Source organism: Alistipes megaguti (genome assembly GCF_944320325.1).
Lineage (GTDB): Bacteria > Bacteroidota > Bacteroidia > Bacteroidales > Rikenellaceae > Alistipes > Alistipes megaguti.
The window spans coordinates 1-57671 of sequence record NZ_CALUHA010000016.1; the positions used below are offsets into that span (position 1 = coordinate 1).

The window sequence follows — 57671 nt, forward strand, 5'->3', positions numbered from 1 at the left end:
CGGATGGTAGCCTTCCTGAAGACGCTGACCGGCGAATACCAGGGCAAGCTGCTGACCAACGACAACTTCCCCGAGACGAAATAAGGCCCATAGCCTCATTTTCAGCCCGACACGTTCCGACGTGCCGGGCTTTTTTTTCATACCGCCGGATCACACCCTCCCCGGCGAAAAAATCCTTCGCCAGGGCTTGGAGTTCCCACAAAAATTACTACCTTTGCTCATGGAGTCACAACCCTCCGGCGACCCGCTCCAGCGAGGGAAAAGAACCGCCCAAAATCGGACTCCAAACCCGAGTTTTACATTTTTCCGAGAATATCGGGCACAAGAAATGAAGCGTCAAACAAGGTTTTGCCGCCTCTTTACAGTGCGTCTTTTTGTGGCATCGGTTAACGTCGTAACTAACAGAAAATTAACGAGTTACAACGCTTTTCTGCATCGGAAAGTTTCTTTTATGCCGATACGGCCTATCAGGACGGAAACTTTCCACCGCCGAGGAATCCAATTTTCACGCAAAAAACGTATCTTTGCACGCAGATAAACCTGCAAACACCATGAACGCAATCACTCGTACCGATTTCACCTTCGAAGGCCAGAAAAGCAAGTATACGGGAAAAGTCCGCGACGTATACGACATCAACGATGAATATCTGGTCATGGTGGTGACCGACCGGATCTCCGCCTTTGACGTGGTCCTGCCCGAAGGAATCCCCTACAAGGGTCAGGTCCTGAACCAGATCGCCGCCAAATTCCTCGACGCCACGGCCGACATCCTCCCCAACTGGAAACTCGCCGTACCGGATCCGATGGTCACCGTCGGCCGCAAGTGTGAACCCTTCAAGGTCGAGATGGTCATCCGCGGATACCTCTCGGGCCACGCCTGGCGTGAATACAAGGCCGGCAAACGCACCATCTGCGGCGTGGAGATGCCCGACGGCATGGTCGAGAACCAGAAGTTCCCCGAACCGATCATCACCCCCACGTCGAAGGCCGCCGAAGGTCACGACGAGGATATCTCGAAAGAGCAGATCATCGCCTCGGGACTCGTCAGCCGCGAGGAGTACGAACAGCTCGAAAAGTACACGCGCGCCATCTACCGCCGCGGTTGCGAAATCGCCGCAAAAATGGGGCTGATCCTCGTCGATACGAAATATGAGTTCGGAAAGAAGAACGGTGTCATCTACCTCATGGACGAGATCCACACGCCCGACTCGTCGCGCTACTTCTACGCCGAGGGGTACGAGGAGCGGCTGGCACGGGGGGAACGGCAGCGCCAGCTCTCGAAGGAGTTCGTCCGCGAATGGCTCATGGCAAACGGATTCCAGGGACAGCCGGGGCAGAAGGTGCCCGAGATGACCCCCGAGATCGTCGCCGGCATCACCAACCGCTATGTCGAACTCTACGAGCAAATCACCGGCGAAAAGTTCATCAAGGCCGAGGCGGCCGATACGCAGACCATCCTGCAGCGGATCGAGAAGAACGTTTCGGAGTGTCTGAAGAGCCTGAACAAATAGCGTACACGCAATAGCGGTCCGATCTACGGACCATTGAGAAGCGGCCACCCTCGGTTGGCCGCTTTTTTATTTTCCGGATCTGCCACCGGGGCCTGCAAGAGGTGAAAGCAGCCAATCCATACACGGGAAGCCGAGATGGTCGCCCGAAACAGTCTCCGATGACGGGAGCGAGGAAGAAGTTTCGTTGCAAAAGCTTGGAATCTTTCGATTTTTTACTATTTTTGCCTCCGATCCTTTTTTTCCAAAACCAACCGAAATGAAAAAACTGTTGTTCATCCTGCTTTTTGCCGCATCGAGCGTCTCGGCAAAGGCTCCCGCAGAGCGATGGCTCGACCCGACCTGCTTCGGAGTCAACCGGGCCCCCATGCGCACGAGCTTCATTGTCTACCCGACCGCCGGGGAGGCCTCGCCCGAAAACACACCCGAACGTTCACCCTTCTACCGTTCGCTCAACGGTGTATGGACCTTCCTGCGTGTTGACCGCCCCGGCGCCGAACCCGAAGGATTCTTCCGTCCCGGAATCGACGACTCGTCGTGGGGCGAGATGCCCGTTCCGGGGCTTTGGGAGATGAACGGATACGGCGATCCGGTCTACACGAACAAACCCTATCCCTGGCACAAGTTCTTCCCGGTGAAGGCTCCGCTGGTCCCCTACGAACAGAACTATACGGGTATCTACCGCCGTACGGTCACCCTTCCCGAGGAGTGGAAGGGCAAGGAGCTCTTCATCCACATCGGGTCGGCCACCTCAAACCTCACCCTCTGGGTCAACGGACACGAGGTCGGATACAGCGAGGACAGCAAACTCGAAGCCGAATGGGAGATCACCCGCTACACGAAACCCGGGCAGGAGAATCTCATCGTGATGCGCATCAACCGCTGGTGCGACGGCTCCTACCTCGAGGATCAGGATTTCTGGCGCATGACCGGCATCGGCCGCGACTGCTACCTCTATGCACGGGACAAGCGACGTCTGGCCGACGTGCGGATCACGCCCGACCTCACGTCGGACTACCGCGACGGAGAGCTGCAGATCCGGATCGCCACCACGCCGGGGATCGGAGCCGTACGGCTCGTCCTGCGCGACGAAGCGGGGGAAGAACTCCTCCGGCGAACCGTCACTCCGCGGCAGAACCGGATCGAAACGTCGTTCGAAGTCAGCAACCCCAGGAAATGGAGCGCCGAAAGTCCCGCCCTCTACACGCTTACGGCCGAGGCCCTCACCCGCGACGGATCAGTGATCGAGGCGGCCGCCTTCCCGGTCGGATTCCGCAAGGTCGAGATCCGCGGCGGGCAGCTGCTCGTCAACGGGCAGCCGATCCTCATCAAGGGGGTCAACCGCCACGAAATGGAGCCCAACACGGGTTATTACGTGACCCGCGAGGAGATGATCCGCGACATCCGCGAGATGAAACGCCTCAACATCAATGCCGTCCGCACGTGTCACTACCCCGACGCCCCCATCTGGTACGATCTCTGCGACCGCTACGGACTCTACGTCGTCGACGAGGCCAACATCGAGTCGCACGGCTACTTCTACCACGACAAGTCGAAGAATCTGGCCGGGAATCCCGACTTTGCCCAGGCTCACCTCGACCGGAACCAGCGCATGGTACACCGGGATTTCAACCACCCGTCGATCATCATCTGGAGCACGGGCAACGAAGCCGGCAACGGCCCCAACTTCGAACGGTGCTACGACTGGATCAAGGCGTTCGACCCCTCGCGTCCGGTCCAGTACGAGCAGGCCTCCTACCACGGCGACTACAACACCGACATCACCTGCCCGATGTATTGGGACTATAACACCTGCCAGCGCTATCTGGACCGGAATCCCGACAAACCGCTCATCCAGTGCGAATACGCCCACGCCATGGGCAACTCGCTGGGCGGATTGAAGGAGTACTGGGAGATGATCCGCCGCGAGCCGCGCTATCAGGGCGGTTTCATCTGGGACTTCGCCGATCAGGCGCTGGCCTGGCGCAGCCCCGAGGGGCGGCTGACGTTCCGCTACGGCGGCGACTACAACGACCGCGACGCCTCGGACAGCACCTTCTGCTGCAACGGCATTCTGGCCAGCGACCGCTCGTGGCATCCCCACGCCTACGAGGTCAAGCACCTCCACCAGCCCGTTCATACCACCCTACGCGATGCGAAAAAGGGCATCGTGGCCCTCTACAACGAGAACTTCTTCACCGATCTCTCGCCCTATCGGCTTCTGTGGGAGGTGTCGGCCGACGGAAAGCCGGTCACAAGCGGCGTGATCGAACGGATCGAGGTTGCTCCCCAGCAGACGAAAGAGATCACGCTGGGATACGATCCGGCACGCATCGAGGCCCTCGACGGCGAACTGCTGCTCACGGTCCGCTACCAGCTCCGCGAGACGACCGATCTGCTCGAGGCCGGTTACGAGGTGGCCGCCGATCAGCTGGTGCTTCGGGCCGACGATCCCGCACGGCGCTTTGCCTCGCTCGAAGCAGGCGCATCCCGCGAGGAGCTCCGCCTCGACGGGGACTCCGTCACGGGCGAAGATTTCACGCTGCGTTTCGATCCCGAAACGGGTTGTCTGATCTCGTACCGGCTTCGCGGCGTAGAGCTGCTCTCCGGAGCGCTGCGTCCGAACTTCTATCGGGCCGCCACGGACAATGATCTCGGCGTTCGTCAGGCCGGGAAGGTCCCCGACAGCCGGATCTGGGCCGAGATCACACCCCGACTCGAAAAGTTCGACCTGACGAAGGAGAATCAACAGGTACGGGCCACGGCACACTATCTGCTGCCGCAGGTCGGTGGACGGCTGACACTCAGCTACCGGATTGCCGAAGACGGTACGATCCGCGTCCGGGAGACGCTGAAGGCCGATTCGACCCGTACGGGAGTAGCCGATCTGATGCGCTTCGGCATGATGTTCGAGGCGCCGGGGATGTTCAACACCCTCTCCTACTACGGACGCGGTCCGATGGAGAACTACGCGGACCGGGCTTCGGCCGCCTTCGTCGGACGCTACGACCAGCGGGTTACCGACCAGTTCCACGCCAAATACGCCAGCCCCCAGGAGTCCGGCACGCGCAGTGGCCTGAGGTGGTGGCGGCTGACCGACGAGACGGGCCTCGGCCTGGAAATCTGCTCCGATCGCCACTTCTCGGCCTCGGCCATCCCCTACTCCATTCCACAGCTCGACAACGGAACGCCGGAGTACCGGCGCCACCCTTCCGAACTGGTCTCCGACGGCCGCACGCATGTCTGCTTCGACCTGATTCAGTCCGGACTGGGATGCGTCAACAGCTGGGGCAAGCAGGCCCGGCCCGAATACCGCATCCCCTACGCAGACCTGCAGTTCGACTTCCTGCTCCGTCCGGTCGGCGTTTCACACTGAGCCGGAGCGCAGCGGCACCGACCGGGGGGGGCGGAGCATACCGGTTCAAAGTCGAACCGGGGGGGGGCTCACGAACGGAGCCACATCTCACTCCCATGAACAAGAGAGGGCGGAGCCTGCAGGCTCCGCCCTCTTTGCATTGAAACAGCGTTGCGGGATCAATCGGCGTCGTGACAGAACCACCCGTCCGAGAAGGGCTGACGCCGGCCCTGCTCATCGACCAGCGCCAGTGTCACACGCCCGCCGTTGTAGTCGAAATAGCGCAGCTCGAAGGGGTGAAGCCCGGCCGAAAGGGCCGCCTGTCCCGTCTTCTCGATCAGCGTATGTTCGCCGTCGTTGTCGATCACCACGCGGCCGTCGATACGCAACAGGCTGCCGTCGTTCGAGGCCAGCGCAAAGGTGTAGATCCGATTCTCCGGCACGCGGATATACCCCCGGAAGAGGATTCCCGTGGCACGGCGCCCCTGCGCCACCTTCGGGAACTGCACCGTATCGACCACACATCCCCCGTCGGCCTTCGCTCCGCCGATGGCATCGCACTTCGGGAAGCGTTTGAAATACCATTCGGCCTGCAGGCCGGGAGCCGTCGCGGCCACCTCGGTCGGAGCCGCAAAGCCGCACTTCTCATAGCGGATCTTCACCCAGTCGCCCGTCCGGCCATCAGGATGGAAGGCCCTCACCTGCAGCAGGGCATCATCATGGAAGGTAATCGGGCCGGTGTAGATCGGCGAAGAGACGGTCGGCACCGATCCGTCGAGCGTATAGCGCAGCGTGGCGCCCGGCAGCGGGCAGGTCACCGTCGAACGCGTCGAGTCGGTGAAGACGCAGAATTCGTGGAAATTCTCCAGCGAGGGGATGCGGTAGTTGATCCCTTCGGCATCGAGCCGCGCGCAGTAGCGCATCACACGCGGCAGCAGCTCCTCCTCGCTGACCCGCTCCTCGGGGCTCCACCCCTTCTCGGCCACGATCAGCAGCCGCGGATAGAAGAGATACTCCGCCCGCGACAACGAAGGCACCTTCTCGGCCCAGACATTGCCCTGAACACCCAGAATGCGGGCCTTCTGCTCCTGCGGAAGCGAATCGGGAACCAGCCGGAAATTGCACGTGCGCTTCAACGAGCCGGCATCCTCCTCGAGCGAGAAGTAGAACCACGTCTGCGGACAAATAATCAGATCGCATCCCTGACGCGTGGCCCTGTCGACCGACTCCGGCACCCACGGGCGCCACCACATGATCGTGGTCGCCGGATCGACCTCGCCCTGCAGGAGTTCGTCCCAGCCGATCATCCGGCGGTCGTGGGCCTCGAAGAAGCGCTGCATGCGGCGGGTGAACCACGCCTGCAGGGCGTGTCCGTCGGCCAACCCCTCCTGGCGCATGCGCGCCTGGCAGCGCGGGCAACGGTTCCAGTTCTTCATGTTGACCTCGTCGCCTCCGATATGGACATACTCATAGGGGAAGAGCTCGAACACCTCCCGCCAGATCTCCTCGCAGAACGCCAGCGCCTCGTCCTTGCCCAGGCACAACGGGGAGGAGAAGGCCTCGCCGCTCCACGTCTCGGGCTCGAAGCAGGTCATCTCCGGATAGTACTCGATGGCCTGCAGGAAGTGGCCCGGCATGTCGATCTCCGGAATGACGTCGATACCCCGTTCGGCGGCATAGGCCACCACCTCGCGGATATCCTCCTGCGTGTAGTAACCGCCGTAGAGCGTATCGGCACCCTCCACGCGCAGGTACTTCTCCGGAATCAGGAAATCGGCATTCTCCTCCCGTGCGGCACGTCCCATGCAGATCGTGTCGTGCTTGTTGAAACGGCGCCAGCCGCCCTTGCCGGCCAGATCGGGATAGGCCTTGATCTCGACGCGCCAGCCCTGATCGTCGGTCAGATGCCAGTGGAACTTGTTGAGTTTCAGCCGGGCCATCTGGTCCAGCATGCTGCAGATATCCTCCTTGTCGAAGAAGTGGCGGCTCACGTCGAGCATCACGCCGCGCCAGGCAAACGCCGGGGCATCCTCCACCTCCACATGCGGAATCACCGCTTCAGTCCTCTCGTCCGCGGGCAGCAGCTGCCGCAGCGTAGCAATGCCGTTGACCACGCCGCGCGGCGATCCGCCCGTGATCCGCACGCCCGACCGCGTGACGGCCAGCCGGTAGGCCTCTTCGGCCAGCGACGCGGTATCGAGCTGCAGGCAGATATCACCCTGCGGGGTCTCCGACAGCGAGGCCGAAGTACAGGGGGCCAGCGCCTGCCTCAGGTAGTCGGCCTGCGGGGTCAGCCGCGGATCGGAGATGCCGATGCGCACCCCGTCCGGAAGGCGGTAGCCGCCCCGTCCCCACTTCACCTGCTGCGGCTGGGGAATCAGCGTGGGGCGCTCCCCGGCCGGTGTCGTCGCACAACCGCCCAGGAACAGAACGGCGGCAAACAAAAACGGTAGGAATCTAAATCGTCTCGTCATGGAATCAGTCTTTGGATTGGAAATCTCCGTTCATGCGCAGGGCCAGCGTATCGTCGTACTGCCGCTGCAGGCGGAGGAGTTCGTCGATCATCCGGGCCCGCTCGCCGGCACACGCCGGATCGTCGTAGCGGTTATGCAACTCGTGAGGATCCGTCTTCAGATCGTAGAGCTCCCAGTGGTCGATGTCGTTGTAGAAATGGATGAGCTTCCAGCGGTTGTCGCGCACCCCGTAGTGGCGTTTGACCATGTGTTCGGCCGGATACTCGTAGAAGTGGTAATAGAGGGCCGGACGCCAGTCGGCGGACTTTTCGCCCCGCAGCAGCGGCAGCAGCGAGCGGCCCTGGATGTCGTCGGGAATCTCCGCGCCGGCCAGTTCGAGGAACGTCGGAGCATAGTCGATGTTCTGCACCAGCAGATCGATGTCGCCCTGCACGCCGCCCGGGAGCCGCATGACCAGCGGCGTATGCATCGACTCCTCGTACATGAAGCGCTTGTCGAACCAGCCGTGCTCGCCGATGTAGAAGCCCTGGTCCGAGGTATAGACCACCAGCGTATTCCCGGCCAGTCCCGTGCGGTCGAGGTAGTCGAGCAGCCGGCCCACGTTGTCGTCCAGCGATTTGAGCGTCTTCAGGTAATCGCGCACATAGCGCTGGAATTTCCACTCGGCACGCTCGCGGCCCTGCGGATTCGTGCGATGGAACTCCGCGATGAGCGGATCGTAGAAACGGTCCCAGGCCGCCCGCTGATCGGGATTCATGCGGCCGATCATCCCCTCGTAGAGCTCCTTCAGCCGGCTCGAATCCGACGTGCGGTACATCTTCAGATCGTAGATCACATCCATGTCGTGGTCCGACGAGATGGACATCTCCTGGGCGGCAGCCGCCGGACGCCCCGCATAATCGTCGTAGAAGGTCTCCGGCAGCGGGAAGGTCCGATCCTCGTAGAGGGTCAGATTGCACGTGTCGGCCATCCAGTTGCGGTGCTGCGCCTTGTGGTGCACGAGCAGGCAGAAGGGCTTCTCGGGATCGCGCTCCGCATCGAGCCACGCCAGCGCCTTGTCCGTGATGAGGTTCGTGATGTAGCCCTCGTTGCGGACCGTGTCGCCCGTCTGCCGGATGAAGTCCGGATTGTAGTAGTCCCCCTGATCGGGGATGATCTCCCAATGGTCGAAGCCCGTCGGGAGGCTCTCCAGATGCCATTTGCCGACGATCGCCGTCTCGTAGCCGGCCTGCTGCAGCAGCTTGGGGAAGGTCTGCTGCGAGCCGTCGAAGACGCACGTCGTATTGTCGTAGAAACCGTTCTTGTGCGAGTGTTTGCCCGTGAGCATGCAGGCCCGGCTCGGACCGCTCAGCGAGTTGGCCACGAAGCTGTTCGTGAAGCGGACTCCCTCCCGGGCTATGCGGTCGAGATTGGGCGTCGAGGCGTAGCGGCGGTCATAGCAGCTCATCATCTGCGCCGTATGGTCGTCGGTCATGATGTAGAGGATGTTCATCGGGCGTGCCGCGGGTTTGCGGTCCGTGCAGCCCGCCAGCGACAGCGTCGCCAATCCGCCCAGGCCCAACAGATAGAGGTCAGTGGTTTTCATGTGATGTTGCGGTATGATTTTCGGGAAAAGGGCGCCGCAGCGCTTCGAGCCGCACGGCGGCGCCCTTCGTCATTCGGGATTCGCAGGGACTCCTATTCGTCCATCTGTTCGGAGTTCTCCACCCACTTCAGCCCCGTGGCCGGGCCGGTGAAGGTTTCGGGCCAGGAGGCGTCGCCGATTCCCGAAGCCGTCGAGTATTGGCACGTTCCGAGATGGCCGTTGCCCGTGGCGTCGTTGAACGTGTAGCCCGAGCCCTCGTCCATCTTCCAGTAGCCGAGCAACCCCTCGCTCTTCGGATCGACATTCGTGGCGTTGTTGGCCAACTGGGCCGCCGTACGGGCCACGTTCCACAGGCGCACCTCGCGGAACGAAATCGTCTGCGTAAAGTAGGACGGCTGCGGCAGCAGCGAGAAGTAGCGGAAGTTGATCGAGGAATTGGGGGCATCCTTCGTGGCCACCTCCGTCCCGTCGAGATACAGATGCATCTTGCTGCCGTCGAAGACAATGGCCACGTGCTGCCAGACCTTGGCCTGATTGGGTGTCGAGGCATCGATGGCCGGCTTGACCATCGAGTTGATCTGCATCCACTTCTTCGGGTTGTTGTTCTCGAAGCGCACCCACATGCGGTTGGCCAGCGAGTGCGACGAGCCCTCCAGACCCACGAGCATCTGGTTGCTCGTCGTCGAGAAGTCCTCCATGTACATCATGAACTCGAAGGTGTAGGCCGTGAAGTTGATATCCGCATCGCCCATGTCGAACATGATCCGGTTCTTCTTCAAACGGTCGCCGGTTTCGACAAACTCCGTATTGAAGAGCGGAACCGGCACGATCCGCTGCCAGTTGCAGATGAGCAGAAACTCCGAAAGGTCATTGAGCAGCCGCATGTTGCCGTCGGTACTGAGCAGCCGCACCGGCAGGGCATAGGTCACACCCGAATCCTTCATCTCCTGGGTATAGGGCAGGATCTCGACCTGCAGCGGAGCCGCCGAGGCCGCACCGGCTGTCACCGATACGGGATCGGCCGGAAGGTTGTAGGCTCCGTCGGGAAGCTGCACGTAGGAGGTGCCGTTCATCTGGTTGTAGCGGGTCAGCACCTCGGGAGCCACCTCGAAGCGGAACGAGCAATCGGCGGCGGCACGATCACCCAGCCGGGCCGTCAGCGTGGTCTGCGCCCCCTCGTCGTTCGAGAACGACAGAAGCTTGCTCGCCGCCCCATAAGCCTCGGCAATGTAGGCGGCATTGTCGATGGGCTGGAATTCGGCGTCGTTGCAACCCGCAACGGCTGCCATCAGAAAGCCTGCCATCAGCCCCTTGCAGGCACGATTCATCCATGTCATTTTCATAGGTCGTTGCTTTTTATCGGTTGGTTTGCGCCGGATTCATCGTCGAGATGATCTGACGGTAGTAGCGGTAGCAGTCGTTCTTGAAGTCGTTCTGCATCTTGTAGGCGCCGACTCCCCCCTTGCGCACACCGGTATAGGGCTCCCAGAGGGCCATGCCCTGCAGCGAGTTGACCTTCGTACCGTCGCTGAGCGTCCAGGTGATGCCGCCGGCCGCCGCAATGGAGGCCGATTCGAAATTCTCGGTCACGATCAGCCGCCGGGTGATCTGCTCGGCGGAGAGCGTCCCGTCGAAGGCCGAGACCACACGGCTCAGACCGTTGTCGAGATTCGTCTGGCTGGAGAGCTTATAGGTCTGCAGGATGAAGTAGTCGAAGCAGTCGATCGTCTCGACGGGCATCGAGTGTACCTCACCGTCGACGATCAGCAGTTTGTCGCTGCCCGACTTGGGTCCCAGACGCCGGCTGCACTCCTCGACAAACCAGTTTACGCGCTGGGCGGGAGTCGTTCCGGCATAGATCTCACCCTGCTCCGGGATCCGGTTGTAATCGTTGACGATGTTGCCGGAGTGTCCGGCATAGCTGGGCTCGAAGTCGATGTCCAGGCCGTCGTATCCGCTGGCCAGCACGGCGTCGACCATGGCATTGGCATACTTGCGGATGGCGGTCTCGATCTCGGCGGCCGAGGCGTCGTCCGTCCACCCCCAGTAGAGGCGCCGCAGACGGATAATCTCGTTGTTGGTGGTCGCTCCGGCGGTCACCTCCTCGGGGGTGACGTTCAGACCGATGTCCGTGAGCAGGGTCGTCACGACAACCCGCGTACCCTTCTTCTCGCGAACGGCCCGCATGTCGGCCTTCTGCTCCTCGCTTGGCGTGAAGGGCGACCAGATGGCCACCAGATCCACACTGTCGGGAATTCCCATCAGGCTCATGGCCGTCGAGGCCGAAACCGGATTCCAGCCATCGAACCAGCCGAAGGCGAGCGAATGGTCCGAAGCCTTGTAAGCCTTCAGATCGGCGTAATAGGAGTCCGGGAGGGACTGCTTCAGATCCCGGGCCTCGGGTTCCGTCCACTCGCTGCATGCGCAGAACAGGACGACAGCCATGGCCGTCATGGCCGAAAATATGTTTTTACGATTCATTTTCATGGTTTTTCAGGTTTTTCAGGTCAGTTTTTCTTTGCCCACCAGACATCGGTCGAGTGTTCGTCCGTGCCGCCCAGCAGCTGAATGCCGCCCTGGAGATTCTCACGGTTGTTGTCGTACTCCGACTGCGGGTAGTGCAGACGCCGCATGCCGCGATCGCTGTCCACCGTTCCCCACATGCTGCCGGCGCTGAGGTTGTCGACCGCCATGAGCATCTTCGGGAAGCCCGTCCGACGGAAATCGGCCCAGGCCTCGTGGCCGATCATGTGGTTGGCGATCCACTTCTGGATGATGATGCGCTCGAGTGCCTGCCCGTCGTCGGCCCAGGCCACCGAGGGGGCCGTACCGAAATCGGACGCATTGTTCCGCCCCAGCGGATCGGTATAGGAGAGCGTGACGGCACCCGTCTGCATGTAGGTGTTGAGCGACGACGAGCAGCCGGCCTCTTCGAACGAGGTCCCGATTCCCTTGTTGTAGAGATTCTCGGCCGTATCGCCCATCGACCAGCCCAGCAGTGCACCCTCGGCGCGCAGGAACCAGCTCTCGGCGGCGTACATCACCGGGACGGGATCCGTCTCGCCGTAGAGCGGATAGGAGAACGCCGTGTAGTCGGTCACGCTCACGTTGTCGATGCCCGAACGGGCTCCGACATAGGGCTGGCCGGCATACCCCGAGGTCGAGAAGTAGGAACTGCGCCGCGGATCGGAGTAGGCGTTCATGTACATCGTGATGTTGGCATTCGAACGCAGGTCCTGCCACGAGGAGCTGGTTGCCTGGGTATAGAAGGGGTTGCGGCGCGACGTGGAGACGAAGTAGAGCGACTGGGCCGTCGTCTCGATCAGACCGTAGGTCTCGCGGGCGGCCACGGCCTCTTCGGCAATCGTGCGTGCCGAGCTCTCCACACCGCTCATGCGGATGGCCATGCGCAGTTTGAGCGTATTGGCAAAACGGATCCACAAACGGACATCACCGGCGTAGTTGCTGATGTCGAAATCCGCGAGCAGCGTCGTATTGCCGGCCGAGACGAAGGTGTAGAGCTCCTCCATGGCGGCATCCAGATCGTCGATCATCGCCAGATAGACGTCGCGCTGGCTGTCATAGGGCACCGAGAAGGTTCCGTTCTGCATCTTCGAGTAGGGAATCGGACCGTAGGCGTCGGTCACGCGGAGCATCGAAGCCACGCGGATGATCTGGGCCAGCTGATAGACGGCCCCTTCGCCCCCGGTGCTCGACAGCACCTGGAAGTAGTTGCCGTAGAAGTTCGAGAAGGTGTTGTTGAAGAGCGGATCGTTGAACGAATCCGAAGGGTTGTAGGTCGAGATGTTCTGACCCTGGTAGGGTTTCACGGCCGAGCAGTAGCCGCCCAGTTCGTCGCCGATCAGGACATCCTGATACTGCGAGGCATTGACCTGGTAGTGGGTCATCCACTCCATCATCGAGGGGAAGAGGATGCCGATACCCACGTTGTCGCCGACGAGATCCTCGTCCGTCGGGCGGTAGGGTTTGGTATTGTACTCTTCGAAGTTACCGGTGCAGGCTGCGGCGGCCAGCAGAGCCACGCCGAGCACCCCGCGTCCGAACAAACGTTTGATTGTATGCTGTTTCATGATTGGTCGGCAGTTTTAGAATTGGAATTTCACGGAGAATCCGATGTTGCGCAGGCTGGGCAGCATGAAGTAATCCACGCCCTGCAGGAAGTTGTCGGAGGTCGAGGTGGTCAGTTCGGGATCGAACGGCGCCTTGTTGTAGATCATCCACAGGTTGCGGCCCACGAGCGAGACGGTCATCCCCATCTTGTTGCGAAACCACTTGCGCGGCAGCGAGTAGCTCAGCGAGAGCTCCTGCAGACGGACGTTCGTGGCCGAATAGATGTAGTAGGCTCCGGCGCCCGTACCGGCACCGATCGTCTGGTAGTAGTTTCTGGCATCGACCAGCCCGTTGTTGATCCGCACGCCGCCGGCGTCACGCGCCGCGGCCGAACGCTCCGAAACGCCGTAGTAGTCGAGGAAGGCCTCCGTATTCGAGACGACCGATCCGCCCAGCCGGGCCGCAATCATGGCCGACAGCGTTACGCCCTTGTAAGAGAAGCTGTTGCTCCAGCCCAGGTTGCCCTTCGGGAGCAGCGAGGCGACCTTGCGGCGTTCGGTGGTCGTCAGTTCGACCTGATTGGTCGACGGATCGACATAGATGTTGCCGTTGCCGTCGGTGCGCAGTTCGCGGTTGATGTAGAGGTCACCCATCGTTCCGCCCTCGTAGAGGATCACCTGCGGCGAACCCGTGTTGCCGAGGGTTGCCTTCTCCAGATAGGGCATCTCGATCGGCTTGCCGTCGACGGGGCTGATCACGCCGTCGGCCAGACGGATGATCCGGTTGCGGTTGGTCGTGTAGGTGAGGCTCGTATCCCACGAGAAATCCTTCCAGGTGTTGTGATAGCCGAGCAGGAGTTCCAGACCCGTATTGCGGACCTGACCGGCCTGCACCAGCACCGACGAATAGCCCGACGTCGACGAAGGGGTCGACTCGAAGGTCTGGTTGTAGGTGTCCGAACGGTACCACGTGGCATCGAGGTTCAGCTTGCCGCCGAAGAAGCGGGCATTCAGACCCACCTCCCACGATTTGGTCTTCTCGGGTTTGAGGTTGTCGTTCGGGAAGCGGTGGTTCGAGTCCCACTCGTGGTTCTGGGCGCGGTACTCGTAGTAAGGGCTCGTCAGGTAGGCGGCGTACGAGGAGCCGACGGCCGAATAGGAGGCGCGCACCTTCAGGAACGAGAACCAGTCGGGAAGATCGACCATCTCGGAGATCACGCCCGACAGACCCACCGACGGATAGAAGAACGAACTGTATTTCGAGAAGGCCAGCGCCGACTCCCAGTCGTTGCGGCCCGTGACGGTCAGGTAGAGCATGTTCTTCCACCCCACCTCGACGTTGGCGAAGATGCTCTGCGACTGAACCCGCGATCCGTCCTCACGCTCGCGGTAGGAGGTGGTCGAGATGTTGGTGATCGAGAAGAAGTTGGGGATCTTGCGCAGGTCGCCGCCCCAGCCCATCAGATCCATCTGCACGTCCTTGATCGAGGCGCCGACGTTGGCCGTCAGGTGCCAGTCGTCGGAGAAGTAGTGGTCGATGTTGGCGATGACGTCGGCATAGATCTGACGGTCGTTGCGCTTGGTGATGTTGTAGAGACCCTTCTCACCGGCGAAGTTCGTATCCGTACCGGCGTAGCGCTTGTTGGTGATGTCCATGTCCGAGTTGTCGACCTTCACGCGGCCCGTCACGTTGAGCCACTTCGTGATGTCGTACTTCAGACTGGCCGAGAGCATGTAGCGGCGCTTCTTCGACTCGTTGATCATCTTGTGCATGATCCAGTAGGGGTTCTGGAACGACATGTCGCCCGAACCGTAGGTCCAGTTCGGGACGTAGAGGTTGCGCGACTCGTCCCAGATCTGGTACATGCGCACGTTGTCGAAATCCTCGCCGCGCGGGAAGAGGTAGAGCGCCGGCAGCGGGTTGAAGTACTGTCCCGAGGCGATCATGTTCTTGTTATTCTGCAAGATATAGCTGGCACTCAGGTCAAGCGTCATCCGGTCGTTGAGGAACGAGCTCACGTCCCGCATCGTGAAGTTGTAACGGTTGTAACCGCTGTTGGGCAGGATGTTCCGGGCATTGGTCGTCGCGGCCGAGAAATAGGCCTGGTGACGCTTCGTGCCGGTGGAGAACGAAACCGAATTGCTGACGTTCGAACCCGTATTGAAGAAGCTCGAGGGGTCGAACCGCCGCGACGTCGCAGCGCCCCAGCTCTGATAGGATCCCACCTCGTTGCCGTAGCGGTTCTGGAAGCGCGGCATGACGAACGGCATCGAGAAGGTGGTGCTGTTCGAGACGCTCACCTGCGTCTTGCCCGCCTCCCCCTTCTTGGTGTTGATCAGCACCACGCCGTTGGCGGCATCCGAACCGTAGAGGGCTGCGGCCGAGGGGCCCGTCAGCACCGAAATCGACTCGATGTCGGCGGGGTTGATGTCGGCCACGCCGTCCGAACCGAGGTAGTTGCCCTGCAGGCCGTCGTCCGAGGAGCCGAACGAGACGTTGGTCATCGGCACACCGTCGATCACATAGAGGGCGTTGTTGTCCTTGTAGATGGATTTCGCACCGCGCATCACCACGCGCACCGCACCGCCCACGCCGGCTGCCGAGGAGTTGATCTGCACACCGGCTACCTTGCCGTTGAGCGAGTTCATGAAGTTCGCATCCTGCACGGTCATGATCTCTTCGGCCTTGACCTGCTGCACGTTGTAGGAGAGGGCTTTCTCCTGGCGCTTGATACCGAGGGCCGTCACGACGACGTTCTCCACGGCCACGGCCGACTCCTGCAACGTGATGTCGAACTGCGTCCGCCCGTCGACGGGCACCTCCTGCGACTCGTAGCCCAGATAGTCGAAGAGCAGCACCGGATGGGCCGTTCCTTCGGGAATGCGCAGCGTGAAGCGGCCGTCCACATCGGTGCTCACACCCAGGGTCGTACCCTTGAGGATCACCGAGGCTCCGATGACCGGCAGGCCGTGGGCATCGACGACCCGTCCGGAGATTTCACCCGGCGCAGCAGCCGATGCAAGGGGGGGGGTCCGCAGCTCTCCGGCCGAAAGAATGATGTTCGAGCCCTTGATTTCGTAGGAGATTCCCGTACCGCGGACCATCTGACCGAGGGCCTCCGTCACGGGGAGATTGTCAGCCACAACGCTGACCGTATGGTCGATGTTGAGACTCTTGTCGTAGATGAACAGATAGCGGGTCTGCTTCTCGATTTCGTTCATGACCCGTTCCATTTTGACTTGCCGCAGGTCGATGGTGACGCGTGCGGTCTGAGCCGCGGCCGGACGTGCCCCGAGGCACAGAATCGCCGCGAACAGGAAGATTATCAGGCTTTTCATTTGGCCTGATACTTTTTTCTTCATATCTTTGCAGATTGGTTAAAGGATAATAATTCAGGTTGTTCCAAGGCTGGGAATAGACCGTTATCCTGACGGCCCGGAGTTGTTGGCGCAATTCCGGGTTTTTCTTTCACGAAATGTCCGCAGAGGACCGGATACGGTCGAAAAGAGACGGATTACAGCATCATAGGCAGGCGGAGTTTAAGGTTCGGGAATTCAGGTTTATCAATAGATCGTAATTACGTTGGTCTGGGTATCGTAGGTGTATCGGAAGTCGCCGTTGCGCTGCAGGATGCTCAGGGCGTGTTCGATGCCGTCCGAGATGCGGATCTTGCCGATCGACCCGACTTTGGGCAGCTGCTTGAGCCGCACGTCGAAGCGTACGCCGTAACAACTCTCGAAGCGTGCAAGGATCTCCTCGAACGAACAGCCGCCGATCGAGATCTGCCCCTCGGTCCAGAGGTATTCGTTCGGATCGTCGGCAGGTTCGACGCGCAGGCGCCCCTCTTCGAGCAGGACCCGCTCGTTGGGGCGGAGCGTTACCTGCTGATGGAGCGAATCGCGGGAGGTGACGCGGACACTGCCACGGAAGAGAGCCGTCGAGAACTCATCGTTCTGCTCGTCGGCACGGACGTTGAATCGGGTGCCGAGCACCTCCACGCGGCAGGCGTAGGTCTCGACGATGAAGGGGCGTTCGGCATTGCCCGTCACATCGAAAAGGGCCGTACCCCGGAGTTTTACCTGGCGTGTCGCACCGGCAAAGAGGGCCGGATATTCGAGCTCCGAGCCGGAGTTGAGCCACACCGAGGTGCCGTCCTGCAGCGTAAGGTTGATGCGTTGTCCGGCGGGGACGACGATCCGGTTGGTCAGCTGCTCCCAGTTGTGTTCGCGGTGGGAGATGACCCCCCAGCTGATCCCCACGGCCAGAGCCACCACGGCGGCAATCCGCAGGGCGGGTGCGGCCAGACGCCGGAGGACTCCCGAACGGCGGCCGGGACGCAACGCCGACACGCGGGCACGGGCCTTCGGACGGGGTGCAAAGAGTTGCAGGGCCGTAAACAGGGCCCGTTCACGGTCGAACGTCCGACGATTCTCCGCATCGGCGTCGAGCCACTCCATGAGGCGGCGCTCCTCCTCGGGGGAGGCTTCACCTCGGAAAAACCGGTACAGTGTCTCTTTTTCCATGCTTCGGCAGTTCGTTTTGGGGTGCATACATCCTAAAAGCACTTCAGCGAAGCGTTTTACCGGAAGAAAATGCATTTTTTTTGAAAAAGTGATTTCAGGGTCTGGAGAGACGCTCCAGAAGGGCTGCCGCCAGCACGGCCGGCAGATAGTCGTGCAGTCCCCGGCGCAACGCGGTCAGGGCCTTCTCGAGTTCGGTGGCCACGCGGCGTTCAGTGATGCCGAACAGTTCGGCCACCTCGCGGTAGGAACGACCCCGGAAACGCTGTTCGGTGAAGACGCCGCGCGTCAGCTCGGGCATCTCGTCCAGACTCTCGCGCACAAGCCGTTCGATCTCCCCCTCGAAGAGCTGCCGGGGGTCGCACATCTCCAGCGAACGGATGTTCTCGCGCAGCACACGGTTCTCCAGCGCCTCCATCTCGTTGTGGGCCCGCAGACGGACCAGCCGGGCCCGCAAGTGGTTCAGACACTTGTGGCGCAGCGTCGTGAAGACATAGGCCGCCACGTTGCACGAGGGGTCGATGCGGCCGCGGTTCTCCCAGAAGTAGAGGAACGAATCGGTGACCAGATCCTCGGCCGCGAGCCGGTCCTTGACATATCCGCGGGCGAACTCGATGAAGCGCGGACGGTACTCGTCATAGAGCCGGCCGAAATCATCATCGTCATTTCTGTTGACAGAGGTGTGTTCCACGGAGAAGTTGCATTTGAATTGTACAAATATACTATTTTTTGCAAAAAGTCATCTCCGCAAAAAAATCGCTACCGGGAAGAGGCCGTCTCTTTGAAGGTGGAACAGCAGAAGAGACGATACTGTCGGACGAAGCGGTTCCGGACTGTAAGAAGCCGTTCCGTACCCCGCCGGGAGAGGTTGCATCTTCATGAAAAATCAAATCGGGGCTTCGGTATTTCGCAAATAATTTCTATATTTACCTCACGGCAGGCCCCTCGCCGAAGGCAGCAAAGAACTGACAACCCGAAACATGAACCCTTCAAAGAGATGACGGACACCGAGTTGGCACAGGAGATACGCCAAGACAACCACCTGGCATTCGCGATGGCGTACGACAAATACCACCGGCAACTCTATGCCTTCGCCTACCGATATACCCGCACAGGTTCGGCCGCCGAGGATATCGTCCAGCAGGCCTTCCTCAAGTTGTGGGAAAACCGTTCGCGGCTCGATCCGCAATCCGGACTGGGAGGCTATCTCTTTACCATCTCCAGAAATCTGACACTCAACGTGCTGAGATCCGGAATCCCCACCGACGGAGCCTGGGAACGAATGACAGAGAGGAATTCGGCCGGATTCCTGAATGAGCTCGAACGCCGCGACCTGCTCGACAAGCTCGACCAGGCTATCGGACGCCTCTCCCCGCAGAAGATCGCCGTCTGCCGCATGAAACTCCACGAAGGGCTCTCGAATGCCGAGATTGCCGAACGGCTCCACATCTCGGTCAACACCGTCAAGGTCCTCTACCACCAGTCGATCCAGCAACTGCGCAAGATGATCGGAGCCGGGTGTCTGCTGCTACTCCTGCTGTTGGAAAACTGATCCACAACGGATCGGTCCGAAAAAATCGCTCTCCGGCATAATACTTTTCCCCGCGCCGTGTGTATTTATGATAAAACACGGCCCATGAAACCGACCTCATTCCCCCGACCCGAAACCGACCGCGACCTGTTGCTCGCCTTTTTCGAAGGAAACTGTCCTCCGGAACGCGAGAAGGAGGCTCGCCGGCTGCTGAAGACCCCCGCCGGACAGATGATCGCCGCCAAGGCAATGGATCGGGACATCAAACAGGCACTGAACGATCCCCACGCCCTGCTTTCGGAGGCCGTGCCGCAACCCTCCGCCGAACTGCGCGAACGGATTCTGAAAGAGATCGGCCGCCGCAGCCGCCGTCACAACCGCCTGCTCAAACTCCGGATGGCCGCGGCCGTCGCCCTGCCGCTCATTCTGCTCAACCTGCTGCTACTCACACAGCTGGAGCCCTGGGACGGAGTGGAGACTGCCAGCCGGAAGATCGTAGTCCCGGCCGGCGAACAGATGCACGTGCTCATGGCCGACGGCACCTCCGTGATGCTCAATTCCGAAACGACTCTCGAATACCCTTCCCGCTTCGACCGCCGGCGGCGCGAGGTGAAACTCCACGGCGAAGCCTTCTTCGACGTGGCCAAGGATGCCAAACGCCCCTTTGTGGTCCAGACCGACGGTCTCTCGATCCGGGTGGTGGGGACACGGTTCAACCTCAACACGGCCTCGCCCGGCATCACCAGCCTCTATCTGCAGGAGGGAAAGGTGAGGGCCCGGGAGCTGGTCTCGGGACAGGAACACAACTACGAACTGCACCCCGGACAACTGCTCGAACTGAACCGCGAATCGGGTGAAACCCTTCTGAAGAGCGATGCCGACTCGACGCAGCTCATGGGGTGGATGCACAAACGATACTATTTCAAGAATACGCCGCTGCGTGATCTGCTCGCTTTCCTGGAGCGGAACTACGGCGTGGAGTGCCGCGTCTGCGACGAGAGTCTTTACAGGTACACCTATACGATCAACTTCTACAACGAATCCATCGACCAGATTCTCTCGGCTATGGAACGCATTACACCGCTGCGGATCGTGCGGATAAACGATTCGATCACCATCTACCCGCTCTAAAACCAAAAACCATGAAAACCGACCTGAACAAACCTCAAAACTTCCCGCCTATGACCTGACAGCCCCCCCAATACCAAAAAAAGTCGGACATGCCCCACATGCCCGACCCGAATGGCAGAATCAGTCCTCTTTTTTCCAATTCTAACCAACCGCAAATGTATGAAAAACAAATTACATTCGGGGGAAGTCGGGTCAAAAAAATACCCATTGGCCCGGATCGCTTTCCTGATTGTCTTTTTCGTGTTTTCGTCGACGACGAACCTGTGGGCCCAGAAAGTCACGTTGATCTTCTCGCAAACCCGGCTTGAACGGGTTCTGGACGAAATCTCCCGCCAGACGCACTATACGTTCGCCTTCAGCCCCGAGGTGGTCGACGTCACACGCAACGTCTCGATCCGCAAGACCAACGCCGATCTGAAGGAGGTTCTCACCGAACTCTTCGCCGGAACACGCATCTCGTACCGCATCGCCGACCGGAAGATCTTCCTGGCCGACCGTGCCACCATGAAGCAGGAACAGACCTGGATCGTCTCGGGAAAGATCTCCGACGAACAGGGCTCCCCGATCGTCGGAGCCACCATCCTGCTGCAGGGCACCACGCGCGGCACCACCTCCAATGCCGACGGTTCCTACCGCATCACCGTCCGTGAGAGCGACCGTTCACCCGTGCTGCTCTTCTCCTTCATCGGGTACGACCTGCAACAGATTCCCGTCTCGCCCACGCGGTCGATCGTCAACGTGACGATGCGCGCCTCGTCGACAGCCATTCAGGATGTCGTGGTCACGGCCCTCGGCATCACCCGTCAGGAGCAGTCGCTCGGTTACGCCGTCTCGAAGGTCGACAACGAAGCGCTGAACACCACCGTCTCGAGCAACTGGCTCAATTCGCTCTCGGGCAAGGTCGCCGGTCTGAACCTCGAAGGCACCTCATCGGGACCCGGCGGCTCGCTGCGCGTGACGCTGCGCGGCGAAGGTTCGCTCTCGCACGACAAAAACACGGCGCTCTTTGTCGTGGACGGCATTCCGATCAGCAGCGACATGACCGCCAGCAGCTCTGCCTCGCAGACCTTCGACACCGACGCCCCGATCGACTACGGCAACGGCGCCAGCGACCTCAACCCCGAGGACATTGAATCGGTATCGGTGCTCAAGGGCCCGGCCGCCACGGCCCTCTACGGATCGCGGGCCGCCAACGGCGCCATCATCATCACCACCAAATCGGGCCGCACGACCAAGGGCATCGGCGTTTCGTTCAACTCGTCGTTCACCTTCGAGCGTGCCGGCTACTGGCCCGACTTCCAGACCGAATACGGTGCCGGAAACGGCAACCTCACCAACGTCATCCAGCAGCGGTACTACAACTACTGGACCGTCCGGGCCGAGGATGCCGAAGACGGCATCGAAGCCCCGACGCGCATCTATTCGCGCATGGGCTTCGGACCGAAATTCGAGGGTCAGATGTTCTACCAGTACGAATCACGCGACTGGGAGACCGGCAAATACCACAAACTTCCCTGGCAATACAACGACAACTGGTACAAGGGACTCTTCCAGACCGGCATCACCTACAATAACAGCGTATCGGTCGAGGGCAGCAACGGCAACGGCACGTCGGTCCGCCTCTCGATCCGCGACTCGCGCAACAACTGGATCGTTCCCAACACGGGATACAACAGCCAGAACATCAGCTTCTCGGTCAGTTCCAAGCTCAACCGCTTCATCTCGCTCAAGGGCAAGGTGACCTACTACCGCAAAAACAGCGACAACCTCCCCATGTCGGGTTACAACCCCGCCGCACCGCTCTATACGCTGCTGTGGAATCCGACGGTCATCGGCGTGGATTCCTACGCCCGGGAGTACTACAACGACCGGATCCGCCAGATGTACGAAGCCGGTACGGAGTATCTGCTCATCAACTCCTCGTACGCCGACAACGTTTACATGCAGCTCTACCAGCAGCTCAACACGCTGGATCGTGACCGCGTCTACGGCAACGTCGCCCTGACGCTCAACCTGCACAAGAACCTCACGCTCGACCTGCGTTCGGGTGTCGACTTCTACAACGACTTCCGCACCCAGCAGAAACCCTGGTACTCGAACGGCTACAAGTACGGCTACTACAAGGAGCAGACTGTGCGCAACTACGAGATGAACAACGACTTTCTGCTCACCTACAAGCGCCGCTTCGGCGACTTCGACCTCACGGCCTCATTCGGCGGCAACAACATGGTCTACAACTACCAGAACGTACAGCTGACGGCCAAGGACGGTCTGCAGGAGTACAACATCTACAAAATCAACAACTCGCGGTCGACGCCGCTCTCCTACGTGCGCCGCAGCAACAAGTCGGTCAACAGTTTCTACGGACTGGTCAACCTCTCGTGGCGTGACATGATCTTCCTGGACATCACCGGCCGCAACGACTGGTCGAGTGCCCTGGCTCGCGGCAACAACTCCTACTTCTACCCCTCGGTGAGCACCAGCATCCTGCTCGATCGGCTGCTCAACCTCGGGGACAGCGCGCCGTGGATCAACATGCTCAAGATCCGGGGATCGTGGGCCAACGTCGGCAACGACACCTCGCCCTACAGCCTGAACCACGTCTACTCGTCGAGCAATTTCGCCAGCGCCTACTACCTCTCGAGCACCATTCAGAATCCCGACATCAAACCCGAAAACGTCGAGAGCTTCGAAGTGGGTACCGAAGTGCACCTCTTCGACAACATCTGGTCCTTCGACGCCACCTACTACCACTCGAGCACCACCGACCAGATCATCGGTGTACCCGTCGACCAGGTCACCGGCGCCACCAGCAAACTTATCAATGCCGGCGAAGTGCGCAACGAGGGTGTCGAACTCTCCACGCGCATCGTCCCCATCCGGACGAAGGACACCCGCTGGGAGATCAACCTCAACTGGAGCAAGAACTGGAACCGACTCGTCAGCCTCGCCCCGGGCGTGGAGGTCTGGCAGATGAACTCGAACATGAACGTCAGCGGCAACATCTACATCAACGCCTATCCGGGAACGGAGCTGGGCCGGCTCTACGGCCGCGGCTACAAACGGGCTCCGCAGGGCGCCTTCTACGTCGACGAAAACGGCGCGAAGATCGACTGCTCGGGACAGGTCATCGTCGACGCCGCGAGCGGTGCTCCGGTCCTCACCGGCACGGAGGACCCGTTGCTCGATCTGGGCAGCATCTACCCCGACTGGAAGGCCGGCATGACCCATACGTTGTCATACAAGAACCTCAAGCTCTCGCTCACCTTCACCGGACAGTGGGGAGGCAACGCCTACTCGGTCACCCACTTCGCACTGGCCTACCAGGGCAAACTGAAGAACTCGCTGCCGGGCCGTTACGCCGGTCTGATCCACGAGGGCGTCAACCTCAACGACGACGGAACCTACCGCCGGAACACGACCATCACCAAGGATATCGTCGACTACTACGGCACCTATGTCTACGCCCGCGAGAATGCCGAAAACAACACCTTCGACACCTCCTTCCTCAAGTTCAAGGAGCTGCGCCTCGAGTACACCCTTCCGAAACGGATCTGCGAGAAGCTGAAGATCGTCCAGAGCGCCTCGCTGGCCTTCTATGCCACGAACCTCTTCTGTTGGACCAACTTCCCGATCTACGATCCCGAAGCCGGATACATGGTCGGCTCCTCCATCAGCCGGGGTATCGAGGCCGGCGCCTATCCGTTGACCCGCACCTACGGTCTGAACCTGAAACTGAACTTCTAATACGCTGAACCATGAAAAAAATCAAATATCTCGCCCTGATCATCGCCGCGACGCTGGTTTCCGGTTGCGAACACCTGTTCGACGAATACAACACGGACCCCAACAGCATCGAAATGTGGCAGATCCATCCGGAAGGCATGATGGAACAACTGCTCTTCTCGGCAGCCGACGGCCTGATGTACGGCACCTGGCAGCTCAACGGCGAGCTGATGCAGTACACCGTCAACCTGCAGGCCGAGAACATCCATCGCTACATCATCCGCGACGCCTTCGTACAGACACCCTGGAGCTACCTCTCGCGTCAGGCGGCCAATGCCGACCACATGCGGCGTCTGGCCATCCTGAAGAACGAGCCCAACTGCGAAGCCATCGCCCTGACCATGCGGGCGCTGATGGTTTCGAACCAGACCGACCTGTTCGGCAGCATCCCCTTCAGCGAAGCCTACAAGGGGCGTGACACGGTAGCCATCACCCAGCCCCGCTACGACACGCAACAGGAGATCTATACACAGCTGCTCGAGGATCTCGAACGGGCCAACTCGCTCTACAACGTCAACAAACCCCTGCAAAGTCCCAACAAGGATCTCCTCTACGGCGGCGACCTGAGCAAATGGCGCAAATTCACCAATTCGCTCCACCTGCGGCTGCTGATGCGTCTGAGCAACCGCGACGAGGAGATGCAGGTCTCGCAGAAGATGCAGGCGATGCTGAACAATCCGTCGACCTACCCGATCTTCACGGACAACAGCGACAACGCCATGTACGTCTATACGAACATCTCGCCCAACATCAACCGCTTCGGCAAATATACCGAGAAGAACTTCTCGTCGAACGTGCGGGTGATGGCCGAATACTTCATCAACCTGCTCAACGAACTGGGCGACCCGCGGCTGCCGCTCTACGCCGTGCTGCAGGGCGACACGTGGCAGGGTCTGCCGAGCGGTTACCCCACCACGGAGACCATCAACAACGGCAGCGCCACCCTCAACAAGGCCATTCTGGGCGACTACACCTCGCCCTACTGCTTCATGCGCTACGACGAGGTGCTCTTCATCCTGGCCGAAGCCACCTACCGCGGCATGATCAAGGGCGGCGAGATCCAGGCCCAGCGCTACTACGAACAGGGCATCCTCGCCTCGATCGACTACTGGGACAGCATCAACCCCTCGTCGGTGCACATCAACGAGCTCCAGAAGGAGCAATATCTCCAGAAAACGACCTACAACAACACCCTGAAGCAGATCATGGAGCAAAAGTACATCGCCCAGTTCTGGTGCGGCTACGAGGCGTGGGCCGACTACCGCCGGACGGGTTATCCGGAGCTGATCATCGGTACGGGCACCGACAACAACGGCGTGCTTCCGACCCGTCTGATGTATCCCCAGCGTTCGCAGCAGACCAACAGCGAGCACTATGCCGAAGCGGTCGAGCAGATGGGCGGCGACAACATGCGCATTCCCGTATGGTGGAGCCTGAAGGCCGTCAACAACTGATTCATTCACACGTAATCCGACTATTTCATGAAAACGATACGATTTCATTCGAATCTTCTGCTGCGCCTGGGGCTGATCTTCGCGCTGGGGCTCTCGGGAAGCGCCTGTTCGCAGGACGAGACGGCAGCGGACGAACCCTACGTACGCTTCGGCGAAGAGATCCGGGAGATCTCCTACGACCGTGCGGGCGGCGCGCAGGATTTCGAAATGTATACCAACATGGGCGACTGGACCATCGAGACCACCTTCGCCGAGGATGAGGAGTGGATCGACATCTGGCCCCGCGAAGGCCACAACAGCGGCCGTTTCACCATCACCGTCGGCGAAAATACCGAAGCCTTCGCGCGTTACGGCACGGTCAACGTGGTGGTCGGCGGCAAATCCGTCAAATCGTTCACCGTCCGCCAGGCATCGGGCGACGTGATCTTCGCCCTCGGCATGGGCAACAACACCCTGAAGGCCTCGGCCCAGGGCAGCGAATTCAACATCGCCCTGCAGACGAACGTCGGCTGGAAGGCCGAAGCCGTCGGTGAAGCCGCCTCGTGGATCGAGTTCGGCGAGGCCACGGACAGCACCCAGATCGTCAGCGTGAAGCCCAACAGCGGCGCCGAACGAAGCGGCGAGATCCGTTTCTTCGCCCTCGGCACCGGACTGGAAGAGTTCTACACCAACGTCATCATCAAGCAGTTCGACCAGGAGCACGACCCCTACAACGGAACGCAGCAGACCATTGCCCAGATCAAGCAGCGCCTCAACAACGGCATCGGACACATCACCGAGAACCTCTGGGTGGAGGCCACCGTGGTCAGCGACCCCTCGCTGCTCAATATCGAAAACAATCAGATGGTGGTGCAGGACGAGAGCGGGCAGGGCATTCTGATCGAGTTCGCCAACACGAAGGACAACATCTACAAACTGAACGACAAGCTGAAACTCCATCTCTACGAGGCTGAGTTCGTGCAGGATCCCGTGACGATGGGTTCGAAGCTGGCCGCCTTCACGCCCAATGCCATCTTCGACCAGTCGGCGGGCGAGCCGATCCAGCCGGTGGAGGTGACAATCGACCGGCTCGACAACTACGAGAACACGCTGGTCAAGCTGCCGAGCGTCGAGTTCTCCGTGCCGCTGGGCACCCTCTACAACAGCCAGGAGGATCAGTATGACCAGACGTCCGCCGGTTCGGTCAACCTCCAGGCCGAGCCCTACACGGACGGTCACCTGCGCTATGTACACATCCTGCGCGACGCTACCGGAAACTGGACCAAACTGCTGACCCGCAGCTATTTCCTCGAGCGCTACAACCGGATCGTGCCGCAGGGCGCCTGCTCGGTCACGGGCATCGTGATGAAATACACGAAGAACAACCTGACGGAGAATACGCTCCGCGTCCGCACGATCGGCGACATCGAGGGTTCCGACGACGAATCGACCCGTCTGACCCGTACGCTCGTGCAGTTCGGACCCTTCGACTGGAACGCCATCCCGCTGGAGAAGGTGACGCCGGTCGTCGGTTCAGGCGAGATCAAGACCACGGCCTTCAAGGGGCTGCAGTCAACACAGAGCATCGCTCTTGAGCTCGGCTACAGCCATACGCGCAACATCCCGGGAGTCCTCACCGTCGGAGCGAACGGCAAACAAACCGTCACCCCGCCCGAAAACGGCCAGGAGAACACCTATCCCTACATCCTCGCCCGTGACTTCTGGAATCACACCGGTTCGTCGATGAACCGCGAAGGCAGCACCGATCCCGACTACAAGGGCGAGGCCTGGGTCTTCAACGTCACCGACTTTGCCCCCTCGGGCGGCGATCTGTGGCTGACCTTCACGATCGCCAGCAGCTGGTACGGCCCGCTGGAGATGTGCATCGAATGGGCCGACAACGAAGATGCCCCGCTGAACGAGTATCACCCCATTGAGGAGTTCGTCAGCCCGCTGTGGAACGAAGGCGGAGCTTTCCATCTGCGGCAGTTTACGGCCAAACTCCCCGACGAACTGAAATCGAAGCGCAGTTTCACCATCCGCTTCCGCGCCACGGAGAACCACCGTGCCGGAGCCAACGGTCTGGCCATCAGTTCGGGCGGCTTCTCGGGAATCAGTTTCTGGGCCCTCACCGAACAAAAATAATCCACCACTCTCCTCTCTCCGGAGCCGCCCGCACGGAGACTCCGGGCGAGGAGGGATTCAACCCGAAAGAACCTAAATGCAAGACGCAATGAAAAAACATACCTTCCATACGCTCTGGCTGTTGAGCTGCCTGATGCTCTCGCCGTGCGTGTTCTCGTGCCAGAACGACGAAACGGCCGGGGATACCTTCCAACAGGAGAAGCTCGTCACCCACCTCTACGTTCCGGAGACAACCTTCTATGTCTCGGCCATCGAAACGCTGACCATTCAGGGCAAGGGATTCCAGGCCGGCGACCGTTTCTGCCTGCGCGGCAACGGCTCCGAAGAGATTCCGCTGGAGACCTCCGCCCTGGAATCCACCTACGTCACGTTTGCTGTTCCGCGGGATCTCGCAACGGGCGAATACACGCTGACGCTGGTGCGCGGTATCGAGGAACAGGCGCTGGGCATTCTGAAATTCCGCCAAAGCATCGACCTGAACGTTCCGGACAAACCCGGCATGACGATCCGCGGAGCCGTCTTCTGCGGCGAAAAGGCCATACAGGGGGCCGTAGTCTCGGACGGCGTCGAGGTGACCACCACCGACGAGAGCGGCTACTACTGGCTTCCGTCGGAGAAGTACCACGGCTACGTCTTCGTCACGATCCCCTCGGGGTATCTGCCGCTGGCCGAAGGCTCTCTTCCGCAATTCTGGCAGCCGCTCACGGGGTCGCTGCTCGAACACGAACAGCACAACTTCGAACTCGTCGAAACCGACAACGACAACTTCACCCTCTTCGTCACCACGGACATCCATCTGGCCAACCGCAACAGCGACCTGACGCAGTACAATTCGATTGTCGTGCCCGATCTGCTCGCCTCGATGGAGGCGTGCGGCACACGGCCCTTCTACACGATGGTGCTGGGCGACATGTCGTGGGACCAGTTCTGGTATGCCAACAAGTTCAACCTCGAGAACTACATCACCACGCTCAACGAAGCCGAACTCCCCTCGCTGTTCTTCCACCTGCCGGGCAACCACGACAACGACCCCTACTGTCCCGATGACTTCAAGGCCGAAGCCGCCTACAAGGAGCTGCTGGGCCCGACCTACTACTCGTTCAACCTCGGGAAGGTCCACTGCATCGCGCTGGACAACAACGTCTACATCAACAACGGCGGCACAGAAGGGGTGTCCGGCGACCGGACGTTCCGCAGCTATCTCACGCAGATACAGCTCGACTGGCTGCGCAAGGATCTGGCGCTGGTCGACAAACAGACCCCGATTCTGGTGGGGCTCCACTGCCCGATCTTCGGATTCAACAGCGACCTGGAGGTGACCAACGCCATGTATGCCGAGAGCGACCGGACGAATCTGCTCAACTGCTTCGAGGGCTTCACCGACGTCCACTTCCTCACGGGGCACACCCACTACAACCACAACACGGTCTACTCCCCCTCGATCATGGAGCACAACACGGCGGCAGCCTGCTCGACGTGGTGGTGGACGGGCAAATACGGCAACGGCCAGGTCTGCCGGGACGGTTCGCCGGGCGGCTACAGCATCTTCGAGATCGACGGTACGAAGATCAAATGGCGCTACAAGGGTTTCGGACTCGATGCCGACCGGCAGTTCCTCACCTACGACATGAATCAGGTAAAACGCCACTTCAGCATCAACCAGATGGCCGTGAACTTCCTGAAGGTCTACCCCTCGCGCGACGACTACCGGGACGTGGGCGAGAATATCGTCTACATCAACGTCTGGAACTGGGATGCCGACTGGGAGATCAAGGTCAACGACGGAACACGGGATCTGCCCGTCGATCAGATCTACCAGCGGGATCCGCTCCATACGATCAGTTACGACGTGCCGCGCGTCTCCGAGGCGGGCGAGTATACGCAGTCCTTCGCCTCGACGCCGCTCATCCACCTCTTCTCGGTTCAGGCGCCCGACGCCAACACCACGCTGACGATCACCGTCACCGACCGTTTCGGCAACGTCTACAAGGAGGTAATGTCCCGTCCGAAGAGTTTCTCGACCAACAGCTACAACCAGTAATCGAATCCAAAACAGACCAACATGAAAACGTTCAGCACATATCTGTATGTCCTGCTGTGGTTCGTCGGAGCGTCCGCGGCCACGGCCTGCAGCGACGAACCCGAACCCCGTCAGGACTTCGTGGAGACCGGACTGCAGGAGCTCGACATCAACAAGCGCGGACTCGATGCCGAAGGCGAAACTCCGGTCATCGACGTCCGTTCGAACACCTACTGGATGATCCGCACGCAGACACAGGCCGAATGGCTCAACTTCTCCCCGACGGCCGGATCGGGCGATGTGGAGGTTGTCGTCGAGGCGGCCCCGAACAACGGGGCCGAACGTACGGCCGTCCTCGTTTTCGAAACCCGGCAGGGCGAAATGAAACGATTCACCGTCCGGCAGTCCGGTGCGGAGAGTCGGGTCACCTTCTACGAAGGCCGTTTCGGCGACGGAGCCTCGCAGCTCTCCATCAACCGGTTCGAGGCGTGGGAGAATCGGGGCATCGGCAGCCGGCGCTGCCAGTACTGGGGTACGGATGCCCTGGTCGACAGCAGTTCACCCTCGACGGGCTACGACGGAGCTTCGGGCGGCAACAACATTACCTTCGGGAATGACGATGCCGACTTCATGCTCGGAGGCATCGATCTGAAGGGCGATATCAACTTCCGTCTTTCGTTCGCCAGCATGACCTCCGATGCGGCGTTCGATCCCGCCGCCCTGCAGCTCTTCATCAGCAAAGACCGCCAGAACTGGACCCAGCTCACCTATACGCGTTCAACGGCCGCCGCCTGGGAGCGGAGCGAACTTCCGTTCTACCTTCCCGAGGGGGTTTCGCAGCTCTACGTGCGCTTCCACGGCGCCAATGCCCGCAACTACCGGATCGACGATATCGAACTGGCCGAGGGCGACGGCAGCGGTCAGACCATCACCTTCGTCGAGGACATCGTCGAGTACGAGACCTATACGATCTTCGACGAGACCTTCGACTGGTGCGTCGGCAAGGCGGGCGAGGACAACAGTACGCTGCCCGGATCCGACAACGGAGGCCCCACCTACCAGAACGGCTGGTCGGGAACGCGCGTCTACCAGCATCCGGGCTTCGCCAAGATCAGCACGTCGAGCAGCCGCGGCTGGCTCACCAGCCCCGCCATGACGGCCATCGGCGAGAAACGGGTGACGGTCACGCTGAGCTTCAATGTCGGCATCATGAACACCGACCTCGGCCGCTTCATGATCAAGGTCCACAACAGCGGCACGATCGACGGAGAGTCGGAGGTCGAATACGAACTCACGTCGAGCAACAAATGGGAGAGCATGACGCTCTACATCGTTGGCGCGACCAAGGAGACCCAGATCGAATTCACGGGTATCCAGGACAAGCTGAACCGTTTCTTCATCGACAACGTGAAGGCAACCTTCGTGGACATCAAGGAGGAGTAACGCCCCTCCGGTCGGAGCCACGCCTCTGCCGTCTTTTGCGGCAGGGGCTCTTTTTGGAAGCCCGTTTCCACCGCCGGAATTTGCCCGAACGGTGAAAAATCCGCATCTTTGCACGTCGCAAAATTCCGAAAAACATGCTCTACACCGAAGATACCCGCATCGAAGCACTGGCCGTACACGTAGTCGGCAACCAGTCGAAGGACGAACCGCTGCTCGTCTCGCCCGGTCTCTCGCCCCAAACCTCGGACGAGGAGCTCATGCGCACGCTGACCTCCTATTTCCTCGACGGTTTCAAGGAGGAGATCCTCTACAACCTCCATCACGAAAGCGATCTGTCGTGCAACGAGGTCTGGAACTTCGTCGGGCGGATCTTCGACGCCCCCTCGACCCTCTACGAAAACTCGGTGAATCTGGCCCGCCACCTCTACGCCTGCGGCACGCTGCCCCAGATCAAGGGCGGCGAGTTCTATGTCGTCTGCTTCCGTAACTGCCGCGATGCCGGTGAAACGGTCGATGCCGTCGGGCTCTTCAAGTCCGAGACGCGCGACACCTACCTCGACGCCCGCCCCGAAGAGCAGGGTGTACGCCTTGCAACCCACCAGGGTATCGACATCAAACACCTTGACAAGGGAGCCGTGATCTTCAACCTCGATCGCGACGAGGGCTTCGTCGTGCAGATCGTCGACAACACCAACCGCACCGAAGCCCGCTACTGGATCGACGACTTTCTCCACGTGCGCGAGCGCCAGGACAGCTACCACCAGACGCACAATGCCCTGGCCATGTGCAAGAAATACGTCACGAAGCATCTGGCCCGGGAGTTCGACGTCTCGAAGGCCGACCAGGCCGAACTGCTCAACGAGACGATGAACTACTTCCGCGAGCAGGACAACTTCTCGATGTCGGACTTCTCCGAACGGGTGATCCGCCAGCCGGAGGTGGCCGAGAGTTTCGCCCGCTTCAAGCAGGCCTACGAAGAGGAGCGCGACATCCGCATCGAGGATGAATTCGGCATCTCGGATGCGGCGGTCAAGCGGCAGGCCCGGGCCTACAAGAGCGTGATCAAACTCGACCGCAACTTCCACATCTACATCCACGGCAACCGCGACCTGATCGAGCAGGGTCAGGACGAAAAGGGCAAATACTACAAGGTCTACTACCAGGAGGAGGAGTAACCGCCGCCGCTGGTATCCGGGCCGGAATCCGTCCCGACGGACCGCCGGCCGCCGCCCCGCAACCGCAACCGCAACCGCAACCGCAACCGACAACTGCAACCGCAACCGACCATACCCATGATTCGCCAATGCACCTTCATGCTCCGTCCTCACGGCCGGGGCTTTCATCTGGTGACGGATGAAATCCGCCGCCACCTGCCCGAGCTCCCCGCAACGGGGCTGCTACACCTCTTCATCCGCCACACCTCGGCGGGGCTTTCGATCAACGAGAACGCCGACCCCGACGTACGGCAGGATCTCGAAGCCATCTTCAACCGGCTGGTCCGCGAACGCGAAAGCTACTACACCCATACGCTCGAGGGTGACGACGACATGCCGGCCCACGCCAAATCGGCTCTCGTGGGAGTCGATCTGACAATCCCGATCATCGACGGGCGTCTCGGGCTGGGGATCTGGCAGGGGATCTACCTCTGCGAATTCCGCGACCGGGCCTCGGGACGGCAGATCACGGCCACGATCCTCGGCGAATAGCCGATCCCCCGAAGAGGAACGGCCCCGAAAAAGCGACATCGGCACAACAGGACGGGAAATTCCAAAGAGAGGTTGGAATCAAAAAATTCCTATCTTTGCCCCGAAAAGCCTTCGCGTCCCGAAGGCCGAAAACCGAACACATGGAAGCTGTCACCCAATTTCTGATCGACTGGGGCTACTGGGGCCTCTTTCTCTCGGCCTTCATCGCCGGAAGCGTGCTGCCGTTCAGCTCCGAGGCGGTAATGGTCGTACTGGTGCGCATGGGGCTCGATCCGGTGGGATGCGTTGCGGCCGCCGCGCTGGGCAACACCCTCGGAGGCATGACCTGCTACTGGATCGGCACGCTCGGCCGCACGGAGTGGATCACCCGTATCGGGGTCTCCACGCGCCAACTGGCCCGGGCCCGCAAGTTCCTCTCCGGCCGCGGTGCACTGATGGCCTTCTTCTCGTTCCTGCCCACGATCGGCGAAGCCATCGCCATCGTGCTGGGACTCATGCGCAGCAACATCTATCTGACGGCCGGCTCGATGCTCGTGGGCAAGACGCTGCGCTACGTCGTCATCCTGGCCTCGTTCGAAGGGGTCGTCTCCCTCTTCTGACAATCCGGCTCCAACCCGTATTCTCTCCCGCCACCTCCCTCAAATCCCTCAAAGACGTCACCATGGAAATCCGCCCCACCGACACCCCCTCCCGCGAACTGCTGCTGCTTGCCGACGAATCCGAAGATTCGATTGCCGATTACCTGCCGCGCAGCCGCTGTTATGCCGCCTTCGTCAACGGACAAATCGTCGGACAATACCTGCTTTTGCACACGCGGCCCTTCACGGCCGAGGTGGTGAACATCGCCGTGACCCCGGCCTGTCAACGCCGGGGAATTGCGACCGCCCTGCTGCAACACGCCGTCCGGATAGCCCGTGAGGCGGGATTCCGGATCCTCGAAATCGGTACGGGAGATTCCGGAACGGGACAGATCGCCCTCTACGAACGATGCGGATTCGTCCGCTGCGGCCTCGACGTCGATTATTTCCGCAAACACTACCCGACCCCCATCTTCGAAAACGGCACGGAGTGCCGCCATATGGTGCGGCTGCGCATGGAGCTGATCGAAAAGTAATCCGACATCGGCATCCCGGCCCGCAGCCGGGCCCTCACACACAAAAAGCGGACGGCCCGAAAGCCGTCCGCTCCTCTCTGATCTCATTTTCGCGCCGTTCCGCCGGGAACCCGAGGACCCCAATATTCCATACCGGGCCCCGGCAGAATCAACGCACCCAAACTCCCCTGTGATTACCAGGTTGCCTCCAGATACTGCGGAGCGGAGGACAATCCGTAGGCATCATACCCGTGACCGGTCTGGTCAACCACCTTGTTCTGCAGGTTCCAGCCCGAGTAGGATTCGCGCATCGAGGCCGGTTCGCTGGCGTCCATCTTCCAGTAGGCCAGCAGATCGGGCGACTGCGGATCGGCAATCACCAGATCCTTCACGTTGGCGATCTCGCTGGCCGAGAGTGCCCGGGTCCAGACACGTGCCTCGGCCAGATAGCCGTCGAGCGGACGGTTGCCGTTGTAGTTCGAGGCGCAGCCCAGGCCAAAGCCGATACCGCGGCCGTTCCACAGCTGAACCTGCGAAATGTCGACCGTTTCGCCCTTGTGGGTCGTCTCGGTAATGAACTGCCCGTCGATGTAGACGCGCAGCGAACTGCGGGTCCATACGGCCGCCACGTGATACCACTGGTTCGTGGCGCACGGAGCGTTGATCGCCGCCGGCTGATAATCGCCCTTGCAGACCTGAAGCACGTCGTAACCGATCTTCACATCGCCGAAACGCATGCAGACGTTTCCTTCGAGACCCATGATCGAGGAGATGTAGGGATCGCTCTTCTGGAAACTCTTCGCATAGACCCGGCACTCGAGCGTCAGCTCCGGCAGGGCCGACAAGTCACGCGTACCCTCCTGTCCGCGCTGATCGTAGAAGCCCGGCACGATGTACTTGTTGCCCGAACCGATGTAGACGCCCTTGCCGTGAACCGGGGCGCGGAAGACGAGGTAGAGCGTACTCGACGCGTCGAGAATCGACATCGAGCCGTCGGTCTGCACGATCCGCATCGGCAGGCAGTAGAACGTACCCGGCTGAAGCGCCTCCTTGACGACGATTTCAGCCTCATCCGAGACGCTGGTGCCGGCCTTGATGGTCACCTCCTGCTTCTCGAAATCGTAGAGCTTCTCATCGAGCAGCACGCACGTACGGCCGTAGCGCGAGTTGTAGGCCTCGAGCAGTTCGGGGCAGACCTGCAGCGTCGCGTGCGTCTCATGACCGACAATCTGCGAGGCCGAGACCGAGAAGGTGGCCTTCTCGCCCGCCTGCGTGATGGTGACGATCTTCGCCGGCTCACGCTGTGCCTCCGTGATGTAGATCGCAGGCTCGTATTGGGCAGCCTCCTGGCAGCCCGCAAGTGCGGCAACCAGTGCCAAAGAGGCCCATATCTGTTTCATTTTCATGGTTTAAGTCGTTTTGATCGGTTAATTTTTCGGTGCATAGGCCTCGAACTCACAGATGTTGCAGGCCCACGTGTAGGGAACGATGGTCATGCGGATGTAGCGGTACTCCTCCGGACTGCGCAGTTGCAGATAGCGCCAGTGCCGTCCGTGAGCGCGAGCTCGACCGTTCCCGAAGCCTGCGCCACCCACTTCTGGCCGTCGAGGCTCATCTCGATGTCGCACAGATTCTTGAACGAGTTGTCAATGTATCCCATCCGCCAGCCGATGATCGTACGGGGAGCTGTCATGTCGATCTCCACCTTGATTTCGGGGGTCACCTCCGTGAAGGCAGCCCATCCGCCGGTCAGCTGTCCGTCGGACATCGCCGTCGTGTAGTCCTTGTCGTTGGCCGTAAAGGTCCAGCCCGAGATCGTGACCGTATTGGCCATCTGCCTGGATTTCAGGCTTACCCGCACGTAGAATACCTCGCGGGCCGTATTCGGGGCAACGCCCTCCACACCCGAACAGTCGATGCGCACGGCGGCCAGATACTCCTTGCCGGCCTCGAGACCCTTGCCCGTGATGATCATCTGCACGGGAGTCTCCGCGGAGGAGTGCCGCTCGCCCGCCGCAAAGTGGAACGGAGCCGTGAAGGTAACGCTCGCAGGATCAATGGCCTCGTATTCCGTATAGTTGTACTCGTTGTAGGGCCCGACAAGCGAGGAGTCAAGGATCAGCGGGAGGGTCATCTCCCCGGCAGCCACGGCCGACAGCGATCCCGACAGCGGAATGGCCACGGCCTCGGTGGCACCCGACGGGGAGGGCGTCAGTTCGACCGTCGTCTCACCGGCCTGGTCAAGCGTCAGGAGGTTCTTCGTATAGTCGCCCTGCGGCGCAGGATTGGCGATCTGGATCGCCTCGCGGATATACTTGTAGGGCATGCTGGCGTTGCCGTACTCATACTCCATGTGGTAGGATCCGAAGCCGGCCGAGGTCTCCTCGAGGGCGAAGTAGGCCATGCCCAGCAGCGAGGGGATCGACGTGCCGTTGTAGCCGTAGCTGGCGCCGCCGGTCTGCCACAGCGACTCGAAGTTCTCCGTGAAGATGATCTGCTCGGGACGCCAGCCGCGGCCTGCGGCACTCTGCGTACGGCTGCGGAGGTTGCCGGCACCGGAGCAGTTGTAGGCCTGCGAAACGGCATAGTCGCACAGTTCGCCGATGTTGGCCGGCAGCCAGTCGCTGTCGATGTTGCCGTCGATCAGGAACAGGCGCCCCGTCCCCGACTTGGGACCGATATACTTGCTCAGCTCCTCGGCAAAACGCTTGAAGTTCTCCGGGTTCTTGTTCATCGGACCCTGGTGGTCGACGGCCGTCTCGAAGTCGATGTCCATACCGTCGTACTGATACTTGTCCATCGAGTCCTTGCCCCAGGCCTTGGCGTAGGCCACGATACCCTCCTCGGTGATCTGGCCGTTGACCTTGAACTCCTCGGGCATGTCCTTGGCCGAGATACAGAAGACGACCCGCGTCCCCTTGATCTGCTGCACGTAGGCCTTGTCCTCGAGCTGTTCGGGGCTCAGGCTGTGCCACTGGCTCCAGATCGAGATGATGTCCATCGAGTCGGGCGCACTGCGCAGGCGGCTCTGCTCCGAGGCGCCGATTCCCGTCCAGGAACCGTACCAGCCGAAGGCCAGTTTGTGATCGGTCTGCTTGTAGGCGCGCAGACGGGCGTAGTAGGCGTCGTCACGCAGAATGGGCGACTGCTTGTCCGGATACTGGATACGGACCGGTTCGGGCGTCGTCATCTTCTCGCACGCGAAAAGCAGGGCCGCGCCGGCCATCACAGTCAATATATGAATCAGTTCTCTTTTCATCTTGATTAGTCTGTTTTACTTGGATAAGGTCGCTTATTTCTTGTCCCACCAGAGTTTCGTACTGCCGGCATCGGGGCCGTCGAGCAGCCTCACGGCCGCACGGACCGCTCCGGCATTGTTCGAATACTCGAGCTTCGGGAAGACCATGCGGCGGATCTGCGTCTCCTTGTTGATGGTCGGATCCTCGCTGTTGGCCACGATCGGGAACAACCGCGGGAAGCCCGTACGACGGAACTCGGCCCAGGCCTCCATGCCGTTCGGGAAGAGGGCGATCCACTTCTGCGTAATGATGCGCTCGAGTTCGTTGCCGTCGTCCTGCCACTTGACCGTCACCCGGCCGCGGGCGCTGATCGAATACTTCGTCGGGTTCTCCGAAACGTCGGAGAAGGTTGCCGGCGTCTTCTCGCTGGCCAGATAGGTCGCGGCCTCGCTCGCCGAGAGTCCGTTCTCGGCAAACGACAGGCGGACACCCTCCTCGTAATTGCTCTTCGCCCCCGCATTGTCGCTCGTCATCAGGCAGTACTCGGCCTTCAGGAAGGCCACCTCCGAGGCCAGCAGCCAGTTCATCGGCGTATCGGTCTGAATGTTCGGGGCCGACATCTTCGTGTAGAACTTCTGCTCGGTGGCGCCCAGACCGTTGCGCACGCCGTGGAAACCGCCTCCGTCGATCGTCGCGGGCTGGAACATCGAAGCCCGGCGCGGATCCTCGTAACCGTTCAGGTAGGAGTCCATCGAGGCACCCATGCGGGCGTCGTTGTACGAGTTCCAGATCATCTCCATCGGGTTGTTGATCGTAATCTGGCGGTAGCTCTTCAGCATGGCGTTGTCGGCCGTCGAGGTGATCACCCCGCCATCAATGGCCTCGCGGGCATACTGCAGCGAGAGGTCGGGCTCGACGTAGCGGATACGGATCGCCAGGCGCAGCTTGAGCGAATTGGCGAAGCGCAGCCACTTGTTCAGATCACCCGCATAGATGGCGTCGACCTTCTCGAGCGACTTGTCGCCGGGCGCCACGGCAATCTGTGCCTTGAGGGCCTCGATCGAACGGTCGAGCGTCTCGAAGAAGTGGTGATAGAGGGTCTCCTGCGAATCGTAGGGGCTGACCGACTCCCCGAAATGGAGCACCGGCAGCGGACCGTACATGTCACTGGCTCGGTGCAGCGTCAGCACCTTGAGGATATCGGCCACGGCCATGGCGTGGGCGCTCAGCAGCCCTTCGTCATACCCCGCCTTGAGCATCAGCCAGGCAGGCATCACCTGCGTGAAGGCCACCTCGAAGACCGTATTGCTCCAGTTGTTGGCCGTCAGGTTGTAGACCATCGGGTTGCTGCCGCCGTCGAAGTGGTTGGCGCAGGCCATGTAGCCGGCATAGTGGTCGGCCAGCAGGTTCCAGCCCGTCTGGTAGCGGTTGACGGGGACAGTCGTTTCGCCCGTCGTCGGATAGGCGGCATCGAGCTCCATGGTGGTGATCAGCGAGGCCTGATCCACCACCTGGGCGGCGTTGGGATCGGTGTTGTAGCTCTCGAACTCACTCGTGCAGGCGGTAGCCGCAACGGCCATCGCGGCCACGGCTCCGACCCATATCTTGATTCTGTTCACAGTCGTTTTCATGAATGGTTGGTATTAGAATTGAAGCCGTACGCTGAATCCGATCGTCCGCACGCTCGGCTGCATGAAGAAGTCGAGGTTCTGGTAGTAGGTGCTCGTCGAGGCGGTCACCTCGGGATCGAACGGCGCCTTGTTGTAGAACATGAAGAGGTTGCGGCCGACGAGCGACACCGTCGCACGCAGCTTGTCGTTGAACCACGACGAAGGCAGGTCATACCCCAACGTCAGCTCGCGCAGACGCACGTTCGTCATGTCGTAGACATACTGCGAGAGCATGCCCATGCCGTCGCCCGAGTTGGCATAGAACTCCTTGACGCCGGAGATCGTCTGCTTCTCCGAGATGCGGACACCTCCCGCCTCGCGGGCATCGGCCGAGGCCTGCGACACGCCGAAACGGTCCATCAGCGCCTGCGTCACCGAAACGCCGCGGCCTCCGATGCGGGCGTCGACCAGCACGCCGAGCGATATGCCCTTCCACGAGAACTGGTTGTTCCAGCCCATGCGGTAGCGGGCATCGGTATTGCCGGCGTAGATCCACGTATCGGGGTCGATCGTCACCGTACCGCCGTTGGGATCGACGTAGATCTGACCCTGGTCGTCGGTCTTCAGACCCGTCACGTAGAAGTCACCGATCGAACCGCCGGCGCGCAGCTTCACGCGGTAGCCGCCGTAGTCCATGTTCACCTCCGGGAGCGACACCTCGGCACCCGTCACCGGGTCGATCGTCCCCTCGGGAACCAGTTCGCGGATCTTGTTGCGGTTGAGCGAGAAGTTGAACGACGTCGACCAGGCGAAGTCACCCCACGTGTTCTTGTATCCGGCCACGGCCTCGACACCCCAGTTGTTGACCTTTCCGGCGTTCAGATACGACTGCTTGTAACCCGTGCTGGGCGGCGCATCGTAGAGGAAGAGCTGGTTGTAGGTGTTCGTATCGTAGTAGGTGGCGTCAAGCCAGATCTTGTTGCCGAGGAACTTGGCGTTCATACCCACCTCGAACGACTTCGTGCGCTCGGGACGCAGGTGGGAGGCCGGGGCATAGGTCTGGGTGGTGATCACGCCGTTCTTGATCGCGTAGTTGGCGCCCGTGATGAAGCGCTGCGGAGGGTTGCCCACCTCGGCATACGAGGCGCGCACCTTCAGGAACGAGATGCCGGCCTTCGAGAGATCGGCCATCGACGAAATGACGGCCGACAGACCCACCGAAGGATAGAAGATGTTCAGCTGATCGGTGAAGGCCAGCTGCGAGGCCCACTCGTTGCGGAACGTGGCGTCGAGGTAGAGCATCCCCTTCCAGCCCAGCTGCAGCGTGGCATAGATCGCCTGGTTCTGGTCGTGGTAGTTCTCCTCCATGGGCAGCGTGTTCAGGTCGCTCGAGACGATATTGTTGTAGGTGAACTTGTTCGCAATGCCGGCCAGGTGACCCTCATAGCCCGTCAGGGCGTTGCGGTCGTCGGTCAGGCTCGCTCCGAAGTTGAACTGCACGGAGAAGGCGTTCTCCCAGAAACTCTTGTCGATCGACAGCAGCGCATCGGCGTAGAGGTTGCTGTGACGCGACGTGTGGTTCAGGTAGTTTCCGTACTCCGAGGCGAAGAGCGTGTTGGACGAGGCGTAGATCTTGCGCGTGTAGTTCATCACCATGTTGTCGGTGCGCACGCGGCCCGTCAGGCTCATCCAGTCGAAGAGGTCCCACTTCAGCGTGGCGTTGAACGTATAGCGCTGCATGTTGTTCTCGAAGATCTCGCGGTTGACCACCCAGTAGGGGTTCTCGACACCGTTGATGAACTCCAGCCCCCAGAACTGCTCGCTGTAGCCCAGACTCGGGTTGTAGCGCTCGTAGAGCTGGTATTTCGAGATATCGTCGCCGCGCGGGAAGAGGTAGACACCGATCAGCGGGTTGTGATAGATACCCTGGATCAGCGGGTTGCGGCTGTACTGCTTCATGTACGAAGCGCCCAGATCGAGCGTCAGCTTGTCTTCGACCAGAGCCGTCGTGTTGCGCAGCGAGAAGTTGTAGCGGTTGTAGACGTTGTTGGGGATGATACCGCGCGTGTTGACCGAAGCGGCCGAGAAGTAGGTCTGGTTGCGCTTCGTACCGGCGGTGATGCCGATGGCGTTGGTCTCGTCGAATCCCGTCTGGAAGAAATCCTTCGGATCGTACGACGAGGGTGTGGCCAGCTTCTCGCCCCAGCTCATCGACGGCGAGTTGAGATCCGTGCCGTAGGTGTTCTGGAACTTCGGCATGACGAACGGCGACGAGAAGGTCGTGCTGTTCGAGTAGTTCACCCGCACGCGTCCCTCTTCACCGCGCTTGGTCGTGATCAGGATCACGCCGTTGGCACCCTGCGAACCGTAGAGTGCGGCGGCCGTGGCGCCCGTCAGCACCGACATCGACTCGATATCCTCGGGGTTGATGCTGGCAATACCCTCGTAGTCACCGCCGTCGGGGGTCTCGTAGATACCCTCGGTCTGCTTCGAGCGCAGGCTCGGCAGCGGAATACCGTCGACGACATAGAGGGCGTTGTTGTCGCCGTTGAGCGACTTGACACCACGCATCACCACGCGCGTCGAACCGCCCGCACCCGAGGCGCTGGCATTGATCTGCAGACCGGCGATCTTGCCCGAGAGCGAGTTCATGAAGTTGGCGTCCTTGACCGTGTTGACGATCGAGCCGGCAACCTCCTGCACGTTGTAGGTCAGGGACTTCTCCTTGCGCTTGATACCGAGGGCCGTAACGACCACGGCATCGAGCACCTCGTTGTCCTCGTGCATGACCACGGCCAGCGACGTGACGGCACCCGTCACCGGAATCTCCTGTTTCGTATAGCCGATCAGCGAGATCTCGAGCACGTCGCCCGGCTTGGCCTGCGGCAGCGAGAAGTTGCCGTCCAGGTCGACCGCCACACCGATGGTCGTCCCCTTCAGCAGGACGGTGGCGCCCACCAGCGGCATCCCCTTGTCATCCTTGACCGTACCGCTCACGCCATTGTGTGCGGCGGACGCTGCGGCCGGCGAAGAGGCCTTGCGCGAGAGGACGATGTGTTTGTCACGCAGCGTGTAGGCGATGTCGAGCCCCGCAAAGAGGCGGTCGAGCACACTCTCAAGCACCTCGTCATGCGCCGAGAGGGTCACCTTGCGCTCCGTATCGATATCGGAGGTGTTGTAGACGAACGAATAGCCGGTCTGTTGTTGAATGGATTGGAATACCGTGATGATGGCGGCATTCCGTACGCCGAGGCTTACGCGGGGAGCCGATTGCGGCGTCTGGGCCGCGGCCCGGGCACTCGAATATCCCGACAAAAGCATCGAGACAAGCAGCAGGCTGCGGAAACATAGGGCAACAATCCGCCCCGCCTTGCCTGCAACAAGGTTGAAAGTTTTCATAAAAAGGTTAAAGTAGGTTGGTAATGTTTTCAGGTCGTTTTCGCCGCGGTTTACCGCGGGCAGGAGCAGGTCGGTCAGTTCTCCATAGGCAGCAGAGGTCTTACGGTTTCAAGTTAGGTTTTCGGGGTTGGTTGGTATTTGGTCAGGTTGGGCCGGAGCCGGGATCCGGGTTGGAGGGGTTTCCGGCCGGCCTTCAGTTGGCGTATATTTCGATGTCGTCACCGACGATCCGGTAGTTGAACTTGTAGGTCAGCTGCAGCACCGACATGATGTGGTAGATGCCGTCCTCGACCTGGAAGTCGCCCGAGAAACGCAGCCCGCGCAGCGCATCGTCCTTGAAGCGGATATCGACATTGTAGTAGCGGTTGAGCTCCCGGACAATCTCTTCGAGGGTATTGTGTTCGAAGCTGAAGCGGCCGTAGATCCAGTTGATCGAGCGTTCGGCCGTCGGGATATCCGACAGCTGCATGTCTTTCGTATCGGTATGGAAGAGCAGCTGCTGCGAGGGGCGAAGCCGCAGAGCGGGCCGGTGCTCCCCCGTGACGGAGGCCTCGACCGATCCTTCGAGCAGAACGGTGGTTATCAGGTGCTTCTGCGCATCGTTCCGGATATTGAAACGCGTTCCCAGCACCCGGATATCGAGGCCGTTGGTCGAGACGACGAACGGAGCATGCCGGTCGTGCGACACCTCGAAGTAGGCTTCGCCGTCCATCTTCACGCGGCGCTTGCGCGAGAAGAACGAGGCGGCATACTCCACGCGGCTCGACGAATTGAGCCAGACCTTCGTGCCGTCGGGCAGCACGGCCTGCGAGCGTTCGCCGAGTTCGGTATAGACGACAACCGGACGAGTCAGCCGCTCGACGGAGGTCCGGGCCATCCAGCCGCCGGCCAGCAGCACGACGGCCACGGCCGCGGCGGCCGTCACACGCTTCAGACCGCGGATCCACACCATCCGCCGAACCCGTTCGCGGAGCCGCGTGCGGCAAAGCCCGTAGGCCTTTTCCACGTCGATGCGGGCCGTATCGTTGATGCGGTCGTTGAGATAGAGCAGCCGATAGATCTCGCCCAACCGCCGACGGTTGGCCGGCGAGGCATCGTACCAGGCCTCCACCGCGGCACGCTGTTGCGCGTCGAGTTCTCCGCTCAGATAAGCGGCCAGCGTCGCTTCGTTGATTTCAAAATCCGCCATTTTCATCTGCTTGTCTGCATAGTAATACAATCCGCCGGTAAAAGTTACTAACGGAGAGACGCATTTTTTTCACTTTTTTTTCAGGAAAGCCTGCTTCCGAGCACCAGCGCGATCAGAGGCCAGTATTCGCGCAGCTCGTCGCGCAGCAGGCGGACGGTCTGACCGATGCGGTAGTTGACCGTCTGGGGCGAGACGTGGAGGGCCTCGGCGATCTCCCGGTGGGTCATCCCCTCGAGACGGTGCATGCGGAACGTCTGCCGGAACTCCGCAGGCAGTTTGTCCAGGGCCTCGTTCAGACGGCGCATGAGTTCGCTCTCGAGGTAGAAGTCCGGATCGTCGAACTCCTCCTCGCAATCCCGGGCCAGTTCGCGGAAGATGCGGTTGCGGACCGTATGGCGCGAGGCGCTGTTGATCGACTTGTTCTTGACGATGGTGAAGAGCAGCGACTTGAGCGGCATCTCGGGAAGCAACGTCATGCGGTGTTCCCAGAGCCACATCATGGTATCCTGCACCAGCTCTTCGGCCCGGTCGATGGTCACGAAGCGGGTTGCATAGGTGCACAGGGGTTTGTAGTAGCGCCGGAAGAGCGCATGGAAACACGCTTCGTCGCCGGCATGGAGCAGTCGGACGACCGTACGGTTGTCCTGCATGTCGACAACCTGTTGCGTATTTTCGCTGGCAGTTCTCATCTGCGCGCTCCCGGGGATCTCCGAGAATCGGGAGCCGAACAAAAATACAATAATATCCGTGATTTGCAAAAAAAAACGGGACATGCCGCCCCGCGCCACCGCCCTCTGGATCCCGCCAGCGACTCCAGCGCTCAAAAAAATCCGGTCCCGACACTCCGGGACCGGACCTCACAACTACTATTCTACTATGACAAAGACCTTTTCGGTACAATCATCCGGGCAACACGGCTCCGGAAAGAGGCCTCCGTATCCGGAGAGGCGGCATTACAACCGTCAGGCCTCGGTCGACGAGAGCGGTGCAGCCAGCGCATAGGTGCGCGACGAAAGCTCCTTGTCCAGCATGTAGAGGCCGAACTTGTTGCCGTCGACCGCTTCGCAGGCGGCAATCATCTCACGGGCCGTCTCCTCCTCCTCGACCTGCTCGTTGACGAACCACACGAGCATGTTCGACGAGGCGTAATCGTGGTCTTCGGCAGCGATCGAGACCAGACGGTTGATCATCTCCGTCACCTTCTTTTCATGCTTGAGCGTATCCTGGAACATCTCCAGCGGCGAGGCCCATTCGGTCCGTACGGCCTCGATCGGACGCAGCGTCACCTTGCCTTCGCGCGTCAGCAGGTAATTCATGATGATCCGGGCATGGTCCTGCTCCTCGCGGAACTGAACGTAAAACCAACTGGCAATGCCCTTCAGCCCCTTGGCCTCGGCATCCGCCGACATCGAAAGATAGAGATACGCCGACCACATCTCGGCATTGATCTGCGCATTGAGCGCCTCGTGCAGCTTTTGACTCAACATAGCGGTAACGTTTTCAGGTTGTATGGTTTCTGTTTGTAAAGGCAAAGATAGATAGTTTCCGATTATTTGCAAAGAAATTCCGATCATATCATTTTATACCGCCATCAGCAGAAACGATACGCGGCATCCGACCTGCAAATCGGATGCCGCAATCGTTGCCGGAGGTCGGTTTCGGGGATCAGTCGTCGATGTCGACCAGGCGGAAGCTGCTGTCGAACTCCAGATCCAGCCCGTTGTCCAGCTCGACGTCGTAACCGCGGCGATCGCGGTCGAGGCTGATGATCCGGCGCTGAGCGAAACGGGTCGAGACACAATCCCGGATCGGCCGGGGAACAATCTCGGTCGGGACTTCGCCATACTTGCACTCGATCTCCTTCCAATCGCCGTTCCGCCGGAATTCGACCTTCGAACCATCGACGAAGAGGACCTTGTAACTCTTGTCGAAGAGCTCCTCGTCGACCTTGGCATAGGAGACTTCGAGCCCCTTGAAATAGGTATTGATAAATTGCTGCGACGAAGCGGGGAGCTCCCCGACGGAGATCATCCGGTCGTTGCCGGCCAAAGCTGCAACGGTCGTGCATACGGCCAGCAGGGCGGCCAAAAGAATCGTGAACTTTTTCATAATCGTCTGTAATCGGTTTCCGTTATTTCCTGCTGCAAAGTTCCAACGCGAAACTGAAACGAATCTGAAAAACGAATTCTTCGAACCGTTTTTTTGACTGAAGGAGACGAAAGGTCTTCAAAGCAGGCCGTCGGAGGGTGTCGGAGGGGACGTCGGGGGCGTCGCGAGCCCTTCTACGCCGAGAAATCGACCGTAAAGCAGTGGAGCCCTTGACGGAAATCGTAGCGGATCCGCAGCCCGTAGAGGCGGCAGACGGCATCGACAATGGCCAGTCCGAGCCCCGTCGAACCCTTCTTCTTGGCACCCTGATAGAAGCGGTCGAAGATGTGTGCGGCATCCAGGGGACCGGCGTCGGCCGAATTCTCGATCTCGAAGCGGCGGGCCGAGATCCGGACCCGCACCTCGCCGCCCTCCGCCCCGTGGACAAAGGCATTCTTGATGAGATTTCCCACCAGACTCCCCGCCAGCGAGGGGTTCATCCGCACGCGCAGCGGAGCCTGCTCCTCCATCACGAAACGCATGCCCCGATAGGCGTAGATCTCCTCCAGATCCTCACCCGTGCGACGGGTCAACCCGCCGAGATCAACCTCCTCGATCTCGGGAAACTGCCCGTTGTCGATCTTCGAGAGCAGCAGCAGCGAACGGTTCAGGCGCACCAGATAGTCCAGCGTATGCTGCACCTTGGCAATCTCGCCCAGCTGCTCCTCGCTGAATCCCTGCGGATCGTCGACCAGCATCTCCAGCCGGTTGCGGCAGACGGCCAGCGGCGTCTGCATTTCGTGCGAAGCGTTGCCGATGAACTGCTTCTGGCGTTCGAACGACGACTCGGCCCGCTGTGCGGAACGCATCGCCGCGTCGTTCAGCCGCCGGAACTCCGTCACCGAGGTCTCAACCACCAGCGGAGCATTCGGACGCCCGATCCGGTAGTCGTCCAGCCAACGCAGCAGCGCATAGAGCGGCCGCATCATGCGGTTGACCACCACGACCGTCACCAGCAACACCGACAACAGCAGGAAGAGATACAGGTAGAGAATTCCGTAGAAGATGGCCTCCAGCAGATCCTCCTTTTCGATGCTGGGGGTCATCACCGTCAGTTCGTACCAGCGGCCGCTGGCGTCGCGGAACGTCTGGCGCAACACGCGGGCCGGCTCCTCGTCATCCCGTTCCGGAATGTAGATCTCCTCATCCGTATAGCGTTCATGGGCCCAGCCTTCGGCATATTCGGCCGAAACCTCGTGCAGATAATAACCGGTATTGCCATCGGCCGAGGTCTCGGGAAGCTCCCGCCCGGCCAGTACGCGCTTGACGATCACCTCGGCGCGCGCCTCGAGGGCATCGTCCACCTCGTCGTTGACCTCGTCGATGAGCGTGAAGTAGAAGAGTGCCGCCCACCCGGCCAGCAGCAGCGTGAGCACCCACAACAAGTGCAGCAGAATACGATAGACCAGTTTCACGGCCGAACCAGTTTATAACCGAAACCGTAAACGGACCGGATCTCGATGTCGGCCCCGGCATCGTGGAGTTTGCGCCGCAGGTTCTTCATCTGCGCATAGACGAAGTCGAAATTGTCCACCTGGTCGATATGGTCGCCCCAGACCCCTTCGGCCAGCATCGCCTTGTCGACCGTATGGTTGGGCCGGGCCATGAAATAGTGCAGGATGTCATACTCCTTGCGCAGCAGATCGAGCGGACGTCCCGCCACCTCGACCCGCCGGCTGTCGGGCCACAGGCGCACGTTCCCCGCCTCGAGGCTCTCGTACCCGTCGCGCTGGTGGCGGCGCAGCACGCTCCGGATCCGGGCGCTCAACTCCGCCAGGTGGAACGGCTTGGGCAGGTAGTCGTCCGCTCCGAGTTCGAGTCCCTCGATCTTGTCATCCAGCGAATCGCGCGCCGAGATGATGATCACGCCGGCCCGGCTGCGGCGACGCTTCAACTCCTCGAGCAGCCGCAGCCCGCTTCCGCCGGGCAGCATGATATCGAGCAGGATACAGTCATAATCGTATGCGGCGATCTTGTCCGAAGCCGAGGCATAGTCGGCCGCCTGTTCGACGACGTACTGCTCGCGCGTCAACGTCCGCACCATAATCTCCCGCAGGGAGGGTTCATCTTCCACAATCAATATCTTCATAGTCCATCAATTTCATCTCCGGGCATTCCCCGAACGTACGGTTTTTCCCTGGTCCTGTCACGCCTTTGCCTCGTCGGCTTTCGTCCGGGCCGCAGGCAAAGGTAGCCATCAAAACCGAAAGCAATCTGAAACGGAGTGTCGGAACCGCCTCACTCCGCCCCGGTCCGATCTCCAAGATCGCACCGCATCACCCATTCACCGTCGTGCTCCGCAACCGTCCGGAATCCGAGACGCAGGTAGAGTTTTGCCGCCGGATTGTCCCGCTGCACGGAGAGGGAGACCGCCCGAAAACCGCGGCCGGACAACTCCTCCAGCAGAGCCCGGAGAAGCCGGGTTCCGAAACCGCGTCCCCGGAACGACGGATAAAGCGCGACGGCCAGCTCGGGGATCGGCTCTCCAATCCATCCGAAACCGTGGATCATGCGGCACCACGCCGCCCCGACCACCTCGCCGCCGACCTCGGCCACCAGGCAGCAATCTCCCGCCCGCGATCCGAACGCCTCGGCATAGGGTCGCAACGCAGGGGTCCGGACCACCTCCCGCGGCAATCGTTGCGCAGGGTCGGGCTGCCAGAGGGCCTCATAAAGAAAATCCTCCAGCAGCGGGAGTTCCGTCGGGCGAATCGGCCGGATCAGCAGTTCCATGATGTAAAGATACGAATTTTCCGGGGCTTCCAAATGGAGCATGTCCGAAAACCGGCTCCCTGATCAACAAAAAAACGATGCACTCCTTACGGAGAACATCGCTTTTTCATCTGACGGGATCGTGGTCGGAACCCTGCGGCCGGGTTCATTTCGCTACTCGGCTTGTCTGGCGTCTGGCTTACCCGGCGTCTGGCTTGCCCGGCGTCTGGCTTGCCCAGGCTCCCCCCCCTTCTCGGGCCCCGGGATCAGGCCTTCGAACCGTCGTAGGCCCACTTCACGTAGATGGCACCCCAGGTATAACCGCCACCGAAGGCGGCCAGAATCAGGTTGTCACCCTTGCGGAGCTGGCTCTCGTAGTCGTAGAGGCAGGTCGGGATCGTGGCGGCCGTCGTATTGCCGTTGCGGTCGATATTGATCATGCACTTGTCCTGGGTAATGCCCATGCGGCGGGCCGTGGCATCGATGATGCGCAGGTTGGCCTGGTGAGGTACCAGGAAGCGGATATCGTCCCCCGTGAGGTGGTGGCGCTCCATCATCTCCACCGAGACATCCGACATCTTCGATACGGCAGCCTTGAAGACGGCGTGACCGTCCCACGTGATCGTATGCCAGTTGTTCTGTACGGTCTCGATCGATGCCGGATAACGCGAACCGCCGGCTTTCATGTAGAGCTGCAGCTCGCCCGAGCCGTCGCTGCGGAGAATCGAGTCGATCACACCATAGCCTTCGGTATTGGGCTCGAGCAGCACGGCGGCTGCGGCATCGCCGAAGAGCGGGCAGGTCGAACGGTCCGTGTAGTCAATGATCGACGACATCTTGTCGGCACCCACAACGATGACACGCTTGCTCGTGCCGGCCTCGATGAACTTGGCACCGGTGGTCAGGGCGAAGAGGAAGCCGCTGCAGGCTGCCGAAACGTCGTAGGCGAAGGCATTCTTGCAACCGGCCTGATCGGCGATCAGGTTACCCGTCGAGGGGAAGAACATGTCGGGGGTTACCGTGGCGCAGATCACCACGTCGATCGACATCGGGTCAACACCCGTCTTGTCGAGCAGGTTCATCACGGCGCGGGCTCCCATGTAGGAGGTTCCGATGCCCTCACCCTTGAGGATATGGCGGGTTTTGATACCCGTATGCGACATGATCCACTCGTCGTTGGTGTCGACCATGCGGCTCAACTCATCGTTCGTAAGAATATAATCCGGGAGGTACTGACCCACACCCGTAATTGCTGCTGTTATCTTACCCATTAACTTAGACTTTTGCTTACAGTAAACTTTTAATTTTTGAACGCATCGCGCAGTTTCGAGGTCAAGCCGGCCTTGATGACCTGCTCGGTCGAAAGGATCATGCTCCGGATGGCCTTCGGCGTCGAACAGCCGTGGCCGATGATCACCGGAGCATTGACACCCAGCACGGGAGTGCCGCCCACGTTCTCGTAATTCATGGCATCCCAGAAGGCATTGTGGCCTCCCAGCGCCAGATTGATCCGGTAGAGTCCCTCGGCCATCTTCAGCACCGTGTTGCCGACAAAACCGTCGCAGACGATCACATCGGCCACCTTGCCCGTGAAGAGGTACGAACTCTCGACATTACCCACGAAATGGATCCGGCTGTCGGCCTTCAGCAGATCAAACGTTGCCTTGACCTGGGCATTGCCCTTGGTCTCCTCCTCGCCGATGTTGAGCACCGCAACGCGCGGTTTTTCGATGCCCAGCACCGATTCGGCATAGATCGAACCGATCAGGCCGTACTGAGCCAGCACTTCGGGTTTGCAGTCCACGTTGAGACCCACGTCGAGCAACAGGGCCGGACGTCCGCTGGCGGTCGGCACCGTTGAAGAGATCGTGGGGCGGATAACTCCTTCGATCGGTTTGACGGCATACATCGAGCCGACCATCATGGCACCGGTCGAACCGGCGCTTGCAAAACCGTCGATGGCACCCTTGGCCAGGTATCCGAACCCGACCGTAATGCTCGAATTGCTTTTGGTCTGAAACGCCTTGGCCGGGTGGTCACCCATCTCGATCACCTCGGTCGTGGGCACGAGGTCGAACCGCTCGGCAGGGCATCCTTCCGAAGCGAGTACGGACCTGATTTTCTGTTCGTCACCGAACAGGACGATGCGGCTGTCCGAGCCGACCGCGTCGAGCGCCATGACGGCTCCCTTGACAGCCGCATCGGGAGCGAAATCGCCACCCATGGCATCTACACCAATCTTTATCATACTCGTGGAATTGGTTGAAAACTTCAGGACCGGGCGCCCGGACGCCGCAAAAAACGTTCGGCGGGACGGGTCCGTTCATAAACCGAAAAAGAGGCCTCTCCCCAGGGATGCACTCTTTCCGTACCGAAACTATTCGGCTGCTTTCTTCTCGATGGCGAGCTTGCCGCGATAGAACCCGCACTCGGGGCATACACGGTGGTAGAGCACCGCTGCGCCGCAGTTCGAGCACGTAACGACCGTCGGAACGGTTGCCTTGTAGTGAGTTCTGCGCTTGTCGCGGCGCGTCGACGAGATTTTGTGTTTAGGATGTGCCATTTTACAACTGTACTTTTATAAGTTCGACTTTCAATTCGTTTACTTCTCCTTCTTTTCCGGGGTCCGAGCCTCCGCAGGTCTTTTTTTCTGCGCCTCTTCAGCCTGCATCTGCTCGCGCAGGGCAGCCAGTTTGGCCCATTCGCCCTCGTTGTGTTCGTGGGAGACCGCCCGTTTTTCGATGGCCTCGAACTCGCCTTCGGAAACGATCCGGAAGCGTTCGAGCATCTCGGGATTGCACTCCCCTTCGGGATGCACCCGCTGATAGGGCAGCGACAGCACGATGCTTTCGTAGACATACTGCTTCAGATCGACGCTCTCCTCACCCGGTAGCAGCCAGATCACCTCCCCTTCGTATTCGTGGGGTTCGTCGGAGAACTTCACCGGCAACACGCCGGTGAAATCGATCGGAATGCGGCAATCCTCCAGACAGCGGTCGCACTCGACGACGACGTAGCCCGAGATTGAGATCTCGAGCATGAGCTGCATTTCGGAGCGCTCCATCTCGACCACCACCTCACAGGCGCCGTCCTTGATCTCCAAGCTTTCATACTCTTCGAACAACGACCGATCCACCGCAAAACGGAATTCGTGGTGTCCGTTTTTCAGCCCCTTGAAGCAGATGGAATATCGCTGCATTTCCCCCATTTAAACACATTTAGTGCGCAAAGTTACTAAAAAATAAGATAACTGCAAAGAAAACGCAGAGTTTTAGTCTCCGCAGAGAGGGCACGAGCTTCGGAGAACTACGCTGCGGGTCTGAAAAATTTGCTTTTGCCCACGGCTTGCACTATCTTTGCCTGCATGAAGGAGCAGGGATTCAAAATCGAACTGAAAAGCCGTTACGACGAGTGGTGGCGATACAACGCGGATCTGATGTGCGGCTGTTTCGATGTGGACGACAACCGCATCGGATTCGCCTCGACGGCCTCGGATGTGGCCGACGTGGGTTCGAACCTCAAGGCCCGGCCGGCCGAGATTCCCGCGTCGCGGAGCGTCACGCTCGAAACCCCGCCCTGCGACCATCTGGTGCTCTACGTCTACATCATTCCCCACACGCTGCCCGCCGGCAACGACATCGATTCGACACGCTCCTTCGAGGCCGAGATCCGCATCTCCTACGCCGGACGCCTCCTGCGCACCGAGAAGCGCATGATCAACCAATGGTCGGGGGCCTCGATCGAGATGAAGGTCGCCCACGGGGAGTGATCCGCCGTAACGGTCCTTCTTTTTACAGCGACCCGACTTTCGTCAGCGGCCGTCTTTTCGCAGCGGCCCACCGCAATCAGCCTCACTCAACCCGAACCCCCGCCGGCGTGTTTAAACCGTCGCTTCCCGGCCTCATCCGCCCCACGCCCATACCCACACAAAAACGCGCACAAAAAGAGGGAAGCCCGTTCGAGCTTCCCTCTTTTTTCGAGGAGTCTTACAATTATTTGTTGTTGTAAGCAGCCATCTTCTCGATGAGCATCAGCACCTTGTTCGAGTAACCCCACTCGTTGTCGTACCAGGCGACAACCTTTACGAAGGTGTCGGTCAGTGCGATACCGGCGGCCTTGTCGAAGATCGACGTACGGGGATCGCCCAGGAAGTCCGACGAAACAACAGCGTCCTCGGTGTAACCCAGAATACCCTTCAGCTCGCCTTCCGAAGCCTCCTTCATGGCGGCGCAGATCTCATCGTACTTGGCCGGCTTTGCGAGGTTGACCGTCAGGTCGACAACCGATACGTCCAGCGTCGGGACACGCATCGACATACCCGTCAGCTTGCCGTTCAGCGAAGGAATAACCTTACCTACGGCCTTGGCAGCGCCCGTCGACGAGGGGATGATGTTGCCCGAAGCGGCACGACCGCCACGCCAGTCCTTCATCGAGGGACCGTCTACGGTCTTCTGCGTTGCGGTGGTCGAGTGAACCGTCGTCATCAGACCGTCCGTGATACCGAACTTGTCGTTGAGCACCTTGGCGATCGGGGCGAGGCAGTTCGTGGTGCACGAAGCGTTCGAAACGATCTTCTGACCGGCATAGGTGTCGGTGTTAACGCCGCATACGAACATCGGCGTAGCGTCCTTCGAAGGAGCCGACATTACCACGTATTTGGCACCGGCTGCCAGGTGAGCCTGAGCCTTCTCCTCGGTCAGGAACAGACCCGTCGACTCTACGACGTACTCGGCACCTACCTCGTTCCACTTCAGGTTTGCGGGATCCTTCTCGGCGGTGACGCGGATGGCGTGGCCGTTGACGATCAGCTGGCTCTTCTCCATGTTGTAGCTGATTTCGCCCTTGAACTGACCGTGCATCGTGTCATACTTCAGCATATAAGCCAGGTAATCTACCGGGCAGAGGTCGTTGATACCTACAACCTCGAACTTGTCAGTCTGCGTGCAAGCAGCACGGAAAACCATACGGCCGATACGACCGAAGCCGTTGATACCGATTTTGATAGTTGCCATAATACTTTGAATTATTTGTTAATAAAACCTTGCGTTATTTTTTTCACAGCGCAAAAGTACATACTTTAAATATTATACGCAAATAAAAATTTAATTTTTTTACAATCCGTCTCCGCAACGGCTGCAACCCCTTTCCAGCCTTCGCGTTCAGCATCCCGCCGCAAGCTCGCCCGGACGGTTGTCGGACATCCGACGCCCCCTCGTCCGGTCTGCCGACGCCTCCCGGCCCGGTCCTTACTTGGCGGCCGCTTTGGCGCGCTTGGCCATGGCCGAGGCGAAGACGAAATCGTTCAGCTCGCGGTTGTCGGCATGAAGGATCTCCTCCTTGGTCCCCTCCCACCACTTGCGCCCCTGGTGGATGTAAACAATTTTCTCGCCAATCTCCATCACGGAGTTCATGTCGTGCGTATTGATGATCGTCGTCATGCCGTATTCGTGGGTGATCTCGTGAATCAGGTTGTCGATGACGATCGAGGTCTGCGGATCGAGGCCCGAGTTGGGCTCGTCGCAGAAGAGATAGCGCGGATTCATCACAATGGCCCGAGCGATGGCCACGCGCTTGATCATGCCGCCCGACAGTTCAGCCGGATAGAGATGGTTGGCATTATCGAGCCGCACGCGGCGCAGACAGGAGTTCACGCGTTCGAGCTTTTCGCGTTCGCTCTGGGAGGTGAACAGGTCGAGCGGCAGCTTGACGTTCTCCTCGACGGTCGACGAGTCGAGCAGCGCCCCGCCCTGGAAGATCATGCCGATATCCTTACGGATCTCCTTGCGCTGGCGGAAACCCAGCCGCGTGAAGTTCACCTCGTCGTACCACACGTCGCCCGAATCGGGTTCGTGCAGCCCCACGAGGGTCTTCAGCAGCACGGTCTTGCCCGAACCGCTGCGACCGATGATCAGGTTCGTCCGTCCGGTCTCGAACTCCACCGAGATATCGTCCAGGACCACCCGTCCGTCGAACGACTTGACGATATGTTCAGCACGTATCATATCAGCAGCACTTGAGTCAGAATCAGGTCAAAGAGCAGCACCACCACGCAGCTTACGACCACAGCCCGCGTCGAGGCGACACCCACCTCGAGCGAATTGCCCCGGGCGTTGTAGCCGAAGAAGGCCGAAATCGAGGTGATGATGTAGGCGAAGAAGACGGTCTTGATCAACGTGTAGGTGATCGAGTAGGGTTTGAAGTCCATCAGCAGGCCGTCGACGTAGTCGGCCGGGATCATGATGCCCGTGGCGGCGGCGATGAGCCAGCCGCCCAGCACGCCGATCAGGATCGAGAGGATCGTCAGGAAGGGGAAGAAGATCATCGCGGCGACGATCTTCGGCAGAATGAGGTACGAGGCCGAATTGACGCCCATGATCTCCAGGGCGTCGATCTGTTCGGTGATGCGCATCGTGCCGATTTCGGAGGCGATGCTCGAGCCGACCTTGCCGGCCAGGATCAGCGCCACGACCGCCGACGAGAACTCCAGGATCATCGTTTCGCGCGTGGCGTAGCCGATCAGCGATTTGGGGATGAAGGGCGAATCGAGGTTGATCGACATCTGCAGGGTGATCACCGCGCCGATGAAGATCGAGATGATGGCCGTCAGACCGATCGAGTTGATGCCCAGCGACTCCATCTCGAAGAGGATCCGGCGGCGGTAGATGGCGGCCTTCTCCGGACGGGAAAAGACCTTTCCCATCAGGATGAAATAGCGTCCTATGAGTCCGAAAGCCCGCAGCATGGTCAGTTTTTCTCCTCTTCGAAATCAATGTAATCGCCCACGTCCTTCGAGACGCGTTTTTCGGGGGCGCCGGGTGTTTTGTGCACCCGCACTTCGCCTTCGCGGCCGCCGCGGGGTTCGCTGCCCGCGGCAAAGGGCGAGCCGAAACCGCCCTGTCGGGGGTCGAACCCGCTGCCGAACTGCTCCTCCATCTGCTTGCGGGCCCGGTAGAGCCGCCAGCGGAAGGCCAGCATCAGCACCAGAATCAAAAGAATCAGTCCCATGATGAAATAGAGTATGAAGAGTGCAATACCTTTGAGTACCGCCGGGGCTGCGACAGCCAGAAACAGAATGATGAACGTCGTGAACGGATTGCGCCGCACGAAGCCCACCACCGAGTCGATGATCGCCATCAGGAAGTTCATGTCTTCTCCGGTTTCCAGGTTTTCAAGCCTTCCCCGCAAAGAGCGTGCAAGCCGCACGCCGGGGAGTTTATCTTTGCAAAGGTAGCGAAAATTATGCGTAATTCAATTAAATGTCGTAAATTTGGTGCTCGAAAACAAATCTCATCCCAAATATGTTAACGCCACTGACTGCCATCTCGCCCGTCGACGGGCGCTACCGGAACAAAACGGAAAAACTGGCGGATTATTTTTCCGAACAGGCCCTGATTCGTTATCGAATCCGCGTCGAAGTGGAATATTTCATCGCCCTGTGCGAGCTTCCGCTCCCCCAGCTCCGCGACATCGACCACGCAAAGTTTGCCGAACTGCGCAGACTCTACACCGATTTTTCGGACGCCGACGCCCAACGGGTCAAGGAGATCGAGGCGGTTACGAACCACGACGTCAAGGCCGTCGAGTACATCATCAAGGAGAAGATGGATGCCCTGGGACTCGAACGCTACAAGGAGTTCGTCCACTTCGGCCTCACGTCGCAGGATATCAACAATACGGCCATTCCGCTCTCGCTCAAGGAGGCCATGACCGGCGTCTACTACCCGGCCGTCGAGGAGGTGCGTGACAAGCTGGCGTCGTTCGCCCGCGAGTGGCGCACGGTGCCGATGTTGGCCCGTACCCACGGACAACCCGCTTCGCCCACGTCGCTGGGCAAGGAGTTCTCGGTCTTCGTCGAACGCCTCGAGAAGCAGCTCGTCATGCTCCACGACATCGCCATCCCGGCCAAGTTCGGCGGCGCCACGGGCAACTTCAACGCCCACCATGCGGCCTATCCCGAGATCGACTGGGTGGCCTTCGCCAACCGCTTCGTCAACGAGCGGCTGGGGCTCTGCCGTTCGCAGTACACCACCCAGATCGAGCACTACGACAACCTGGCGGCCATCTTCGACAACATGAAGCGCATCGACACCATTCTGATCGACCTCTCGCGCGACATGTGGACCTATATCTCGATGGAGTACTTCAAGCAGCGGATCAAAGCCGGCGAGGTCGGATCGAGCGCCATGCCCCACAAGGTCAACCCGATCGACTTCGAGAACGCCGAGGGCAACTTCGGCATCGCCAACGCCGTCTTCAGCCACCTCTCGTCGAAGCTCCCCGTCTCGCGCCTGCAGCGCGACCTCACGGACTCGACCGTACTGCGCAACATCGGCGTTCCGGTGGCCCACGCCGTGATCGCCCTGCAGTCGCTGATGAAGGGACTGGGCAAGGTGATCCTCAACCGCGACGCGCTGGAACGCGATCTGGAGCAGAACTGGGCCGTCGTGGCCGAGGGCATCCAGACGATCCTGCGCCGCGAGGGCTACCCGAAACCCTACGAGGCGCTGAAGGCCCTCACGCGTACGAACGCCCACATCACGCACGAGGCCATTGCCGACTTCATCGAGACGCTCAACGTTTCGGAAGAGGTGAAGAAGGAGCTGCGCGCCCTCTCGCCGATGACCTATACGGGCGTCTTCCGCTGTTAACGCCGCCGGACCATGAACAGCGACCTGATCGTCTGCGGCGTGCTCTTTCTGCTCTTCGTCGTGATGGGCGGCTTCCTGCTCGCGGGACGCGGGGCATGGCTGATCGCCGGCTACAACACGATGCCGAAGAAGGAGCGCGAACGCTATGACGAACGGGCGCTGTGCCGCTTCATGGGCTGGCTGATGCTCTACTGCGCCGCCTGCATGCTCGTGATGGGGGCCGACTCGCTGTGGCCCGGACGGGGATTGTGGCTCGCCGCAACAATCTGGCTGGTGATCGGGGCGATCGGGGCCGTGATCTACGCCAACACGGGAGGCCGCTTCTTGAAGGAAAACGCCCGGAAGAGGCCCTAAAAAAAAAGCCCTCGGACAAAGCACACACGAAACAGGCCCAAAGATACACCGAAAAGCCGCCGACGGATCGAATTCCGCCGGCGGCTCTCTTTTGGCACACGCTTTGCTCTTTGAAGAGTCAACTGCGGGTCAGCAACCGCAGTGAGGTTTCTTCATTTATTTAAGTTTGGGTTAGTAGTTTAGGAGGGCAACCTCCGAAGGCAGCAGGCAGTCGCGAGATTCCCTGCTGTTTTTGTGTGCCGCAAGACAGTTCCAATCCGCCCCACGCAGACACCCCGTTGCGTCCACAGACGAACATCCCGTTGCGCCCGCAGGCAGACACCTCGTTGCACCCTGCACCCACAGATGCACAGACGCCCCGACGTGCCGTTCGCATCTTTCGACCCGCTGCCCCTAAAACTCGATCGTCAGCCCCAGCGTCGGCAGCAGCGTACCGCTCACCTGCTCGATCCACTTCATCTTATACCTTTGCTGTTCGACCGGAGCCTCCGGATTTTCGATCTCACCGGTCGACATCCAGACGTCGGGCGAACGGAACTTGCTCACCGTGACGTTCTGCAGATCGACGTAG

44 protein-coding genes (1 of these 44 running past the window's edge) are annotated in these 57671 nt (G+C 60.3%); 16 read left to right on the forward strand and 28 right to left on the reverse strand.

What is annotated here, in order from left to right; translation table 11 throughout:
• Positions 1 to 551 precede the first annotated feature (551 nt).
• Both PUQ42_RS05705 and PUQ42_RS05710 read left to right on the forward strand, forming a co-directional pair.
• A complete protein-coding gene (locus PUQ42_RS05705) occupies positions 552 to 1511 on the forward strand; it encodes a phosphoribosylaminoimidazolesuccinocarboxamide synthase (protein ID WP_273371815.1) in 960 nt (319 codons plus the stop codon).
• A 256-nt stretch (positions 1512 to 1767) separates the two neighbouring features.
• On the forward strand, positions 1768 to 4884 hold the full coding sequence (locus PUQ42_RS05710) for a glycoside hydrolase family 2 TIM barrel-domain containing protein (protein ID WP_273371817.1): 3117 nt from the start codon (positions 1768 to 1770) through the stop codon (positions 4882 to 4884).
• 158 nt (positions 4885 to 5042) lie between these two features.
• Here PUQ42_RS05710 and PUQ42_RS05715 read toward each other — a convergent pair whose 3' ends face one another.
• From PUQ42_RS05715 to PUQ42_RS05750, 8 genes are all read right to left on the reverse strand, one after another.
• Entirely contained in the window at positions 5043 to 7307 is a 2265-nt protein-coding gene (locus tag PUQ42_RS05715; protein ID WP_273371819.1) for a family 20 glycosylhydrolase, read from the reverse strand.
• A gap of 34 nt (positions 7308 to 7341) precedes the next feature.
• Positions 7342 to 8922 (reverse strand): sulfatase family protein, encoded by a 1581-nt coding sequence (locus PUQ42_RS05720; protein WP_273371821.1) that lies wholly within the window; start codon positions 8920 to 8922, stop codon positions 7342 to 7344.
• A 92-nt stretch (positions 8923 to 9014) separates the two neighbouring features.
• A complete protein-coding gene (locus tag PUQ42_RS05725) occupies positions 9015 to 10265 on the reverse strand; it encodes a DUF1735 and LamG domain-containing protein (protein ID WP_273371824.1) in 1251 nt (416 codons plus the stop codon).
• A 13-nt stretch (positions 10266 to 10278) separates the two neighbouring features.
• Complete coding sequence (locus tag PUQ42_RS05730; RefSeq protein ID WP_273371826.1) at positions 10279 to 11409, reverse strand: glycoside hydrolase family 18; 1131 nt, start codon at positions 11407 to 11409, stop codon at positions 10279 to 10281.
• 20 nt (positions 11410 to 11429) lie between these two features.
• A complete protein-coding gene (locus PUQ42_RS05735; protein ID WP_122119706.1) occupies positions 11430 to 13013 on the reverse strand; it encodes a SusD/RagB family nutrient-binding outer membrane lipoprotein in 1584 nt (527 codons plus the stop codon).
• A gap of 15 nt (positions 13014 to 13028) precedes the next feature.
• The gene (locus PUQ42_RS05740; protein ID WP_273371831.1) at positions 13029 to 16355 is read right to left on the reverse strand and encodes a SusC/RagA family TonB-linked outer membrane protein; all 3327 of its coding nucleotides are present in this window, start codon (positions 16353 to 16355) and stop codon (positions 13029 to 13031) included.
• 201 nt (positions 16356 to 16556) lie between these two features.
• Positions 16557 to 17516, reverse strand: a complete 960-nt coding sequence (locus tag PUQ42_RS05745; protein ID WP_273371832.1) for a FecR family protein — start codon at positions 17514 to 17516, stop codon at positions 16557 to 16559.
• A 94-nt stretch (positions 17517 to 17610) separates the two neighbouring features.
• The gene (locus tag PUQ42_RS05750) at positions 17611 to 18204 is read right to left on the reverse strand and encodes an RNA polymerase sigma-70 factor (RefSeq protein ID WP_122119709.1); all 594 of its coding nucleotides are present in this window, start codon (positions 18202 to 18204) and stop codon (positions 17611 to 17613) included.
• A 306-nt stretch (positions 18205 to 18510) separates the two neighbouring features.
• On the opposite strand from PUQ42_RS05750, the gene PUQ42_RS05755 reads away from it, so the two are divergent.
• The 11 genes from PUQ42_RS05755 (at position 18511) to PUQ42_RS05805 (ending at position 33822) form a co-directional block, all read left to right on the forward strand.
• Positions 18511 to 19065: an RNA polymerase sigma-70 factor gene (locus tag PUQ42_RS05755; protein ID WP_122119710.1), complete on the forward strand. Its 555-nt coding sequence runs from the start codon at positions 18511 to 18513 to the stop codon at positions 19063 to 19065.
• A gap of 84 nt (positions 19066 to 19149) precedes the next feature.
• Entirely contained in the window at positions 19150 to 20175 is a 1026-nt protein-coding gene (locus tag PUQ42_RS05760; RefSeq protein WP_273371836.1) for a FecR domain-containing protein, read from the forward strand.
• Positions 20176 to 20382: 207 nt separating this feature from the next.
• A complete protein-coding gene (locus PUQ42_RS05765) occupies positions 20383 to 23922 on the forward strand; it encodes a SusC/RagA family TonB-linked outer membrane protein (protein WP_273371839.1) in 3540 nt (1179 codons plus the stop codon).
• Between the two features lie 11 nt (positions 23923 to 23933).
• Positions 23934 to 25415 carry a SusD/RagB family nutrient-binding outer membrane lipoprotein gene (locus PUQ42_RS05770; RefSeq protein WP_273371842.1) on the forward strand — a complete coding sequence of 494 codons (1482 nt, stop codon included), beginning with the start codon at positions 23934 to 23936 and terminating at the stop codon, positions 25413 to 25415.
• Between the two features lie 27 nt (positions 25416 to 25442).
• A complete protein-coding gene (locus PUQ42_RS05775) occupies positions 25443 to 27539 on the forward strand; it encodes a DUF5689 domain-containing protein (RefSeq protein WP_273371844.1) in 2097 nt (698 codons plus the stop codon).
• An 88-nt stretch (positions 27540 to 27627) separates the two neighbouring features.
• Positions 27628 to 29580, forward strand: coding sequence for a calcineurin-like phosphoesterase family protein (locus PUQ42_RS05780; RefSeq protein WP_273371847.1), 1953 nt, complete (start codon positions 27628 to 27630; stop codon positions 29578 to 29580).
• 21 nt (positions 29581 to 29601) lie between these two features.
• Positions 29602 to 31002: a BACON domain-containing protein gene (locus PUQ42_RS05785; protein WP_273371849.1), complete on the forward strand. Its 1401-nt coding sequence runs from the start codon at positions 29602 to 29604 to the stop codon at positions 31000 to 31002.
• Positions 31003 to 31136: 134 nt separating this feature from the next.
• Positions 31137 to 32177, forward strand: a complete 1041-nt coding sequence (locus PUQ42_RS05790; RefSeq protein ID WP_273371851.1) for a nucleoid-associated protein — start codon at positions 31137 to 31139, stop codon at positions 32175 to 32177.
• Positions 32178 to 32294: 117 nt separating this feature from the next.
• Positions 32295 to 32708, forward strand: coding sequence for a secondary thiamine-phosphate synthase enzyme YjbQ (locus PUQ42_RS05795; protein WP_273371855.1), 414 nt, complete (start codon positions 32295 to 32297; stop codon positions 32706 to 32708).
• A gap of 140 nt (positions 32709 to 32848) precedes the next feature.
• Positions 32849 to 33307: a YqaA family protein gene (locus tag PUQ42_RS05800; protein ID WP_273371858.1), complete on the forward strand. Its 459-nt coding sequence runs from the start codon at positions 32849 to 32851 to the stop codon at positions 33305 to 33307.
• A gap of 62 nt (positions 33308 to 33369) precedes the next feature.
• Complete coding sequence (locus PUQ42_RS05805; protein ID WP_273371861.1) at positions 33370 to 33822, forward strand: GNAT family N-acetyltransferase; 453 nt, start codon at positions 33370 to 33372, stop codon at positions 33820 to 33822.
• A 173-nt stretch (positions 33823 to 33995) separates the two neighbouring features.
• Here PUQ42_RS05805 and PUQ42_RS05810 read toward each other — a convergent pair whose 3' ends face one another.
• The 15 genes from PUQ42_RS05810 to PUQ42_RS05880 all read right to left on the reverse strand — a co-directional run bounded on the left by PUQ42_RS05810 (position 33996) and on the right by PUQ42_RS05880 (position 51306).
• The gene (locus PUQ42_RS05810; RefSeq protein WP_273371864.1) at positions 33996 to 35207 is read right to left on the reverse strand and encodes a DUF1735 and LamG domain-containing protein; all 1212 of its coding nucleotides are present in this window, start codon (positions 35205 to 35207) and stop codon (positions 33996 to 33998) included.
• 86 nt (positions 35208 to 35293) lie between these two features.
• Positions 35294 to 37060, reverse strand: a complete 1767-nt coding sequence (locus PUQ42_RS05815; RefSeq protein WP_273371867.1) for a glycoside hydrolase family 18 — start codon at positions 37058 to 37060, stop codon at positions 35294 to 35296.
• A 33-nt stretch (positions 37061 to 37093) separates the two neighbouring features.
• Positions 37094 to 38671 carry a SusD/RagB family nutrient-binding outer membrane lipoprotein gene (locus tag PUQ42_RS05820; protein ID WP_273371870.1) on the reverse strand — a complete coding sequence of 526 codons (1578 nt, stop codon included), beginning with the start codon at positions 38669 to 38671 and terminating at the stop codon, positions 37094 to 37096.
• A gap of 12 nt (positions 38672 to 38683) precedes the next feature.
• Complete coding sequence (locus tag PUQ42_RS05825) at positions 38684 to 42049, reverse strand: SusC/RagA family TonB-linked outer membrane protein (RefSeq protein ID WP_273371872.1); 3366 nt, start codon at positions 42047 to 42049, stop codon at positions 38684 to 38686.
• 193 nt (positions 42050 to 42242) lie between these two features.
• Positions 42243 to 43238 carry a FecR domain-containing protein gene (locus PUQ42_RS05830; RefSeq protein ID WP_087405218.1) on the reverse strand — a complete coding sequence of 332 codons (996 nt, stop codon included), beginning with the start codon at positions 43236 to 43238 and terminating at the stop codon, positions 42243 to 42245.
• An 80-nt stretch (positions 43239 to 43318) separates the two neighbouring features.
• Positions 43319 to 43927 carry an RNA polymerase sigma-70 factor gene (locus tag PUQ42_RS05835; RefSeq protein WP_273371876.1) on the reverse strand — a complete coding sequence of 203 codons (609 nt, stop codon included), beginning with the start codon at positions 43925 to 43927 and terminating at the stop codon, positions 43319 to 43321.
• Between the two features lie 273 nt (positions 43928 to 44200).
• Positions 44201 to 44725 (reverse strand): ferritin, encoded by a 525-nt coding sequence (locus PUQ42_RS05840; protein ID WP_122119724.1) that lies wholly within the window; start codon positions 44723 to 44725, stop codon positions 44201 to 44203.
• 178 nt (positions 44726 to 44903) lie between these two features.
• The gene (locus tag PUQ42_RS05845) at positions 44904 to 45347 is read right to left on the reverse strand and encodes a PepSY-like domain-containing protein (RefSeq protein WP_122119725.1); all 444 of its coding nucleotides are present in this window, start codon (positions 45345 to 45347) and stop codon (positions 44904 to 44906) included.
• Positions 45348 to 45520: 173 nt separating this feature from the next.
• Entirely contained in the window at positions 45521 to 46801 is a 1281-nt protein-coding gene (locus PUQ42_RS05850) for a sensor histidine kinase (RefSeq protein ID WP_273371882.1), read from the reverse strand.
• Positions 46798 to 47475, reverse strand: a complete 678-nt coding sequence (locus PUQ42_RS05855; RefSeq protein ID WP_273371885.1) for a response regulator transcription factor — start codon at positions 47473 to 47475, stop codon at positions 46798 to 46800. Before PUQ42_RS05855 ends, PUQ42_RS05850 begins: the two co-directional genes overlap by 4 nt.
• Positions 47476 to 47624: 149 nt before the next feature.
• Complete coding sequence (locus tag PUQ42_RS05860; protein WP_273371889.1) at positions 47625 to 48119, reverse strand: GNAT family N-acetyltransferase; 495 nt, start codon at positions 48117 to 48119, stop codon at positions 47625 to 47627.
• Positions 48120 to 48364: 245 nt separating this feature from the next.
• Positions 48365 to 49369 (reverse strand): beta-ketoacyl-ACP synthase III, encoded by a 1005-nt coding sequence (locus PUQ42_RS05865; protein WP_273371892.1) that lies wholly within the window; start codon positions 49367 to 49369, stop codon positions 48365 to 48367.
• Between the two features lie 29 nt (positions 49370 to 49398).
• Complete coding sequence (gene plsX / locus PUQ42_RS05870; RefSeq protein WP_122119730.1) at positions 49399 to 50346, reverse strand: phosphate acyltransferase PlsX; 948 nt, start codon at positions 50344 to 50346, stop codon at positions 49399 to 49401.
• A 129-nt stretch (positions 50347 to 50475) separates the two neighbouring features.
• Positions 50476 to 50661, reverse strand: a complete 186-nt coding sequence (gene rpmF / locus PUQ42_RS05875) for a 50S ribosomal protein L32 (RefSeq protein ID WP_087310807.1) — start codon at positions 50659 to 50661, stop codon at positions 50476 to 50478.
• Positions 50662 to 50700: 39 nt separating this feature from the next.
• Positions 50701 to 51306 carry a YceD family protein gene (locus PUQ42_RS05880; RefSeq protein WP_273371899.1) on the reverse strand — a complete coding sequence of 202 codons (606 nt, stop codon included), beginning with the start codon at positions 51304 to 51306 and terminating at the stop codon, positions 50701 to 50703.
• A 156-nt stretch (positions 51307 to 51462) separates the two neighbouring features.
• Between PUQ42_RS05880 and PUQ42_RS05885 the strand changes: the two genes are divergently transcribed.
• Positions 51463 to 51867: a hypothetical protein gene (locus PUQ42_RS05885; RefSeq protein WP_122121492.1), complete on the forward strand. Its 405-nt coding sequence runs from the start codon at positions 51463 to 51465 to the stop codon at positions 51865 to 51867.
• Between the two features lie 223 nt (positions 51868 to 52090).
• On the opposite strand, the gene gap is transcribed toward PUQ42_RS05885, so the two are convergent.
• The 4 genes from gap to PUQ42_RS05905 form a co-directional block, all read right to left on the reverse strand.
• A complete protein-coding gene (gene gap, locus PUQ42_RS05890) occupies positions 52091 to 53110 on the reverse strand; it encodes a type I glyceraldehyde-3-phosphate dehydrogenase (RefSeq protein ID WP_087404969.1) in 1020 nt (339 codons plus the stop codon).
• Positions 53111 to 53344: 234 nt separating this feature from the next.
• Complete coding sequence (locus tag PUQ42_RS05895; protein ID WP_087310799.1) at positions 53345 to 54100, reverse strand: ABC transporter ATP-binding protein; 756 nt, start codon at positions 54098 to 54100, stop codon at positions 53345 to 53347.
• Complete coding sequence (locus PUQ42_RS05900) at positions 54097 to 54840, reverse strand: MlaE family ABC transporter permease (protein WP_087310797.1); 744 nt, start codon at positions 54838 to 54840, stop codon at positions 54097 to 54099. Before PUQ42_RS05900 ends, PUQ42_RS05895 begins: the two co-directional genes overlap by 4 nt.
• Before the next feature lie 2 nt (positions 54841 to 54842).
• Complete coding sequence (locus tag PUQ42_RS05905) at positions 54843 to 55244, reverse strand: DUF4834 family protein (RefSeq protein ID WP_273371903.1); 402 nt, start codon at positions 55242 to 55244, stop codon at positions 54843 to 54845.
• A 152-nt stretch (positions 55245 to 55396) separates the two neighbouring features.
• Here PUQ42_RS05905 and purB point away from each other — a divergent pair, with 152 nt between their 5' ends.
• On the forward strand, positions 55397 to 56746 hold the full coding sequence (gene purB / locus PUQ42_RS05910; RefSeq protein WP_087404970.1) for an adenylosuccinate lyase: 1350 nt from the start codon (positions 55397 to 55399) through the stop codon (positions 56744 to 56746).
• A 12-nt stretch (positions 56747 to 56758) separates the two neighbouring features.
• Complete coding sequence (locus tag PUQ42_RS05915) at positions 56759 to 57100, forward strand: DUF3784 domain-containing protein (RefSeq protein WP_087310791.1); 342 nt, start codon at positions 56759 to 56761, stop codon at positions 57098 to 57100.
• A 393-nt stretch (positions 57101 to 57493) separates the two neighbouring features.
• Here the strand turns inward: PUQ42_RS05915 and PUQ42_RS05920 are convergent.
• The coding region annotated (locus PUQ42_RS05920; RefSeq protein WP_273371909.1) for a TonB-dependent receptor plug domain-containing protein crosses the window boundary (this coding region is incomplete at its 5' end): on the reverse strand, positions 57494 to 57671 show 178 of its 1970 nt. Its footprint extends 1792 nt past the window's final position.

Coding starts and splice junctions, on each gene's coding strand:
- PUQ42_RS05705 (WP_273371815.1), top strand. CDS start 552: ATGAACGCAATCACTCGTACCGATTTCACCTTCGAAGGCCAGAAAAGC.
- PUQ42_RS05710 (WP_273371817.1), top strand. CDS start 1,768: ATGAAAAAACTGTTGTTCATCCTGCTTTTTGCCGCATCGAGCGTCTCG.
- PUQ42_RS05720 (WP_273371821.1), bottom strand. CDS start 8,922: ATGAAAACCACTGACCTCTATCTGTTGGGCCTGGGCGGATTGGCGACG.
- PUQ42_RS05725 (WP_273371824.1), bottom strand. CDS start 10,265: ATGAAAATGACATGGATGAATCGTGCCTGCAAGGGGCTGATGGCAGGC.
- PUQ42_RS05730 (WP_273371826.1), bottom strand. CDS start 11,409: ATGAAAATGAATCGTAAAAACATATTTTCGGCCATGACGGCCATGGCT.
- PUQ42_RS05735 (WP_122119706.1), bottom strand. CDS start 13,013: ATGAAACAGCATACAATCAAACGTTTGTTCGGACGCGGGGTGCTCGGC.
- PUQ42_RS05740 (WP_273371831.1), bottom strand. CDS start 16,355: ATGAAGAAAAAAGTATCAGGCCAAATGAAAAGCCTGATAATCTTCCTG.
- PUQ42_RS05745 (WP_273371832.1), bottom strand. CDS start 17,516: ATGGAAAAAGAGACACTGTACCGGTTTTTCCGAGGTGAAGCCTCCCCC.
- PUQ42_RS05755 (WP_122119710.1), top strand. CDS start 18,511: ATGACGGACACCGAGTTGGCACAGGAGATACGCCAAGACAACCACCTG.
- PUQ42_RS05760 (WP_273371836.1), top strand. CDS start 19,150: ATGAAACCGACCTCATTCCCCCGACCCGAAACCGACCGCGACCTGTTG.
- PUQ42_RS05770 (WP_273371842.1), top strand. CDS start 23,934: ATGAAAAAAATCAAATATCTCGCCCTGATCATCGCCGCGACGCTGGTT.
- PUQ42_RS05775 (WP_273371844.1), top strand. CDS start 25,443: ATGAAAACGATACGATTTCATTCGAATCTTCTGCTGCGCCTGGGGCTG.
- PUQ42_RS05780 (WP_273371847.1), top strand. CDS start 27,628: ATGAAAAAACATACCTTCCATACGCTCTGGCTGTTGAGCTGCCTGATG.
- PUQ42_RS05785 (WP_273371849.1), top strand. CDS start 29,602: ATGAAAACGTTCAGCACATATCTGTATGTCCTGCTGTGGTTCGTCGGA.
- PUQ42_RS05790 (WP_273371851.1), top strand. CDS start 31,137: ATGCTCTACACCGAAGATACCCGCATCGAAGCACTGGCCGTACACGTA.
- PUQ42_RS05795 (WP_273371855.1), top strand. CDS start 32,295: ATGATTCGCCAATGCACCTTCATGCTCCGTCCTCACGGCCGGGGCTTT.
- PUQ42_RS05800 (WP_273371858.1), top strand. CDS start 32,849: ATGGAAGCTGTCACCCAATTTCTGATCGACTGGGGCTACTGGGGCCTC.
- PUQ42_RS05805 (WP_273371861.1), top strand. CDS start 33,370: ATGGAAATCCGCCCCACCGACACCCCCTCCCGCGAACTGCTGCTGCTT.
- PUQ42_RS05810 (WP_273371864.1), bottom strand. CDS start 35,207: ATGAAAATGAAACAGATATGGGCCTCTTTGGCACTGGTTGCCGCACTT.
- PUQ42_RS05815 (WP_273371867.1), bottom strand. CDS start 37,060: ATGAAAAGAGAACTGATTCATATATTGACTGTGATGGCCGGCGCGGCC.
- PUQ42_RS05820 (WP_273371870.1), bottom strand. CDS start 38,671: ATGAAAACGACTGTGAACAGAATCAAGATATGGGTCGGAGCCGTGGCC.
- PUQ42_RS05825 (WP_273371872.1), bottom strand. CDS start 42,049: ATGAAAACTTTCAACCTTGTTGCAGGCAAGGCGGGGCGGATTGTTGCC.
- PUQ42_RS05830 (WP_087405218.1), bottom strand. CDS start 43,238: ATGGCGGATTTTGAAATCAACGAAGCGACGCTGGCCGCTTATCTGAGC.
- PUQ42_RS05835 (WP_273371876.1), bottom strand. CDS start 43,927: ATGAGAACTGCCAGCGAAAATACGCAACAGGTTGTCGACATGCAGGAC.
- PUQ42_RS05840 (WP_122119724.1), bottom strand. CDS start 44,725: ATGTTGAGTCAAAAGCTGCACGAGGCGCTCAATGCGCAGATCAATGCC.
- PUQ42_RS05845 (WP_122119725.1), bottom strand. CDS start 45,347: ATGAAAAAGTTCACGATTCTTTTGGCCGCCCTGCTGGCCGTATGCACG.
- PUQ42_RS05855 (WP_273371885.1), bottom strand. CDS start 47,475: ATGAAGATATTGATTGTGGAAGATGAACCCTCCCTGCGGGAGATTATG.
- PUQ42_RS05860 (WP_273371889.1), bottom strand. CDS start 48,119: ATGGAACTGCTGATCCGGCCGATTCGCCCGACGGAACTCCCGCTGCTG.
- PUQ42_RS05865 (WP_273371892.1), bottom strand. CDS start 49,369: ATGGGTAAGATAACAGCAGCAATTACGGGTGTGGGTCAGTACCTCCCG.
- plsX (WP_122119730.1), bottom strand. CDS start 50,346: ATGATAAAGATTGGTGTAGATGCCATGGGTGGCGATTTCGCTCCCGAT.
- rpmF (WP_087310807.1), bottom strand. CDS start 50,661: ATGGCACATCCTAAACACAAAATCTCGTCGACGCGCCGCGACAAGCGC.
- PUQ42_RS05880 (WP_273371899.1), bottom strand. CDS start 51,306: ATGGGGGAAATGCAGCGATATTCCATCTGCTTCAAGGGGCTGAAAAAC.
- PUQ42_RS05885 (WP_122121492.1), top strand. CDS start 51,463: ATGAAGGAGCAGGGATTCAAAATCGAACTGAAAAGCCGTTACGACGAG.
- gap (WP_087404969.1), bottom strand. CDS start 53,110: ATGGCAACTATCAAAATCGGTATCAACGGCTTCGGTCGTATCGGCCGT.
- PUQ42_RS05895 (WP_087310799.1), bottom strand. CDS start 54,100: ATGATACGTGCTGAACATATCGTCAAGTCGTTCGACGGACGGGTGGTC.
- PUQ42_RS05900 (WP_087310797.1), bottom strand. CDS start 54,840: ATGCTGCGGGCTTTCGGACTCATAGGACGCTATTTCATCCTGATGGGA.
- PUQ42_RS05905 (WP_273371903.1), bottom strand. CDS start 55,244: ATGAACTTCCTGATGGCGATCATCGACTCGGTGGTGGGCTTCGTGCGG.
- purB (WP_087404970.1), top strand. CDS start 55,397: ATGTTAACGCCACTGACTGCCATCTCGCCCGTCGACGGGCGCTACCGG.
- PUQ42_RS05915 (WP_087310791.1), top strand. CDS start 56,759: ATGAACAGCGACCTGATCGTCTGCGGCGTGCTCTTTCTGCTCTTCGTC.